Annotated in this window: 39 protein-coding genes and 1 tRNA gene (1 of these 40 cut by a window edge); 16 read left to right on the forward strand and 24 right to left on the reverse strand. The window is 67.1% G+C overall.

Features of this window, described 5'->3' with window-relative positions; all coding sequences use genetic code 11:
• The 3 genes from glgX to KNW02_RS05025 form a co-directional block, all read left to right on the forward strand.
• On the forward strand, window positions 1-459 hold the final stretch of the coding sequence (glgX, locus tag KNW02_RS05015) for a glycogen debranching protein GlgX (protein WP_216032172.1). It extends 1,626 nt beyond the left edge of the window; only the last 459 of its 2,085 coding nucleotides appear in the window; its start codon lies beyond the left edge, outside the window; its stop codon occupies window positions 457-459.
• Window positions 460-551: 92 nt separating this feature from the next.
• Window positions 552-2,960, forward strand: coding sequence for a glycogen/starch/alpha-glucan phosphorylase (locus tag KNW02_RS05020; protein ID WP_216032173.1), 2,409 nt, complete (start codon window positions 552-554; stop codon window positions 2,958-2,960).
• A gap of 116 nt (window positions 2,961-3,076) precedes the next feature.
• Window positions 3,077-4,060 (forward strand): BMP family protein, encoded by a 984-nt coding sequence (locus tag KNW02_RS05025; protein ID WP_216032174.1) that lies wholly within the window; start codon window positions 3,077-3,079, stop codon window positions 4,058-4,060.
• Between the two features lie 217 nt (window positions 4,061-4,277).
• Here the strand turns inward: KNW02_RS05025 and KNW02_RS05030 are convergent, their stop codons facing one another.
• From KNW02_RS05030 to lipB, 6 genes are all read right to left on the reverse strand, one after another.
• The gene (locus KNW02_RS05030) at window positions 4,278-5,456 is read right to left on the reverse strand and encodes a M24 family metallopeptidase (RefSeq protein WP_216032175.1); all 1,179 of its coding nucleotides are present in this window, start codon (window positions 5,454-5,456) and stop codon (window positions 4,278-4,280) included.
• A gap of 150 nt (window positions 5,457-5,606) precedes the next feature.
• Window positions 5,607-5,825 carry a hypothetical protein gene (locus tag KNW02_RS05035; RefSeq protein ID WP_216032176.1) on the reverse strand — a complete coding sequence of 73 codons (219 nt, stop codon included), beginning with the start codon at window positions 5,823-5,825 and terminating at the stop codon, window positions 5,607-5,609.
• A gap of 138 nt (window positions 5,826-5,963) precedes the next feature.
• Complete coding sequence (locus KNW02_RS05040; protein WP_216032177.1) at window positions 5,964-6,458, reverse strand: DUF2244 domain-containing protein; 495 nt, start codon at window positions 6,456-6,458, stop codon at window positions 5,964-5,966.
• Window positions 6,458-8,134 (reverse strand): cytochrome c oxidase subunit I, encoded by a 1,677-nt coding sequence (locus KNW02_RS05045; protein WP_216032178.1) that lies wholly within the window; start codon window positions 8,132-8,134, stop codon window positions 6,458-6,460. The genes KNW02_RS05040 and KNW02_RS05045 overlap by 1 nt, the downstream gene beginning before the upstream one ends.
• A gap of 190 nt (window positions 8,135-8,324) precedes the next feature.
• Window positions 8,325-8,759: a c-type cytochrome gene (locus tag KNW02_RS05050; RefSeq protein WP_216032179.1), complete on the reverse strand. Its 435-nt coding sequence runs from the start codon at window positions 8,757-8,759 to the stop codon at window positions 8,325-8,327.
• Window positions 8,760-8,887: 128 nt separating this feature from the next.
• Window positions 8,888-9,541 (reverse strand): lipoyl(octanoyl) transferase LipB, encoded by a 654-nt coding sequence (lipB, locus tag KNW02_RS05055; protein WP_216032180.1) that lies wholly within the window; start codon window positions 9,539-9,541, stop codon window positions 8,888-8,890.
• Between the two features lie 250 nt (window positions 9,542-9,791).
• Between lipB and KNW02_RS05060 the strand changes: the two genes are divergently transcribed.
• Together KNW02_RS05060 and KNW02_RS05065 are read left to right on the forward strand one after the other, a co-directional pair.
• Window positions 9,792-10,187 carry a RidA family protein gene (locus tag KNW02_RS05060; protein WP_216032181.1) on the forward strand — a complete coding sequence of 132 codons (396 nt, stop codon included), beginning with the start codon at window positions 9,792-9,794 and terminating at the stop codon, window positions 10,185-10,187.
• A gap of 243 nt (window positions 10,188-10,430) precedes the next feature.
• Window positions 10,431-10,517: transfer RNA gene (locus tag KNW02_RS05065), tRNA-Leu, on the forward strand.
• Between the two features lie 110 nt (window positions 10,518-10,627).
• On the opposite strand, the gene KNW02_RS05070 is transcribed toward KNW02_RS05065, so the two are convergent.
• The 5 genes from KNW02_RS05070 to KNW02_RS05090 all read right to left on the reverse strand — a co-directional run bounded on the left by KNW02_RS05070 (window position 10,628) and on the right by KNW02_RS05090 (window position 15,495).
• Window positions 10,628-11,938, reverse strand: coding sequence for a GH1 family beta-glucosidase (locus KNW02_RS05070; protein ID WP_216032182.1), 1,311 nt, complete (start codon window positions 11,936-11,938; stop codon window positions 10,628-10,630).
• Between the two features lie 73 nt (window positions 11,939-12,011).
• Window positions 12,012-12,839, reverse strand: coding sequence for a metal ABC transporter permease (locus tag KNW02_RS05075; RefSeq protein WP_216032183.1), 828 nt, complete (start codon window positions 12,837-12,839; stop codon window positions 12,012-12,014).
• Window positions 12,836-13,696 (reverse strand): metal ABC transporter permease, encoded by an 861-nt coding sequence (locus KNW02_RS05080; RefSeq protein WP_216032218.1) that lies wholly within the window; start codon window positions 13,694-13,696, stop codon window positions 12,836-12,838. Before KNW02_RS05080 ends, KNW02_RS05075 begins: the two co-directional genes overlap by 4 nt.
• Window positions 13,697-13,763: 67 nt before the next feature.
• Window positions 13,764-14,612, reverse strand: coding sequence for a manganese/iron ABC transporter ATP-binding protein (locus tag KNW02_RS05085; RefSeq protein WP_216032184.1), 849 nt, complete (start codon window positions 14,610-14,612; stop codon window positions 13,764-13,766).
• The gene (locus KNW02_RS05090; protein WP_216032185.1) at window positions 14,605-15,495 is read right to left on the reverse strand and encodes a metal ABC transporter substrate-binding protein; all 891 of its coding nucleotides are present in this window, start codon (window positions 15,493-15,495) and stop codon (window positions 14,605-14,607) included. The genes KNW02_RS05085 and KNW02_RS05090 overlap by 8 nt, the downstream gene beginning before the upstream one ends.
• Window positions 15,496-15,580: 85 nt before the next feature.
• Between KNW02_RS05090 and KNW02_RS05095 the strand changes: the two genes are divergently transcribed.
• The 3 genes from KNW02_RS05095 (at window position 15,581) to KNW02_RS05105 (ending at window position 17,696) form a co-directional block, all read left to right on the forward strand.
• Entirely contained in the window at window positions 15,581-16,006 is a 426-nt protein-coding gene (locus KNW02_RS05095; protein ID WP_216032186.1) for a Fur family transcriptional regulator, read from the forward strand.
• Between the two features lie 62 nt (window positions 16,007-16,068).
• Window positions 16,069-17,241, forward strand: coding sequence for an E22 family MetX-like putative esterase (locus KNW02_RS05100; RefSeq protein WP_216032187.1), 1,173 nt, complete (start codon window positions 16,069-16,071; stop codon window positions 17,239-17,241).
• A gap of 86 nt (window positions 17,242-17,327) precedes the next feature.
• On the forward strand, window positions 17,328-17,696 hold the full coding sequence (locus KNW02_RS05105; protein ID WP_216032188.1) for a YigZ family protein: 369 nt from the start codon (window positions 17,328-17,330) through the stop codon (window positions 17,694-17,696).
• 17 nt (window positions 17,697-17,713) lie between these two features.
• Here KNW02_RS05105 and KNW02_RS05110 read toward each other — a convergent pair whose 3' ends face one another.
• The gene (locus KNW02_RS05110; RefSeq protein ID WP_216032189.1) at window positions 17,714-18,556 is read right to left on the reverse strand and encodes an AAA family ATPase; all 843 of its coding nucleotides are present in this window, start codon (window positions 18,554-18,556) and stop codon (window positions 17,714-17,716) included.
• 180 nt (window positions 18,557-18,736) lie between these two features.
• Between KNW02_RS05110 and dksA the strand changes: the two genes are divergently transcribed.
• From dksA to KNW02_RS05125, 3 genes are all read left to right on the forward strand, one after another.
• The gene (gene dksA / locus KNW02_RS05115) at window positions 18,737-19,159 is read left to right on the forward strand and encodes an RNA polymerase-binding protein DksA (RefSeq protein WP_216032190.1); all 423 of its coding nucleotides are present in this window, start codon (window positions 18,737-18,739) and stop codon (window positions 19,157-19,159) included.
• Window positions 19,160-19,228: 69 nt separating this feature from the next.
• Window positions 19,229-19,567, forward strand: a complete 339-nt coding sequence (locus KNW02_RS05120; protein ID WP_216032191.1) for a type 1 glutamine amidotransferase family protein — start codon at window positions 19,229-19,231, stop codon at window positions 19,565-19,567.
• Complete coding sequence (locus KNW02_RS05125) at window positions 19,564-20,694, forward strand: FAD-dependent oxidoreductase (protein WP_216032192.1); 1,131 nt, start codon at window positions 19,564-19,566, stop codon at window positions 20,692-20,694. Before KNW02_RS05120 ends, KNW02_RS05125 begins: the two co-directional genes overlap by 4 nt.
• A gap of 102 nt (window positions 20,695-20,796) precedes the next feature.
• On the opposite strand, the gene glmM is transcribed toward KNW02_RS05125, so the two are convergent.
• From glmM to KNW02_RS05160, 7 genes are all read right to left on the reverse strand, one after another.
• Window positions 20,797-22,140: a phosphoglucosamine mutase gene (glmM, locus tag KNW02_RS05130; RefSeq protein WP_216032193.1), complete on the reverse strand. Its 1,344-nt coding sequence runs from the start codon at window positions 22,138-22,140 to the stop codon at window positions 20,797-20,799.
• A complete protein-coding gene (gene folP / locus KNW02_RS05135; protein ID WP_216032194.1) occupies window positions 22,137-23,129 on the reverse strand; it encodes a dihydropteroate synthase in 993 nt (330 codons plus the stop codon). Before folP ends, glmM begins: the two co-directional genes overlap by 4 nt.
• A gap of 13 nt (window positions 23,130-23,142) precedes the next feature.
• A complete protein-coding gene (locus tag KNW02_RS05140) occupies window positions 23,143-23,934 on the reverse strand; it encodes a dihydroneopterin aldolase (protein WP_216032195.1) in 792 nt (263 codons plus the stop codon).
• A 55-nt stretch (window positions 23,935-23,989) separates the two neighbouring features.
• Window positions 23,990-24,628, reverse strand: coding sequence for a cell wall hydrolase (locus KNW02_RS05145; RefSeq protein WP_252733460.1), 639 nt, complete (start codon window positions 24,626-24,628; stop codon window positions 23,990-23,992).
• Between the two features lie 320 nt (window positions 24,629-24,948).
• Complete coding sequence (locus KNW02_RS05150) at window positions 24,949-27,489, reverse strand: putative PEP-binding protein (protein WP_216032196.1); 2,541 nt, start codon at window positions 27,487-27,489, stop codon at window positions 24,949-24,951.
• Between the two features lie 99 nt (window positions 27,490-27,588).
• Window positions 27,589-28,185: a peptidylprolyl isomerase gene (locus KNW02_RS05155; protein WP_216032197.1), complete on the reverse strand. Its 597-nt coding sequence runs from the start codon at window positions 28,183-28,185 to the stop codon at window positions 27,589-27,591.
• Entirely contained in the window at window positions 28,178-28,684 is a 507-nt protein-coding gene (locus KNW02_RS05160) for a peptidylprolyl isomerase (protein WP_216032198.1), read from the reverse strand. The genes KNW02_RS05155 and KNW02_RS05160 overlap by 8 nt, the downstream gene beginning before the upstream one ends.
• A 173-nt stretch (window positions 28,685-28,857) precedes the next feature.
• Here KNW02_RS05160 and KNW02_RS05165 point away from each other — a divergent pair, with 173 nt between their 5' ends.
• Window positions 28,858-30,051: a phosphoglycerate kinase gene (locus tag KNW02_RS05165; RefSeq protein ID WP_216032199.1), complete on the forward strand. Its 1,194-nt coding sequence runs from the start codon at window positions 28,858-28,860 to the stop codon at window positions 30,049-30,051.
• Window positions 30,052-30,138: 87 nt separating this feature from the next.
• On the opposite strand, the gene KNW02_RS05170 is transcribed toward KNW02_RS05165, so the two are convergent.
• Entirely contained in the window at window positions 30,139-30,675 is a 537-nt protein-coding gene (locus KNW02_RS05170; protein ID WP_216032200.1) for a hypothetical protein, read from the reverse strand.
• Between the two features lie 210 nt (window positions 30,676-30,885).
• On the opposite strand from KNW02_RS05170, the gene KNW02_RS05175 reads away from it, so the two are divergent.
• Together KNW02_RS05175 and KNW02_RS05180 are read left to right on the forward strand one after the other, a co-directional pair.
• Window positions 30,886-31,812, forward strand: a complete 927-nt coding sequence (locus KNW02_RS05175; protein ID WP_216032201.1) for a class I fructose-bisphosphate aldolase — start codon at window positions 30,886-30,888, stop codon at window positions 31,810-31,812.
• A 203-nt stretch (window positions 31,813-32,015) separates the two neighbouring features.
• Complete coding sequence (locus KNW02_RS05180; RefSeq protein WP_216032202.1) at window positions 32,016-34,043, forward strand: ASKHA domain-containing protein; 2,028 nt, start codon at window positions 32,016-32,018, stop codon at window positions 34,041-34,043.
• Window positions 34,044-34,132: 89 nt separating this feature from the next.
• On the opposite strand, the gene groL is transcribed toward KNW02_RS05180, so the two are convergent.
• Both groL and groES read right to left on the reverse strand, forming a co-directional pair.
• A complete protein-coding gene (gene groL, locus KNW02_RS05185; RefSeq protein WP_216032203.1) occupies window positions 34,133-35,779 on the reverse strand; it encodes a chaperonin GroEL in 1,647 nt (548 codons plus the stop codon).
• A gap of 51 nt (window positions 35,780-35,830) precedes the next feature.
• On the reverse strand, window positions 35,831-36,118 hold the full coding sequence (groES, locus tag KNW02_RS05190; protein WP_216032204.1) for a co-chaperone GroES: 288 nt from the start codon (window positions 36,116-36,118) through the stop codon (window positions 35,831-35,833).
• 202 nt (window positions 36,119-36,320) lie between these two features.
• Here groES and KNW02_RS05195 point away from each other — a divergent pair, with 202 nt between their 5' ends.
• Entirely contained in the window at window positions 36,321-37,340 is a 1,020-nt protein-coding gene (locus tag KNW02_RS05195) for a TraB/GumN family protein (RefSeq protein WP_216032205.1), read from the forward strand.
• A gap of 21 nt (window positions 37,341-37,361) precedes the next feature.
• On the opposite strand, the gene KNW02_RS05200 is transcribed toward KNW02_RS05195, so the two are convergent.
• Together KNW02_RS05200 and KNW02_RS05205 are read right to left on the reverse strand one after the other, a co-directional pair.
• Window positions 37,362-39,293, reverse strand: a complete 1,932-nt coding sequence (locus KNW02_RS05200) for a monovalent cation:proton antiporter-2 (CPA2) family protein (RefSeq protein ID WP_216032206.1) — start codon at window positions 39,291-39,293, stop codon at window positions 37,362-37,364.
• Window positions 39,293-42,343 carry a hypothetical protein gene (locus tag KNW02_RS05205; protein WP_216032207.1) on the reverse strand — a complete coding sequence of 1,017 codons (3,051 nt, stop codon included), beginning with the start codon at window positions 42,341-42,343 and terminating at the stop codon, window positions 39,293-39,295. The genes KNW02_RS05200 and KNW02_RS05205 overlap by 1 nt, the downstream gene beginning before the upstream one ends.
• 190 nt (window positions 42,344-42,533) lie before the next feature.
• Here KNW02_RS05205 and KNW02_RS05210 point away from each other — a divergent pair, with 190 nt between their 5' ends.
• On the forward strand, window positions 42,534-43,427 hold the full coding sequence (locus tag KNW02_RS05210; protein WP_216032208.1) for an SIMPL domain-containing protein: 894 nt from the start codon (window positions 42,534-42,536) through the stop codon (window positions 43,425-43,427).
• The last annotated feature ends 488 nt before the right edge of the window (window positions 43,428-43,915 follow it).

A 43,915-nucleotide genomic window follows, 5' to 3' on the forward strand; every position in this document is an offset into this window, starting at 1 on the left:
ATCGGCTGGGTCGACTGGAGCCAGACCGATCCCCGGTTCCTCGATTTCTGCCGCCGCGCCATAGCCTTTCGCAAGGCTCACCCGATCCTGCGGCAGAAACGCTTCCTGCACAGCCAGCCGCGCCCGCAGGACGGGCTGCCCGACCTGTTCTGGCGCCGCGCCGACGGGCAGGCGATGGAGGTCGTCGACTGGACCGACCCCGGACTGCGCCTGCTGGCGGTCGAGATGCGCACCGCCTCGGGCACGCCCGCCTATGCGGCGCTGCCGGGCGCGATGTTTCTGGTCTTCAACGTCGGGCCTGCGGCACAGGTGCGCCTGCCCGATCCGCCCGAGGGCACCCATTGGCGCCGCCGGCTGGACAGCGGCAGCGGCGAGGATGTCGACGCGCCTGCGGAAGCGGCAGAAATGATCGCGGCCGAGTCGGTCGTGGCTTTCGTCCTCGCAGGGGCCGGCATCTAGGCCCAGGCGCCTTTTCAAGCCCGGCGAAAGCTGGCAACAGAAACTGCGGCACGCCCGGCGCGCCGCCCGCGACCCGAAGATAAGAGGCCAGCTTGTCCCAGCATCCGACCGCCAAAGACCTCAGCGACCAGATCCTCTACCATCTGACCCATACGCAGGGCCGCGGCACCGAATTCGCCACCACCTTCGACTGGCGGCTGGCGGTCAGCTATACCATCCGCGACCTGATCGTGACCCCGTGGATGGCCGCGATCCGCGCCGCGCGCGATCAGGGGGCCAAGCGGGTCTATTACCTGTCGATGGAATTCCTGATCGGCCGCATCCTCGAGGACGCGATCACCAACCTGAACCTCAACGGCGCCATGGACGCGGCGCTGGAGGGCCTCGGCCTCGACAAGCAGGAGATCCTGCGCGACGAACCCGACGCGGCCCTTGGCAATGGCGGCCTCGGCCGTCTGGCTGCCTGTTTCATGGAATCGCTTGCCACCCTGCAATGCCCGGCACTGGGCTACGGCATCCGCTACGAGCACGGCCTGTTCCGCCAGCGCTTCGAGGCCGGCCAGCAGGTCGAAACCCCCGAGGACTGGCTGAACCAGCCCCACCCCTGGGAATTCGTGCGGCTGGACTACAGCTATACCATCGGCTTCAAGGGCCATGTCGAGGATCGCGACGGGCGCGCCGTCTGGCAGCCGGGCGAAAGCGTCGTCGCCCGCGCCTATGATACGCCGGTGATCGGCTGGCAGGGGGAGTGGGCCAATACGCTGCGGCTGTGGGGGGCGCATCCGACGACGCTGTTCGACCTGCACCGCTTCAATGCCGGCGACCACGCCGCCGCGGCCGAGCCCGAGGCGCTGGCCCGCACGCTGAGCCGCGTCCTCTATCCCGACGACGGCACGGAATCGGGCAAGGAACTGCGGCTGAAGCAGGAATATTTCCTGACCTCGGCGGCGCTTCAGGACATCCTGCGCCGCTTTCTGGCCGAACATGACGACCTGCGCGACCTGCCCGCCAGGGTGGCGATCCAGCTGAACGACACCCATCCCGCCATCGCCGGGCCGGAACTGATCCGCCTGCTGATGGACGATCACGGGCTGGATTTCGTGACCGCCCATGATCTGGCGCGCGGCACGCTGAACTATACCAACCACACGCTGCTGCCCGAGGCGCTGGAACGCTGGTCCACCTGGCTGATGGGCCGGGTGCTGCCGCGCCACATGCAGATCATCCAGATGATCGACGACCACCACCGCCGGACCAGCGCCCGGCCCGATCATGTCGGCATCGTCCGCCACGATCAGGTGCAGATGGGTGAGCTGGCCTTCATCATGGCCGGCCGCGTCAACGGCGTCTCGGCGCTGCATACCGAACTGGTCAAGGATACGGTCTTTGCCGACCTGCACCGGCTGCATCCCGGCCGGATCGTGAACCAGACCAACGGCGTCACACCGCGCCGCTGGCTGCGCATGTCGAACCCGGCGCTGGCCGGGCTGCTGGACGAGGTGATCGGCCCCGGCTGGACCGCCGATCTGGACCGGCTGAAGGGGCTGGAACCCCATGCCGATGATCCCGCCTTCCGCGACCGGCTGCGCGCGGCCAAGCGCGCCAACAAGGCCCGGCTGTCGGACGGGCTGCTGGCCGGGCTGGGCGTCAGGGCGGATCCGGACGCGATCTTCGACGTGCAGGTCAAGCGCATCCACGAATACAAGCGCCAGTTGCTGAACATCCTCGAGGCGATCGCGCTGTGGCGGCGCATCCATGACGACCCGAACCGCGGCTGGACCCCGCGGGTCAAGATCTTCGGCGGCAAGGCCGCGCCCGGCTACTGGCTGGCCAAGACCGTGATCCACCTGATCAACGATGTTGCCGCGACAATCAACCACGACCCGCTGACGCGCGACCTGCTGCAGATCGCCTATCCGCCGAATTACAACGTCTCGATGGCCGAGGATCTGATCCCGGCGGCCGACCTCTCGGAACAGATCTCCACCGCCGGCAAGGAGGCCTCGGGCACCGGCAACATGAAATTCACCATGAACGGGGCGCTGACCATCGGCACGCTGGACGGGGCGAATGTCGAGATCCGCGATCTGGTCGGCCCCGGGAATTTCTTCCTGTTCGGCCTGACCGCCGCCGAGGCCGCGGCCGAGGCCGCCCGCCCCGGCCATGCCCGCGCCGCCATCGAGGCCAGCGACGACCTCAAGGCGGCGCTGCAGATGGTCGCCGAGGGGCGCTTCTCGGGCGGCCGCGCCGATCCCTATTTCGCACTGCTGGACCGGACCTGGAACGACGACCCGTTCCTCGTCGCCTCGGATTTCGACGCCTATTTCGCCACGCAGCGCCGGGTGGACGCGGCCTATCGCGACGCCGCCGAATGGGATCGGATGGCGGCGCTGAACATCGCCCGCGCCGGCTTCTTTTCCTCGGACCGCACGATCCGGGGCTATATGGCGGATATCTGGCAGGTGCGGCCCGTCAGCCTGACCACGGACGCGCCTGCCTGAAATCCGGCACGATTTTCAACTTTTCGTTGATAGAATTTCAACGATGAATTGATTGAAGGCTGGCCATTCCTCCGCTCAAACGGCCATGTTCACTCGGAGTAAGGGAGGATTCCGACATGAAGACCTATCTGGCGACCGCATTGCTTTCCGCTTCGCTGGCCCTGCCGGCGCTGGCGGATCAGCACGGGCCCGAAATATCCATGCTGCTGGCCGGCAACAAGGAGGATAACGGGTTCATGGAAGCGGGCTATAACGGCCTCTTGCAGATCGAACAGGAATTCGGGGCGAAGATCGCCTTCATCGACCAGATCAAGCCGGAAAAGGACCTGCTGGCCGGGGCGCTGCGCGAACTGGCGGCAGCCGGTCCCGACATGGTCATCGCCCATGGCGGCCAGAACAACGAGGCGGCCCAGATCGTCGCCGGGGAATTTCCGGAGGTGAAATTCGTGGTGGTGCAGGGTGGCGTCACCGGACCGAACCTGTCCAGCTATGAGGTCCTGCAAGAGGAAAGCGCATGGCTGGCCGGGGCCGCCGCGGGCCTGCTGACGAAATCGGGGGTCGTCGGCCATATTTCAGGCATCAGGGTCACACCCGGCCTGAAGGGCCGCGGCGGTTTCTACAACGGGCTGATGCATACCCGGCCCGACGCGCAGTTCGTCACCACCTTCGCCGGCGATCAGGACGACAACGATCTGTCGAACCGGGTCACCAAGGCCGAGATGGAACAGGGCGCCGATATCATCTTCACCATGCTGAATGCCGGCCGCACCGGCTCGATCGAGGCGATGCGCGGCACCGGAACAAGGCAGATCGGCAATGTCATCGACTGGACCCAGGTCGAGTCCGAGGTCTTCGTCGCCTCGGCCATCGCCAATGTCAGCATCCCCAGCGTCGAGGCGGTCCGCGATCTGGTGGAAGGCGACTGGCAGCCCGGCGTGGTGCGCCAGATCGGTCTGGAAAACCCCGAGGCCGCGGCGCTGGTGCTGTCGCCCGACGTGTCCGACGAGGTCCGGCAGCAGATCGACGGGCTGCGCCAGCAGATCATCGACAAGACGATCGAGGTCTCGACCGAGTATGACGGCCCCGAACTGGAGATGTGACCTGGCCCCGGTCGCGGCCGTCACGCCCTGACCGCCGCGCCATGACAACCCGCCGGGGCGCCCGCAGGCCTGTGCCGCGCGCCCCGGCATGCTCTGCGACCGTGGATTGCCCCTGAAGCCTTCCTCAAGGCGTCCGAAAACCCCGGCGACGGTTTACCCGCCGCTCGGGGAAAACTCCGTCTCTGCCGCCTGCAAAGCTGCCGATGGGCCGAAAGGCTCAAGCAAACGGTTGGTCGATGGACAGTTGGGGCGTTGTGAACCATTCGGCACCGGTTTCGGTCACCATGAAATGATCCTCAAGCGAGATTCCAAAGCGGTTCGGCACCACGATCATCGGCTCGTTTGAAAAACACATTCCGGGTGCGAGTGGGGTCATGTCTCCGCGCACAAGATACGGAGGCTCATGTAAGCAAAGACCGATGCCGTGCCCGGTGCGGTGCGGTAGTCCGGGCAAACGGTAATCCGGCCCAAGTCCGGCAGAGACCAGAACGGACCTCGCCGCATCGTCGATCGCCGCGCAAGGCACACCCGGTTGCACCGCCGCAAAGGCTGCGGCCTGTGCTTCCTTGTTCAGCGCCCACATTGCGCGAATGTCGTCTCCGATATTGCCGAACGCGTAGCAGCGCGTGAGGTCCGAGTGATAGCCATCGACAGTGCAACCGGTATCGATCAACACCAACTCATTCTCGCTAAGCTCCTGATCATAGGGCAGGCCGTGGGGCACCGCTGTCGCGTGACCGAACTGGACCGAGCAGAAAGTCGAGCCGGATGAACCGACTGCCCGATGCGCCTCGTCGATGAAGCGCTCGACCTCGCTGGCACGAATACCGGGTTTCAGGATCAGGGCCGCTCGCCGCTGCACCTCAAGCGTCATCGCCATCGCCTGTCTGATGAGGGCAAGTTCGGCGGGTGATTTACAGGCGCGAAGGCCGTCAATCACGCGGGCACCGTCCACCACATTCCAACGCGCGGCGAGTCGCAATGCCAGCGTGAATGGCAGCAGCGGGTCCAACGCAAATCGTGTTTCGGGCGGAAGAAAATCCGCAAGGAGCGTGATCGGGTCTTCATCCTCTTCATAGGCAAGGACATCCACAGAAACGTCTAGTTCGGCATCGAGGGATTCCAACTCGAAGCGCGGACAGATCATGTGCGATCTGCCATCCTTCTGTATCACCAGCGAGACCATCCGCTCACTTGGCTCCCAAGTCACGCCGCTGAAGTAACGAAGGCTGGGTCCTGCATTCACGAGTAGCGCGTCAACGCCAAGGGCGTCCAAGCTGCCTTGGGCGCGTCGGATGCGGTCCTCACGTTCTGACCTGTTGATTGCCGCAGCCTTATTCGACCAGAGGCCAAGCGAGGAAAGTTCAGTTGCTGCGTCGGAGCCGCCAATCATCATTTGTTGTCCTTGTCTGTTGCGACGGCAAATGAGTGCATCTGTCATTTTGACGCCGTTATCTTCTTACCAGGAAGGACAATCAATGTCGGCTTTGTCCCGCCCCTTACCAGTTTGTGGAGCGCGCAGCGAAGGTCAGTTGTGAGGAAGGTTTCATTGGCCAATGAGGAAAGGCTGCCGGGCGATCGCAAGTCCAGGCCGTTGCCATGCTTTACCGTCGAGGCAGCGCTCAGCGGCGATCTGCGGCAACACCCGGCGTTCGCACGCGGTGTGCGCGCTGCGCACATCCTGTGCCCGCCCGGTGCATGCCTTGTGCAGCGGATTTCCCAGCATTTCCTGGCCCAAACGGCGCTTGCCGGCGGACAGCCGCATCACGCAACGCGCGGGCCCGTTGCGCGGGGGGGCGCAACGGCCCCGCCGCGTCTGGATCGCGCCTGTCCGGGCGGCTTGGCGTCCTGCCGGAGCCGGTCTGCGGGGTGGTGACCTCGCCCCGGGCCGCGACGGGGTCGCTCAGCGCAGGGAGTGCAGCCGGTGCCGCAGCTCGTCATGCAGCGCGCGACGTTCCTCCGGGCTCAGGAAGGCGCCAAGTTCGACCTCGCGCTGCCCGTCGCTCAGCGTCAGGTAATCCTCGACCGGCCCCTCGCGCAGGCTGACCCGGACCCAGTGGCTGTTGGCCTGCCAGCGGCGCGATTGCCGCCCCGGATCGTGCCGGACCAGTTCAAGCCTGTCGCGGTCAAGGGTCAGTTCCTCAAGGGTATTTCCGCTGCGGTAGCTGCGCTGCAGCGCGAGCCAGATGGCCCAGATCGCCAAGGCCACGAAGGGCAGGATCGCCCACAGGACCATGGTGCCCAGCACCGCCAGCAGGGGCAGGGTGAGAAAGCCCGCGGTCAACGAGATGAACCAGACGAAACCCCGCGCCGGCAGCGAGCGATGCGGCCAGACCCTCAGCCGATGTGAAACGGCCCCGGAATCCTCCGGGGCCGTGTCGTGCCATTCATAGGGCATCAGTGGGCGTGGCCGCGATCCCAGTCTTCGCGCTTGGGCAGCGTCTCGAAGGTATGCTCCGGCGGCGGCGAGGGCAGGGACCATTCCAGCGTGTCGGCATGCTCGTTCCAGTAGTTGGGCACGTTCACCCGCTGCCCGGCGCGCAGCGTGTAGAACACGATGCCCAGGAAGAACAGGAACGAGGCAAAGCTGATATAGGCCCCGATCGAGCTGATATTGTTCCAATACGCGAATTCGATCGGATAATCGATATAGCGGCGCGGCATGCCCTGGCGGCCCAGGAAATGCTGCGGGAAGAAGATCAGGTTCGAGCCGATGAACATCATCCAGAAATGCACCTTGCCGGCCCATTCGGGATACTGCCGCCCGCTCATCTTGCCGATCCAGAAATAGACCCCGGCGAAGATGGCGAAGACGGCGCCAAGCGACATCACGTAGTGGAAATGCGCCACGACGTAATAGGTGTCGTGATAGACCCGGTCCAGCGGCGCCTGGCTGAGGACCACGCCGGTCACGCCGCCGACGGTGAACAGGAACAGGAAGCCGAAGGCCCAGAGCATCGGCGTCTTGAACTCGACCGAGCCGCCCCACATGGTCGCGATCCACGAGAAGACCTTGATGCCGGTGGGCACCGCGATGGTCATCGTGGCCAGCATGAAATAGCTCTGCTGGGTCAGCGACATGCCGACGGTATACATGTGGTGCGCCCAGACGACGAAGCCGAGGATCCCGATCGCGGCCATGGCCAGAACCATCGGCAGATAGCCGAAGATCGGCTTTTTCGAGAAGGTGGCGATCACGTGGCTGATGATGCCGAAGCCCGGGATGATGATGATATAGACCTCGGGATGGCCGAAGAACCACAGGATGTGCTGGTACAGGATCGGGTCACCGCCGCCGGCCGGGTTGAAGAAGTTGGTGCCGAAATTGCGGTCCATCAGCAGCATGGTGATGGCGCCGGCCAGCACCGGCAGGGCCAGAAGGATCATCCAGGCGGTGATGAAGACCGACCAGGCGAACAGCGGCACCTTGAACAGCGTCATGCCCGGGGCGCGCATGTTCAGGAAGGTGGTGATGATGTTGATCGAGCCGAGGATCGAGGAGGCACCCGAGACGTGGACGGCGAAGATCGCCAGATCCATCGAATAGCCGCCCTCGGTGGTGGACAGCGGCGGGTACAGCACCCAGCCCACGCCCGAGCCCATCTGCTGGTTGCCGCCCGGTGCCAGAAGCGAGGCGACGCCAAGCGCGACACCGGTGACATAGAGCCAGTAGCTGAGGTTGTTCAGCCGCGGGAAGCTCATGTCCGGGGCACCGATATGCAGCGGCATGAAGTAGTTGCCAAAGCCGCCGAACAGCGCCGGGATCACCACGAAGAACATCATCAGGACGCCGTGATAGGTGATCATCACGTTCCACAGATGGCCGTTGGGCGTGCATTCCGCCGTCGAGTCGGCGATGAAGCGCGCCCCCTCCATGCACATGTACTGCACGCCCGGATGCTGCAGTTCCATCCGCATGTAGACGGTAAAGCTGACCGAGATCAGCCCGACCAGCCCGGCGGTGAAAAGGTAAAGAATACCAATGTCCTTGTGATTGGTGGACATGAACCAGCGGGTAAAGAACCCGCGCTGGTCGTGGTGGTCTTCGTGGCCATGAACGGCTGCGTCTGCCATACCCGAACTCCCTCAAATCTCGTCGAGCCGGCCTGGCAGACCGGCGGCGTTCCATGTTTCTTCTAGACCAGCGGCGCGGACCCGGCAATGTGTCGCAGGGCAGGAAAACGAACTGCCCCCGCGAGATCGGAACATCCCCGGGGACAATATCGGCACGGCCTGCGGCCTTTTGTCGCAATCGCGTCGGGAATCAGCTGCCGGCGTCGGGCGACACGCTGGCCAGGTAGGCGGCGATATCGGCCTGATTCTTGTTCAGCTTGAAGGTCATCTTGGTCTTGGCGCCGTCGTCGCCGGACTTCTCGACCAGCCAGGCCTTGGGGTCGGTCACATAGACGGCCAGTTCCTCCTGGGTCCAGACCATGTCCGGGTTGGCCCCGGCCACCTCGAGGATGCCGTCGCCATATTTGAAGCCTTCCTCCGCCGCGACCTTGCGGCCGACGATACCCCACAGGTTGGGGCCGGTCTTGCCGCCCTTGACGATATCTTCACCGTCGGCGCTCTGGATCATGTGGCATGCCTTGCACTTCTTGAATTCCTTCTCGCCCGCGGCGGCGTCGCCGTCCTGGGCAAAGGCGGGCATGGCTAGGGCGGCACCAAGAAGGGCGCCGAAGATCGTAGTTTTCATGTTGTTATCCTCGCTCAGCCAGTGGATCTGGATGACCCACCTTCGTTTATAGGACAGGATTCAGCGGAATCCAGCCCTACAAAGGCGATTGACAGGGTTGCCGGTGCCGGGTCGCGAGTCGCCCGATTTCAGTCGGTGCCTTCAAAGATCCGGGCAAAGCTGTCGCGCAATGCGATGTCCAGATCCGCAAGGCCGACGGGCAGGCCCAGGTCCACGAGGCTGGTGACGCCGTGGCCGCTGATCCCGCAGGGCACGATGCCGCCGTAATGGGACAGGTCCGGTTCGACATTGATCGAGATGCCGTGAAAGCTGATCCAGCGGCGCAGCTTGACCCCGATCGCGGCGATCTTGTCCTCGCGCGGGCTGCCGTCGGGCAGGGGCGGCTTTTCCGGCCGCACCACCCAGACGCCGACGCGGCCCTCGCGGATCTCGCCGGTGACGCCGAACTGCGCCAGTGCCGCGATCACCCAGTGTTCCAGCTGCGCGACAAAGCGGCGCACGTCGCGGCCGCGCCGGTTGAGGTCCAGCATGACATAGACGACGCGCTGGCCGGGGCCGTGATAGGTATATTGCCCGCCGCGCCCGGCGGCATGGACCGGAAAGCGCGCCTCCAGCAGATCCGCCTCCCTGGCGCTGGTCCCGGCAGTATAGAGCGGCGGGTGTTCGACCAGCCAGATCATCTCGTCGGCCTCGCCGGCATGAATGCCCGCGACGCGCGCCTCCATGAAGGCGACCGCCTCGTCATAGCCGGTCAGCCCCTCGCTGATGATCCATTCCACCATGGCCGTGATCTGCCGCGCCCCGGCAGCGCCGTCAAGCCGCGTTCTCTGTTGTAAGGCGCCGGAAACCGGAACTGTCCGCCCGGACCCTCTGATCCGCTGAAAACGCGCGCGACGGTTTCGGAGGGGCGACGAACATGCCTGTCATCGTCCCCAAACTTGTCTGGCGGGGACGGGGATGCGGGGCGGAGCGGTCGTTGACCCATACGGCGCGTTCGTGCACTCTGACATCACACCAGACGCGTGAGGGAACATGGCGAGGAAGGCGCTCTTTCCGGTGGGAGCACGCGTGACGGCTGACAGGATCAAGCTTTCGCCAGGGATCATTTCTGGTAATCACGTCTTCGTCACGGGCATGACCGGAAGCAACCCGGACGGCACCATGCCGGAAATACTGGAAGAACAGTTTCGGCAGGCGTTCGAAAAGATTGGTGCGGTCCTGCGGGAAGCCGGACTGGACTTCGGCGCGATTGTCGAGATGACGAGCTACCATGTTGGTCTGCGCGATCACTTCGACAGGTTCTGCACCGTCCGTTCCAACTATGTCTCGGACCCCTTTCCCGCATGGACGGCGGTTGAGGTTGCAGGATTGCGCAGGGAGGGCGCGGTCGTTGAAATCAGGGTGGTGGCAGCTATCGACCCAGACTGATCAGATTGACAGCTGACAGATCCTTGCCGACATTTGGATTTTCGTGACGTGGGGCAGCCTTGCGGCGGATACAACCAGCGCGGTTGATCTACGGTCGCGGCAAACCAAGCAGGGCGCGACCCCCCCCATAGGAAACGCGTGGCACGAAGCGCAAATGCCCGGTTCTCCGACACGCTCGACCGGGGCAGAAAGCCTCTTTTCATTTGCCGGCGGCTCGGCTATGACCCGGCGCACTGCCCGGATGCGGTCGTGGCGGAATTGGTAGACGCGCAGCGTTGAGGTCGCTGTTCCTTAACCGGAGTGGAAGTTCGAGTCTTCTCGACCGCACCAGAAATTCAGGAAGAACGGCGTAGCTTCAACCGGTTGCGCGCCTCCCTGCTGTCACCTGTCAATTGATCGGATGCCGTCTCTGGACGGGCGGTCTGGCCGTGGTGCCAATGCTAGCCCAGCATGGCCCGAAAGGCGTGCCAGCTTGATTTCGGCGTGCGCTTCATCGTCTTGTAATCGACATGGACAAGGCCGAAGCGCGGGCCATAGCCGAAAGCCCATTCGTAATTGTCCAGCAGCGACCAGTAGAAGAAGCCGCGCAGGTTGACGCCCTGATCCAGCGCCGCCCTGGCCGCCCGCAGATGGGCGCCGATGAAGGCCACGCGGGTGGCGTCCTCGGCGATATCGGCCCCGGCCTCCAGCGCCATGCCGTTCTCGGTCACATAGACGGGCAGGTTGCCGACATGGTCGCGGGCGAGGCGGGTCAGGAACTCGCTCAGGCCCTCGGGACGGATTTCCCAGCCCATCTGGGTCTTCGGCAGCGGGCCGTCGCTGGCCTCGTCATTGGGCCACAGGCCGGGGGCGTGGCCGTGCAGCTTGCGAGTGTAGTAATTCACCCCCAGCCAATCCAGCGGTGCGGCGATCGTTGCCATATCCGCCTGCCAGCCCGCCGGCAGATGCGGGCCGATGCCCTCCAGCGCGGCGTCGGGATAGCCTTGCCCGGTCAGCGCGCGGATGAACCACTGATTGTAGATCGCATCCTGACGGGCGGTCGAAGCCATCGCCTCGGGACTGTCATCGGCCGGATGGGCGGTTTCGAAATTCAGCACGATGCCGAGGTCGCGCGCGCCCTCGGCCCGCAGCGCCTGCATCGCCGTGCCATGCGCCAGAAGAACATGATGCATCGCCCGCGCGGCGGCGCGGATATCGCACAGGCCGGGGGCGTGATGGCCGAGGAAATGCGACAGCCAGGCGATGCACCAGGGCTCGTTCAGCGTGGCCGTGCTTGCCAGCCGGTCGCCGAGGCGGGCATGGACCGCGCGGGCATAATCGGCGAACCATGCGGCGATATCGCGGTTGGCCCAGCCGCCCCGGTCGGCCAGCGCCGCCGGCAGATCCCAGTGATAGAGCGTCAGGAACGGCTTCAGGCCGCGCGCCAGCATCCCGTCCAGAAGCCGGTCGTAGAAATCCAGACCCTCGGGATTGAGGATTCTCCCGTCCGGCATCACCCGCGCCCAGGAGGTCGAGAAGCGATAGGCATCGAAGCCGGCATCGCGCATCAGGTCGAGATCGGCTTCCCACAGGCGGTAATGCTCGCAGGCGCGGGCGCCGCTGCTGTGATCGGCGATATTGCCGGGGGTGGCCGCGAATGTATCCCAATGCGACGGCCCCGCGCCGCCGAAGGCCGAGCCCTCGATCTGATAGGCGGCGGTTGCGGCGCCAAAGACGAAGCCCTCGGGGAAATCGGATCGTTGCGGCAGCATGGCGTTCCTGTGTTCCTGCGGATGTATGTTTGCGCAAACAAACTGGCACGGAACCGGGCCGGAGGGAAGGGCGTCAGGCGGCGGAGGCGCGGCGGGTGGCGATCTGGCGCCAGATGAAGGCGGCAATGAAGATCGCGGTCAGGAACAGGACGATGGTCGGGGCCGGGGCACTGTCGAGCCAGAAGCTGGCCCAGACACCGCCCAGTCCCGAGAATACCGCCACGGCGGTCGCCACCGCCAGCATGGCCTGCAGCCTGCGGGTCAGCAGGAAGGCGATGGCGCCCGGCGCGATCAGCAGCGCAACCGACAGGATCAGCCCGACCGCCGACAGCATCGCGACGACGACCGCCGAAATCATCGCCAGCAGCCCGTAATGCAGCCATGCCACCGGCAGCCCGGCCACCCTTGCCTGTACCTGATCGAAGGCCAGCATGGCGAAGTCGCGCCATTTCAGGATCAGGATCAGGCTGACGGCGGCGGCGATGCTGCCGGCCGAGAGGAAATCTGCCCGCCCGACGCCGAGGATATTGCCGAAGAGGATATGGTTCAGATGCGCGTCCGAGGGGATCTGAGTGTAGATGACGATGCCCAGCCCGAACATCCCGGCCATGACGATCCCCAGCGTGGTGTCCTGCTTGACCCGGCTGTTGGCATCCAGCCAGCCCGCCGCGAGGGCGCAGATCATGCCGGCGACGAAGGCGCCGATCAGCAGCGGCAACCCGAAGATATAGGCCAGCACGATCCCCGGCAGCACGCCATGGGCGATGCCGTCTCCCATCAGCGACCAGCCCTTCAGCACCAGAAAGCAGCTGAGCAGGGCAGAGGGGACCGCGATGATGACGGCAATGGCCGCGGCCTCGACCATGAAGGGATAGGCGAAGGGGGCGGAGAGCCAGGTCATGCGCGGCCCTCCAGCGCGGCGCGGGCGCGGCGGCGGGCGGCCAGCAGGCCGTGGGTCGGGGCGAGGAGGAAGACCGCGAGGAAGATCAGCGTCTGCATGACCACGATCACGCCACCGGTCGCGCCGTCGAGGAAGAAGCTGATATAGGCACCAAGGGCCGAGGTCAGTGAACCGATGCCCACGGACAGGGCGATCAGCCGCGGGAAGCGGTCGGTCAGCAGATAGGCCGTGGCGCCGGGGGTGACGACCATGGCGATGACCAGGAATGCGCCGACGGTCTGCATGGCGGCGACGGTGCTGGCCGACAGCAGGGTGAAGAACAGCACCCGCAGGCGGTTCGGGTGCAAACCGACGGTGCGGGCATGGGTCTCGTCGAAGAACACCACCATCAGGTCGCGCCATTTCGCCAGCAGGATGGCCAGCGAGACGCCGCCGATGATCGCCAGTTGCCAGGTATCGCCCGGCGAGATGGCGAGGATATTGCCCATGGTGATCGCCTGCAGGTTCACCGCCACCGGATTGAGCGAGACCATGAACAGCCCCAGCCCAAAGAAGCTGGTGAAGATCAGCCCGATGATCGCGTCCTCGCGCAGCCCGGTGCGGTTGTTCAGAAACAGCATGGCCAGCGCCGCCAGCCCGCCCGACAGGAAGGCACCGAGCGCGAAGGGCAGGCCCAGCATGTAGGCGCCGGCGACACCGGGGACGATGGAATGGGACAGCGCGTCCCCGATCAGGCTCCAGCCCTTGAGCATCAGATAGGCCGACAGGAAGGCGCAGACGCCGCCGACCAGGGCCGAGACCCAGATGGCGTTGGCCATGTAGCCATAGGTGAAGGGGATCAGCAGCGTGTCCAGCATCAGCCGTCGCATGCGGGGGTTTCACACCCCCGCACCCCCGTGGGATATTTAGGTGAAGAAGAAGGGGTCATGCGCTGTCCCTCGTGCGGGGGCGGTCGTCATAGAAGACCAGCGGGCGTTCGTCATCGGTGAAGACATCGACCGCGCGCTGGTCGGAATCCTCGTGCAGGTCGCGGCCGGCGAGGACGAAATGGCGCAGCACGCCGCCGAAGGCGCGCTTGAGGTTTTCCGGAGTGAAGGTGGTCTCGGTCGGGCCGGCGGCCAGCACCGTGCCCTTCACGATCACCACCCGGTCGCAATATTCTGGCACCGCGCCGAGATCGTGGGTCGAGACCAGCATGACCCGGCCCTCGTCGCGCATCTCGCGCAGCAGCGCGATGATCGCCTCTTCGGTCTTCACGTCGACGCCGGTGAAGGGCTCGTCCAGCAGGATCACGCGGGCGTTCTGGGCCAGCGCCCGGGCGAGGAAGACGCGCTTTTTCTGGCCGCCCGACAGTTCGCCGATCTGGCGGTGGCGGAATTCGGCCATGTTGACGCGGGCCAATGCGTCGGTCACGGCCTGATGATCGGCCGGGCGCGGGCGGCGGAAGAAGCCCATATGGCCGTAACGGCCCATCATCACCACGTCCTCGACCAGGACCGGGAAGGTCCAGTCGACTTCTTCGGCCTGCGGGACATAGGCCACGAGATTGGCGGCCAGCGCGTCATCGACCTCGTGCCCGAGGATGCGGACATGGCCGCGGGCGCCCGGAATGAACCCCATCAGCGCCTTGAACAGGGTCGATTTTCCGGCGCCGTTCACCCCCACCAGCGCGGTCACCGAGCCTTCGGGAACGGTGAAGCTTGTCCCGCGCAGGGCGGTGTGGCCGTTGCGATAAGTGACGGTGAGGTCGTTGACCTCGATGCCCTCAGTCATCCTTTAGCTCCTCGACAATGGTCGCGCTGGTGACCCGCAGCAGGTCCAGATAGGTCGGCACCGGGCCGCCGGCGTCGGAAAGGCTGTCCACATACAGGGTGCCGCCGTAGCGGGCGCCGGTCTCGGCGGCGATGCGGCGGGCCGGGCGGTCCGAGACGGTGCTTTCGGAAAACACCGCCGGGGCGCCGGTCACGCGGATGGTGTCGATGACATGGCGGACCTGCTGCGGCGTGCCCTGCGCATCGGCGTTGATCGGCCACAGGAACAGCTCGTTCAGGCCGAAATCGCGGGCCAGATAGGAGAAGGCGCCCTCGGACGTGACCAGCCAGCGGCGGGGTTCGGGAAGGGTTCGCGCAGCCTCGCGCAGCGGCGCGATGGTGGCGCTGATCCTGGCCTTGTAGTCTTCGGCATTGGCCCGGTAGGCGGCGGCGTTGGCGGGGTCGGCCGCGGCCAGCGCGGCAGCGATGTTGTCGACATAGATCAGCGCCGAATCCAGCGCCATCCAGCCATGCGGGTTGGGCTTGCCGTCGTAATCGCCGCCGCTGATGGCAATGGGCGCGATACCCTCGCTGACCACGGCGGTCGGCACATCGCCCAGCTTGTCGAGGAATTGCTGGAACCACAGCTCCAGGTTCAGCCCGTTGGCCAGAATCAGATCGGCGCCGGTGGCCCGGACAAGGTCCCGCGGTGTCGGCTGGTAGTTGTGGATATCGGCGCCCGGGCGGGTGATCGATTCGACCACGGCCAGGTCGCCGGCCACGTTGCGGGCCATGTCGGCGATGATGGTGAAGGTGGTGGCGACCTTCAGCCGTGAGTCCTCGGCCCGCGCGGCGTCGGCGGGAAGCGAAAACCAGATCAGCAGGGCGGCGAGGAGGCGGGTCATCCCGCGGCTTATCTGCGAATCGTTCGCAACTGTCAATGGTTGCGAACCAGTTGCAACTGGCCCCGATCTGGGGCATTGCTGGGACATGGGCGAGACGCGGGTGAGACAGCTTGAAACGGCGCTGCGTGAAGCGGGGGTCAGGCTTACGCGGCAGCGGGCGGCGCTCTTGCGGGTGATCGCGGCCAGCGCGGATCATCCCGACGCGGCCGAGCTGCATGCGCGGGCCGAGGCGGCCGGGGCAGGGGTGTCGCTGGCCACGGTCTATCGCACCCTGACCACCCTGCAGGCGCAGGGCGTCATCGAGAAGCTGGAGTTGCAGGATCAGCCGGCCCGCTGGGAGGTGACGGACCCGCACCATCATGACCACATGATCGATGTCGAGACCGGCGAGGTGATGGAATTCACCAGTGACCGGATCGAGCGGCTGCAGGCCGAGATCGCCGCCGAGATGGGCTATGAGATCGTCCATCACCGGCTGGAGCTTTATGTACGTCGCACGCGCCGGGGGTGAGGCTGGACTTCCGCGCGGGTCGCATGTTCCATGCATCCCGGTATCACGACGGAGAGGACGACATGCGCCAGACGATCCTGATTGCGGCCCTGCTGGCCGGACCGGCGGCGGCCTATGAGCCGCTGGTCGAGAAGCAGGAATTCACCCTGACCGGTTTTCAGACCCGCGGCGGCGAGGTGATCCCCGAGATGCGGCTGGGCTATGAGACCTATGGCACGCTGAACGGGGCCCGGGACAATGCCATCCTGATCCCGCATTTCTTCAGCGGCAGCAGCCATGCGGCGGGGAAATACAGCCCCGACGATGCAGCACCAGGATATTGGGATGCGATCATCGGCTCGGGCAGGCCGATCGACACCGACAGGTATTTCGTCGTCTCGGTCGATTCGCCCGTCAATCTGGGGGCGAAGGATCCGAATGTCATCACCACCGGGCCGGCCACGATCAACCCGGCGATGGGCAAGCCCTGGGGGATGGATTTTCCGATCCTGACCATCGGCGATTTCGTCGATACCCAGAAGGGCCTGATGGATCAGCTGGGGATCGAGAAATGGCATGCGGTGATGGGTGCCTCGATGGGCGGCCTGCAGAGCTATGAATGGGCGGCGCGCTATCCCGACCGGCTGGACCGGGTGATCCCGGTGATCGCCTCGGGCTGGGCCGACGCCGATCTGATCGCCTGGCTGGACATCTGGGCGGCGCCGATCCGGCTGGACCCGAACTGGAATGGCGGCGACTATTACGGCGGTGCGGCGCCCGATGCCGGGCTGGCGCAGGCGCTGAAGATCCTGACCCTGCATGCCAACTCGCCGGAATGGTCGAACGGCACCTTTGGCCGCGCCTGGGCCGAGGCCGGGGCCGATCCGGGGCAGGGATGGGAGAATGACTACAACATCGTCAATGTGCTGAATGGCGCGGGCGCGTCGCGGGCGTCGGTGTCGGATGCCAATCATTTTCTCTATCTGGTGCGTGCCAACCAGATGTTCGTGGCCGGGCAGCCGGAGGGGAGCCTCTATCAGGGCCTGCTGGACATCGACGTGCCGGTGATGCTGATCCATACCGATGAGGATCTGGTCTTTCCGGGCGATGCCGTGCGGGAGACCGGGGCGATCATCAGATCCGACGGAACCCCGGTCGAGATCGTCGAGTTGCAGGGCACGCGCGGGCATCTGGACGGGGTGGTGAACATTGCCCAGGCCGGAGAGCGGATCCGCGCATTCCTCGACGCCGAGTGAGGATGCAGGCCGGGGCGGGGGCGCTGCCCCCGTCGCGCGTGCCGCGCGCCTCCCCCGAGGTACTTGCAAAGAGTGCGAGGGGCCGGATGCAGGTCTTTGACAGGATCATCACGGATCGCGGGTCACGCTATGCCGTCTCGGGCGGGGCGGCGGCGAGCCGCGAGGAGGTGGCCGCGCTGCTTGCCGGTCTGAAGCGGAGCAAGCGCTTTGCCAGGGCCACGCATCACAGCTGGGCGGCGATCCTGTCGGGCGAGCCGGTGAAGGATGACGATGGCGAGACCGGCGCCGGGACGCTGATCCTGCAGATGCTGGAGCGGGCCGGGGTGCAAGATCACGTCGTGATCGTCACCCGCTGGTATGGCGGCAGGCATCTGGGCGGCGACCGCTTTCGGCATGTGGCCGACGCCGTGCGGCACTACCTGCACGAGACGGGCGCAGGACAGGGCGCGGGCTGAGGGCGCGCCGCCCCCGCCTAGCGGCCCTGCCGGCGGGCCATGAAGGCCAGCTTTTCGAACAGGGCCACGTCCTGTTCGTTCTTCAGCAGTGCGCCGTGCAGCTTCGGAAGCATCTCGCCGGGGTCGCGCCGAAGATCCTCGGGCGACAGATCCTCGGCCAGGATCAGCTTGAGCCAGTCCAGCAATTCGCTGGTCGAGGGCTTTTTCTTCAGTCCCGGTGCCTCGCGCAGCTCGAAGAACTGGGTCAGCGCTTCGTCCAGCAGCCGCGTCTTCAGACCGGGATGGTGGACCGCGACGATGGCGCGCAGCGTTTCCGGGTCGGGAAAGCGGATATAGTGGAAGAAGCAGCGGCGCAGGAAGGCGTCGGGCAGTTCCTTTTCGTTGTTCGAGGTGATGACGACGACCGGGCGCTGCCTTGCGCGGACGGTCTGGCCGGTCTCGTAAACGTGAAACTCCATCCGGTCGAGTTCCTGCAGCAGGTCGTTCGGAAACTCGATATCCGCCTTGTCGATCTCGTCGATCAGCAGCACGATCTTCTGATCCGCCTCGAACGCCTGCCACAGCTTGCCCTTGCGGATATAGTTGGCGACGTCATGGACGCGCTCGTCTCCCAGCTGGCTGTCGCGCAGCCGGCTGACGGCATCGTATATATACAGGCCCTGCTGCGCCTTGGTGGTTGATTTCACATGCCATTCGATGATCGGCAGGCCAAGGCTCGCGGCGACCTGCCGGGCCAGTTCGGTCTTGCCGGTGCCGGGCTCGCCCTTGACCAGCAGCGGGCGTTCCAGCGTCACGGCGGCATTCACCGCGATGGCCAGTTCCGGCGGCGCGACATAGTGCGCGGTGCCCTGGAATTGCATAAAACTCTCCTTTTCCGTGAAAAGCTTGCCCGAACCTGTGCCATTCGGTGAACCAGCAAAGTTCGCCACCGGCCGGATGCACAAATAGCGCGTATTGGGCTAGTGACAACCACCAGATCATCCTTTAAGTGGGCCGCAAGGTGCCGGATTTCAGGACCGACCGGCGCCGCCGGAGGACAAATGAAAGCCCAGACCTTCCTTCCGCAAGACTATCGTCCCGCCGAGGACGAGCCGTTCATGAACGAACGCCAGCTTGAATATTTCAGGCGCAAGCTGGAAGCATGGAAGCAGGAACTGCTGGAGCAGTCGGCCGAAACACTGGAGGGTCTGCAGGACAGCGCCCGTTCGGTTCCCGATCTTGCCGACCGGGCCAGCGAGGAAACCGACCGCGCCCTGGAACTGCGCACCCGCGACCGTCAGCGCAAGCTGGTCAGCAAGATCGACTCCGCGCTGCGCCGGATCGAGACCGGCGAATACGGCTATTGCGAAATGAGCGGCGAGCCGATCAGCCTCAAGCGGCTGGATGCGCGCCCGATCGCGACGATGACGCTGGAAGCGCAGGAAAAGCACGAGCGGCGCGAGCGTGTGCATCGCGACAACTGAGCGCGGCAACAGCCAGGTGCTGGCGCCGTTGCTCGCGTCCGCTGTGGGCGGCAACCTGCGGAGGCACGGATGATGCAACCCGCATCAAAGTCCGTCCTGATCGTTCTGCCGGATAATCATGCCGATCGGGAAACCCCGCTGATCTCCGGGTTCGGCGGGGATTTTTATGGCTTGCGGGTCAGCCATGCCCCCCCGGGCGGCGGCGCCCGGTCGACGGGCGGGCCGCATGTCACGGATCTGGCCGGTGACGCCGACGCGTCGGATTATCGTGACCAGCCGCGCGCCGTTGCGGACAAGGGCATCATCACCGCCGCCGGAACCTCCCGCGTCAGCTTTGCCGCCGGGGGGCAGCGCCCGCCGGGTGTTCTGGCCGACGCGCCGCTGGCCTCGGCCGCACATCCGATATGACTGGCGCGCTGCGCGACCGCGGGGTCGAGATCGTCGGCGCCGGCATCGCCGGGCTGACCGCCGCCCTCGCGCTGGCCCGCCGTGGCGCGCGCGTGCGCGTCCTCGAGCGCGCGCCAGAGATCCGCGAGGTCGGCGCCGGGCTGCAGATCTCGCCCAATGCCATGCGGGTTCTGGCAGAACTCGGGCTTTCCGGCGGGATGGCCCGCGCCTCCTTGCGCAGCCATGCGGTGCAGCTTCGCGATGCATCCGGCGCGCCTGTCGCCCGGCTCGATCTGGTCCGCCACCGGCCGGCCGACGAGTTCCGCCTGATCCACCGGGCCAGCCTGATCGCCCTGCTGACGCAGGCGGCGCAGGAGGCCGGGGTGCGGATCGCGCTGGATCACGAGGTCGACCGGCTTCCAGATGCGCCGCTGGTGATCGGCGCCGACGGCTTGCGCAGCATGGTGCGCGCGGTGCTGAACGGGCGCGAGGTGCCATTCTTCACCCATCAGACGGCCTGGCGCTGCCTGATCCCGGATCGCGGCGATGCCCGACCCGAGGCCGAAGTGTTCATGGGCCCCGGCCGGCATCTCGTCAGCTATCCGCTGGCCGGTGGGCGGCGCAATCTCGTCGCCGTGCTCGAACGTCACGAATGGCAGGCGGAAGGCTGGGCGCATCGCGATGATCCCGGTAATCTGCGCCGGGCCTTCGCCGGCTTCGGCGGCCGGGTCCCAGACTGGCTGGCTGCGGTCAATGAGACCCATGTCTGGGGCCTCTTCCGGCACGAGGTCGCCCGCATCTGGCAGGATGGCCGTGCGGTCCTGATCGGCGACGCCGCCCATCCGACGCTGCCCTTCATGGCGCAGGGGGCGGTGATGGCGATCGAGGATGCCTGGCTTCTGGCTGCCTGCCTCGACGCCGAACCCGATCAGCCGCGGGCGCTCGCCCGCTTCGAGGCCCTGCGCCGGCCGCGGGTCACCCGGATCGTCGCTGCGGCCAATGCCAATGCCCGCAACTATCACCTGACCGGCCTGAAACGCCGCGCGGGCCACAGCCTGCTCCGCGCCGCCAGCCGCCTCGCACCCGGACGCCTCCTCGGCCGCTTCGACTGGCTCTACGACTACGATCCGGTCGCGGAACGACCGTAATCCCCTCGCGCTCTTTCCAAATACCTCGGGGGTCCGGGGGCAGCGCCCCCGGCCATCGCGGGACGCAAAAAAGCCGCCGCCCTACGGGTGCGGCGGGCCGCCTTACGCGGCCCGTTCGACGGCCGCCACGATCCCGTCCACGACCTCGTGCAGGACGGTCTCGTCCGTGGCCTCGGCCATCACCCGGATCAGCGGCTCGGTGCCCGATTTGCGGATCAGCACCCGGCCCGATCCGGCCAGCCGTGCCTCGGCATCGGCGATCACGCTGCGCACCGCCTCGACCGAAAGCGGGTCGGCACCCACCGCATAGCGCACGTTCTTCAGCAGCTGCGGCACCGGCTCGAACTGGCGGGCGAGGCTGCTCGCGGTCATGCCGGTCTCGGTCATGGCGGCCAGGAATTGCAGCGCCGCGATCAGGCCGTCGCCGGTGGTCGCGTAATCGGTCATCACGATATGGCCCGACTGCTCGCCGCCCAGGTTGAAGCCGGATTCGCGCATCCGCTCGACGACATAGCGGTCACCGACGCGGGTCCGTTCCAGCCGCAATCCCTGGCCCTGCAGGAAATGCTCCAACCCCAGATTGGACATCACCGTGGCCACCAGCGCGCCGCCCTTCAGCCGGTCCTGCCGCGCCCAACGCGAGGCCAGCAGCGCCATGATCTGGTCGCCATCGGCCATCCGGCCCTTCTCGTCGATGAGGATTACCCGGTCGGCATCGCCGTCAAGGCTGATCCCCAGATCGGCGCCGCGCTCCACCACGGCCGCGGCGCAGGCTTCGGGATGGGTGCTGCCGACACCGTCATTGATGTTGAACCCGTTCGGCTCCACCCCAAGCGGTACCACATCGGCGCCCAGTTCCCACAGCACCTCGGGCGCGGCGCGATAGGCGGCGCCATGGGCGCAGTCGACCACGACCTTCATCCCGTCAAGGCGCAGCCCGGCCGGAAAGGTCGTCTTGGCATATTCGACATAGCGCCCGCGGCCATCGTCGATCCGCTTCGCTCGGCCGATATTCTGCGGCTGGGCCGGGTCGATCTCGCCGGCGACGATGGCTTCGATCTCGGCCTCGGCCTGATCGGACAGCTTGAACCCGTCGGGGCCGAAGAACTTGATGCCGTTATCCTCGGCCGGGTTGTGGCTGGCCGAGATCATGATCCCCAGATCGGCCCGCATCGAACGGGTCAGATAGCCCACCGCGGGCGTCGGCACCGGCCCCAGCAGCAGCACGTTCATGCCGGTCGAGGTCAGTCCCGCCGTCAGCGCGTTTTCCAGCATATAGCCCGACAGCCGGGTGTCCTTGCCGATCACCACCTGATGCCGGTTGCGGCCGTCGCGGCGGAAGTACCGCCCGGCCGCCGCGCCCAGCCGCAACGCCATTTCGGCGGTCATCGGATGGGTATTGGCCCGTCCGCGCACGCCATCGGTTCCGAAAAGCTTCCTGTTCATGTTCCTGCCTCGTCGTTCTTGTTGACGGCCTGCCACAGCCGCATGCCCTGCCGGATCTGCGCCACGTCATGGACGCGATGGACCTGCACCCCCTGCGCCAGTGCCGCCAGCGTCAGAGCCAGCGTGCCGGGTACGCGCTCGGCCGCGACCTCGGCGCCCCCGATGCTGCCGATGAAGCGCTTGCGCGACACGCCCAGCAGGATCGGGCAGCCCAGCCCATGATACAGCGAAATCCGCCGCAGGATGGCAAGATTATGGGCCTCGGTCTTGCCGAAGCCGATACCCGGATCGATCACGATTTGTGACCGTTCGATGCCCGCAGCCTCGGCCCGCGTGATCCGCGCCGCAAGCGCGTCATAGACATCCAGCAACACGTCCTCGTAGCGGGGATCGTCCTGCATGGTCTCGGGCAGGCCCTGCGCATGCATGAGGCAGACCGGCACGCCGGCAGCGGCCACCAGCGCGGGCAGGGTCGGGTCGAAATCGAAGCCCGAGACATCGTTGATCATGCCCGCCCCGTCCTGCAGCGCCCCCGCGGCCACATCGGCCTTGCGGGTATCGACCGAGATCGGCGTCCGGCCCGCCATCGCCCGGATCACCGGCCGGATGCGGGCAATCTCGTCTCCGGGCGTGATTTCGGCGGCGCCCGGCCGGGTGGATTCGCCGCCGATATCCAGAATGTCCGCGCCCGCCAGCGCCAGCGCCCCGGCCTGTGCCACGGGATCATAATGGCCGCCGTCCGAAAAGCTGTCCGGCGTCGCATTGACGATCCCCATCAGCCGGGGAACATCCAGCGCCAGACCCAGCAGCGGCCCGCGTGGCGCCGTCAGGGCCGCCAGAACCTCGTCGGGGGCGTCGCTGACGCGGCATGGCGGCTGGCCACGTTCCAGCCGCTCAAACTCGGAAAACCCGGCCCAGCCGCCGGCCAGCCGCCAGCGCCCACCCTGGGGCAGGGGAAGCGGGCGAAAGTAGGGACGGGAGCGAGGCATCGGACTGCGTGGTTCAGGCGCGGGCGAGGGGGATCGGGAAGCCGGCGGGCGCGACGGGCAGAGGGGCCTCGTCGGGCAGGGCAAAGCGCAGCTGTTGCGCCGACAGCCGTTCCGCCAGCCAGAAGGCAAGGGTATCGGGCCTCTGTCCGGCCTCGGCTGCGCCGGCGGCCAGGCGGGCCGGGGCCCAGACCACGGGGCTGCGCCCCCTGATCGCCGCCTCAAGCTCGGTGCGGGTTTCGGCGATCTCAAGCCCCAGAGTCCCGGCCAGCGCCCAGGCAGCCTGATCCAGTGCCAGCAGCGCGATCCGGCGTGCGGCCGCCGCGCCGATGCCGGCCGGTTCGGGCTGCGGCGGCGTGCCGGGAACGATCACGACCGGCCCCTGCGGCCCCGCGCCCGGCGCCGACCAGACCAGGAGGTCGACCGGCAGGCTCTGCGGCCGGGCTGCGATGCGGGCGGCGTCGCGGCTGATGGTGACCCCAAGCGCACCGGGGCCGCGGTCCAGCTTTTCGACGGTCACCTCGATCCGGGCGGCGGCGGAATGGGCCAGCACCTCGGCGGCAATCCGTTCGGCCAGCGTTTCCACGAGGTCATAGCGCTGCTCGGCCAGGGCGGTGTCGATCGCCTGGGTCAGCACGTCATAGGACAGGATACTGTCGACCTCGTCGCCGGCACCGCTGACCGGATCGCGCAGATCGACGCTCAGGCCGAAACGCAGGCGCTGGTTGCGGCCGCGCTCGGACTGGAAGGCGCCTATCTCGGCCGAGATGACGTGATCGCGCAGGTGAATGCGGTCTGGCTGTTGCATGACAGTCATTCACAGCAAATCCGAGGGGCGGGCAAGCCCCCTCGGCGCGGTGGCCTCAGTTCGAGGCCAGGCGCTGTCCGCGGCGATAGAAGATGTGACGGCCGATCTGCACCGTGCGCTGAAAGCGCCGCGACCATGCCGGACGGACGGCAGGGGTGTGGAAATAGGTCGCCCCGCCCGTCAGCGTGCGCGGCGCGCCGGCCAGTGCCGCCTGGGCGATGGCGAGGGCGCGCCGATAGGCCGATTTTTCGCGAATCGGTTTGCGGCCGCCGATCGTATAGCTGAACTGGCTGGGCTGGTTGACCACGCCGCAGACGGATGAGGGAAAGGCGCGGCTGTCCACGCGGTTCAGGATCACCTCGGCCACGGCGGCCTGGCCCTTCGCCCCTTCGCCCCGGGCCTCGTGATACAGGGCCTCGGCGAGGCAGTTCACATCGGCATCGGAATAACGGGGCGTGGCACGCGCAAGATAGATCTGTTCGGCCTCGTTTTCGATCTTCACAGGCTCGGTGCCCGTGTATAGAAGCGGCTTCGCGCGCGGCAGGTCCATCGGATCGGTCGCGGCGGCGAACAGTGCGGAGTTGGTCGAAAACAGCGAGCCTATGCCCCCGGCCTTCGATGAGTCGGAAACGGCAATCGTGGTCGCGGCGGCGCACACACACACAGGCGCCAGCCGCTTGAGCAGCGTTATCATGGTTAGTCCTATAAACGGGTCTCGTTGACAGGTCGTGAACGGCGCCACAGCGGCGAGCAGGTGGCCGGCACCGAATGAGCAAAGCATGAATAAGATTTTCCGGAACGGCCTCGCCACGCTGCTGAGCCGGGAACGGCCGCTACAGGCGCGTTAACCTTGATTCCGGCAGGTTCCCGCCGAACCGTTTCCCGCTAACTGGCGAGAATCGGCGAAACTGGATCGAAATAGGACCGTTTCGGACCGAAAATCAGCAACTTGCAGTTGCAGAATGCATGCTGCACCGCGCGAATCACCGGATCAGAGCCTTGCCCGGCGTCGGGTCAGAAGCTGGTGCCGACGCGGCCGCGGATGGCGGATTGCGCGGCTGCCAGCCGCGCCACCGGCACCCGGAAGGGCGAGCAGGAGACATAGTTGAACCCGGCGTCGTGACAGAAGGCGATGGATTCGGGATTGCCGCCATGCTCGCCGCAGACCGAGATGGTGATGTCGGGATGCTGCTTGCGGGCCCGCTGCGCGCCGGTCAGCAGCAACTCGCCCACGCCGTCCTGATCGAGGATGTGGAACGGATCCTCGGCATAGACGCCCTGGCCGACATAGGTGCTCATGAAGCGTCCGGCATCGTCGCGCGACAGGCCATAGGTCATCTGCGTCAGGTCGTTCGTGCCGAAGGACAGGAAGGCGGAATGGGCGGCGATATCGCCCGCCCGCAGCGCGGCGCGCGGCGTCTCGACCATCACGCCCAGGCGATAGGTGAAATCGGCGTGCCGCTCGTTGCGGACGGCGGCGGCCACGGCGTCGACCCGGTTCTTGACCAGTTCGACCTCGCGCATGGCGCTGACCAGCGGGATCATGATCTCGGGCACGACCGGATCGCCGTTATGGCTGGCCTCGACGGTGGCCTCGAAGATGGCACGGGCCTGCATGTCATAGATCTCGGGGACGGTGATCCCCAGCCGCACGCCGCGCATGCCCAGCATCGGGTTGAATTCCGACAGGGCCTCGACCCGCCGGGTCACGTCCGACAGCGGCAGGTCCAGCGATTCGGCCAGTTCGCGCAGCCCTTCGCGGTCATGGGGCAGGAATTCGTGCAGCGGCGGGTCGAACAGGCGGATGGTGACCGGCAGGCCGGCCATGATCTCGAACAGGGCCGTGAAGTCGCGGCGCTGCATCGGCAGGATGCGCTGCAGCGCCAGGCGGCGATCCTCGGGCTTGTCGGCAAAGATCATCTCGCGCATGGCCGGCAGCCGCTCCATGTCGAAGAACATGTGCTCGGTCCGGCACAGGCCGATGCCCTGGGCGTTGAACTTGCGCGCGGTCAGCGCGTCCTCGGAGGTGTCGGCATTGGCGCGCACGCCGATGCCGCCGGCGGCATCGGCCCAGGCCAGAAGCTGGTTGAAACTCTCGTCCAGCGCCGGCTCCAGCAGCTTGGCCGCGCCGGCCAGCACCTCGCCCGAGGTGCCGTCGATGGTGATCTCCTCGCCCTCGCGGAAAACCCGGTCGCCGGCGCGCAGGGTGCGGTGGCGGCTGTCGATGCTGAGGCCCGAGGCGCCGACGATGCAGGGCAGGCCCAGCCCGCGCGCGATCACGGCGGCATGGCTGGTGGTACCGCCCCGCTCGGTCAGAACGGCGACCGAGGCATGCATGCCGCGGATATCCTCGGGCACGGTCTCGCGGCGGACGAGGATGCAGGCCTCGTCGCGGGCGGCGGAGGCCTGCGCCGCGGCGGCGGTGAAGACGATGCGTCCGGTGGCGGCGCCGGGGCTGGCATTGATGCCGCGGGCCACGACATCGCGCGGCGCGCGCGCATCGACCTGATGGTGCAGAAGATCGGCCAGGGCGCGCGGTTCGACCCGCATCACCGCCTCGGCCTCGGGGATGATGCCGTCCAGCGCCATCGCCACCGCGATGCGGACGCTGGCGCGCGAACTGCGCTGGACCCGGGTGGCGTCGATGATCGAGATGCGCCCCTCGGTCACCACGAATTCGATCTGCATTTCCTCGCGCAGCCGTTCGCGCGCGGCGATGCCGAAGCGGACCAGATCGGCGAAGATGCCGGGCGCGACCTCCTCCAGCGAGGGGCCGCGCTCGTCGCGGGTCAGATACAAGGTCTTGGCGTCCTTGCCGACGGTCTCGCCGTGATGCTGGCCGCGGAACCGTCCGGTCACCCGCGGCATGCCGGTCACCGAATCGACGAACTGGATCGTGCCCGAGCCGCTGAGCCCCGGCCCCAGGGCCAGCGCCATGTCCTGCACCACCAGCCCCAGCGGCGCATCTGCGGGCGCGCCCTTGGCCTGCCGCAGCAACCGCGCCGTCGGCCCGTCCCAGGCCCGCGACATCGAGCGCAGCACCTCGGCCAGCTGGCGATAGGGATCCTGCGGGAAATCCTCGTCCATCTCGTCGCGATAGCAACGCAGCGCATCGTGCAGCGCATTCTCGCCGGACTGGCTGAACATGTCCGGATCCAGCCGGGCGATGTGAATCGCATAGCTCTGCACGAAATCCAGATAGATCGCGTCGGCATTCTCGGGGCCGATATGCGCCGCCAGCCGGGAATGGGTGACGTCGTTGATGCCGACATTCAGGACCGTGCCCGGACCGCCCCATTCCGGCCTGAATGCCGAGGGGCGCACGCCGACAAGACCGTCACGAGAGCTGAACAGGTCCTGCATCGAGGCCATCGGCACCGGATGCCCGGCGGCGATGGCCTGCACCGCCTCGGCGGGGATCGCATAGCTGCGCGGCACCGGCAGTTCCATCCGCACGAGCCGTTGCAGGCATTTCGCCCGCCAGCCGTGGCGCGAGGTCTCGATCGCGGCCGATGGCGTGATTCTGGTGATATTGCTGGCGCTTTGCATATCCATGATGGCGCAGGATAGGCGTGTGCGACGCGTTGCCGCAAGTGCGAAAAAGGGGCCGCGAAAGCCCCTTTTCTCCCGTTTCATTTTGCCGGTTCGGGCGTCCTATTCGACGATCGTCACCTTGGCCATGTAATCGGGTGCATCGACCGCGCCATTGGCGGCCGCATCGCCCTTCTTGATGCTGTTCAGCACCTCCCAGCCCTCGATCAACTGGCCGACGACGGTATATTGCCCGTCGAGATAGGTCGCCGGGGCGAGATCGATGAAGAACTGGCTGTTGGCGCTGTTCGGGTTCTGCGCCCGGGCCATGCCGACGGTGCCGGGCTGGAACGACACGTCGCTGAACTCGGCCGGCAGGTCGGGCTTGTCCGAACCGCCCATGCCGGCCATCGAGGTGTCGCCGCCCTGCTTGCCATACTGAACATCGCCGGTCTGGGCCATGAAGTCGGCGATCACGCGATGGAAGACCACCCCGTCATAGGCACCGGCCTTCGTCAGCTCGACCAGGCGCTCGACATGGCCGGGGGCCTTGTCGGCCAGCAGATCCAGCGTGATCGTGCCCTTGGAATTGCCCGCGGCATCGGCGATCTCGATCACCATGTTGGGACCGGGACCATCCGTGTTCTGGGGTGCGGGAACCTGCGCCAGCGCGGTGCCGGCGGTCAGCGCAAGGGCCGGGATGATCGCCAGGCTACGCATCGGCCGCCACCTTGACCGAGATCATCCGGTCCGGGCTTGCGGGCGGCTCGCCGCGCTGGATCCGGTCGACATGCTCCATCCCCTCGATGACCCGGCCATAGACCGTGTACTGGCCGTTCAGGAAATGGTTGTCCTTGAAGTTGATGAAGAACTGGCTGTTGGCGCTGTTCGGGTTCTGCGACCGTGCCGCCCCCAGCGTGCCGCGGTCATGCGGCAGCTTCGAGAACTCGGCCGGCAGATCCGGCAGGGCGGACCCTCCGGTGCCGGCGCGGCCCGGATTGTAGTCCTTTTCCATATTGGCATGCTCGACATCGCCGGTCTGGGCCATGAAGCCGTCGATGACGCGGTGGAAGGCGACATTGTCGTATTTCCCGGCACGGGCCAGTTCCTTCATCCGCTCGGCATGTTTCGGCGCGACATCCGGCAGCAGTTCGATGAGGACGGCACCGTCCTTCAGCTCGATGATGATGGTGTTCTCGGGGTCCTTGATCTCGGCCATGCGGCCCTCCTTTACCACGTTCGCCGCCCGGTCTAGGGCTTCGCGCGGCCGAGGGCAACGCGCAACACCGTGACGGGCGGATCAGGCGCGCGTCAGACCTTGGCAAGAGTTGACGAGGCCCGCGCCATAAGGGACAAGCCATGTCAACGCCTTACTGCCCGAAAGGATGCGCCATGGCCAAGTTCCACACGATCGATGACATGAAGCTGAACGGGAAGGTCGTTCTGACCCGCGTCGACCTGAACGTGCCGGTCGAGGATGGCCGCGTGACCGACGCCACCCGGATCGAGAAGATCGTGCCGACGGTGAAGGACATCCAGGCCAAGGGCGGCATCCCGGTGCTGCTGGCGCATTTCGACCGGCCCAAGGGCAGGCGCGTGGACAGCATGAGCCTGCGGCAGATTCTGCCGGCGCTGGAAGCCGCACTGGGGCAGTCGGTGGCTTTCGCGGATGACTGCATCGGGGGGCCGGCCAAGCACCTCGTCGCGGAACTGAAGCCGGGCGATGTGGCGTTGCTGGAAAACACCCGCTTCCACGAGGGCGAGGAAAGAAACGACCCGACCTTCGCCGCCTCGATGGCGGCGCTCGGCGGCGCCTATATCAACGACGCCTTCTCGGCCGCGCATCGCGCCCATGCCTCGACCGAGGGGCTGGCACGGCTGCTGCCGGCCGGGGCCGGGCGGCTGATGGAGGCCGAGTTGAAGGCACTGGACGCGGCACTTGGCGATCCGCAGCGGCCGGTGATGGCGGTGGTCGGCGGGGCCAAGGTCTCGACCAAGCTGGATCTGCTGGCGAACCTGCTTGAGAAGGTCGATCATTTGGTGATCGGCGGCGGCATGGCCAATACCTTCCTCGTGGCGAAGGGGATCGAGGTCGGCACGTCGCTGGCCGAGCGCGAGATGGCCGATACCGCCCGCGCGATCCTCGCAAAGGCCGCGCGTGACGGCTGCGTGATTCACCTGCCGCTGGATATCGTGGTGGCGCGGGAATTCAAGGCCGGGGCCGACAGCGAGGTGCTGCCGGTGGATCGCTGCCCGGTCGATGCGATGATCCTCGATGCCGGGCCCGAGACGGTCGAGGCGCTGCGCGCGGCGATGGGGCAATGCCGGACGCTGGTCTGGAACGGCCCGCTCGGGGCGTTCGAGATCGAACCCTTCGACCGTGCGACCAACGCCGCCGCCCGGGCCGCGGCGGATCTGACCCGCGCCGGCAGGTTGGTTTCGGTCGCCGGTGGCGGCGACACGGTCGCGGCACTGAACAAGGCGGGCGTGGTCGGGGATTTCAGCTTCATCTCGACCGCCGGCGGTGCCTTCCTCGAATGGATGGAGGGCAAGGAACTGCCGGGCGTGGCGGCGCTGCGGGTCTGAGCGGCACCGCCGCACCGGCACAGAAGGAAGAAGGGGCGGCAGTTGCCGCCCCTTCGTGTTGACATGGCATCTGCCCGCGGGCGGTCGCTACCAACCGCCAAAGAGCCAGCCAAGCAGACCGCCAGACCCCGAACCACCGTTGCCGGTGCCTCCGGTCTGCGGGCCGCCGCCGCCTTCGGGCGCAGTGCCATTGCCGGACTCGGATCCGCCTGCGCCAGCCTCCGTCTGCCCGGTCTGGCTGCCGCCGGGGGCACCATTGTCGCCGGCCTCGATCGCGGGCTCACCCGCGCCGGCCTCGGTCGGTTCGGCCCCGTTGCCGGCCGGGGGGCTGATCGCGGCTTCGCCACCCGAGCCTTCGGCCGGGGCGGTTTCCGGCGATGACCCGGGCCGACCCGTCGCCTCCTCGTAGTCGGTGACGCGCGCAAGCCAGTTGCGATAGTCCTGCATCGCCGCATCGGCCGGTTTCGACTGGATCGTCGCAGGCCAGTTGCTTGATGCCGGCTCGCCGGCGGCGGTGATCGGGCGCAGGAAGACGCTGCGCTGATCCGCCCCGATCTCGGTGCCCACGGCTGGGGAGTTGAGACCGAACAGTGGCAGCTGATACTGCGCGAGGGATGTATTCATGAACATGAGACCTCCTTTCGGCTGACCCTCACATTCAGCTATGCCGATAAGAAGGGCCGCAGGCGACTCGCGAATGGTTAAGGTTTTATTAATTCATCTTCGGAACAGACGGGTTGCCGCAGTCGCGGGACCATTCTGTTAGCGTCATCAGCGTTGCCACCGGGGTGGCGCATGCTATGCAGCCGGCAATCACCAGAGGAGATTATTTCCATGCAGATGACCGATACGGTGCGGCGGATCCTGGCCAATTACGAGGGCGAGACCCCGGGGGTGAAGGCGCAGCTGGCGCGAATGCTGATGACCGGCAAGCTGGCCGGCACCGGCAAGATGATCATCCTGCCCGTCGATCAGGGTTTCGAGCATGGCCCGGCGCGGTCCTTCGCCCCCAATCCGGCCGGCTACGACCCGCATTACCACTATCAGCTGGCGATCGACGCCGGGCTGAACGCCTATGCCGCGCCCTTGGGGATGATCGAGGCGGGCGCCGACACCTTCGCGGGCCAGATCCCGACGATCCTCAAGGTGAACTCGGCCAATTCGCTGATGTCGGAGACAGCGGGCAAGAATCAGGCGGTGACGGCCAGCGTGGATGACGCGCTGCGGCTGGGTTGTGCCGCCATCGGCTTTACCGTCTATCCGGGCTCGGACATGGCACTCGACATGTTCGAAGAGATCGTCGAGATGCGCAAGGAAGCCGCCGCCAAGGGCGTGGCCACCGTGATCTGGTCCTATCCGCGCGGCGAGGCGATTTCCAAGGATGGCGAGACAGCCATCGACATCGCCGCCTATGCCGCCCAGATCGCGGCGCTGATCGGCGCACATATCATCAAGATCAAGCTGTCCACCGACCATCTGATGCTGCCCGAGGCCAAGAAGGTCTACGAGGACAAGAAGATCGACATCGCCACGCAGGCGAAACGTGTCGAGCACTGCATGCAGGCGGCCTTCAACGGGCGCCGCATCGTGGTCTTCTCGGGCGGCGCGGCCAAGGGTGCCGACGCGGTCTATGACGACGCCCGCGCGATCCGCGACGGCGGCGGCAATGGCTCGATCATCGGTCGCAACAGCTTCCAGCGCTCGCGCGAGGATGCGCTGGAAATGCTGCAGAAGCTGGTCGATATCTACAAGGGCGCCTGATCCAATCCGGCAGCGGCGCTGCCTGTGGCGGCGCGGGATCAAAGGGGGCGTTCGCGCCCCCTTTTTCGCCTGCGGAGAAGGCGACGCCCCCTTGCGAAGGCCCTGCGGCATCGCGGAAGGTCGCATTCGGTGCCCGGGGCGACGCTTTGTGATCCGCCTCGCGGCGCGGGCCGGCTAAGCCTGTAGCCAAGCGCGAGGAAACCATGGCCGACGATCCCCTTGTCATCTTCACCCCTTCGGGCAAGCGCGGACGGGTTCCCGCCGGAACCCCGGTTCTGGAGGCGGCGCGGCGGCTGGGCGTGGATCTGGATTCGGTCTGCGGCGGCCGCGGCATCTGTTCCAAATGCCAGGTCGTGCCGGGGCAGGGGGCATTCCCCAAGCATGGCGTGACCGTGGGCGAAGGGGCGCTGTCCGAATTCAACGAGGTCGAGGCGCGCTATGACCGGATCCGCGGGCTGAAACCGGGGCGGCGGCTGGGCTGTCAGGCGCGCGTCCTTGCGGATATGGTGATCGACGTTCCGCCCGAGAGCCAGCTTCACCGCCAGGTGATCCGCAAATCCGCGATCGAGCGGGTGATGGAGATGGACCCGGCCGTGCGCCCCTTCTATGTCGAGGTGACCGAACCCGCGCTGGACGACCCGACCGGCGATTTCCAGCGGCTGGCCGCCGCCCTTGCCGGGCAATGGCGGATCGAGGGCCTGCAGGCCGATCTGCCGGTGCTGGCCCGCCTTCAGCCGATCCTGCGCAAGGCCGGCTGGAAGGTGACGGCCGTCCTGCGCGATGACGGGCGCGCGCCGCCCTTGCTGATCGACCTGCTACCCGGGCTGCTGGAGGGGCCGCTTTACGGTCTGGCCATCGACCTCGGTTCGACCACGATCGCCGGGCATCTGGTGGCGCTGGATGACGGGCATGTTCTGGCCTCGTCGGGGCTGATGAACCCGCAGATCCGCTTTGGCGAGGACCTGATGAGCCGGGTCAGCTATGGCATGATGAACCCGGGCGGCGCGGCCGAGATGACCGCCGCCGTCCGCGCCGGGCTGGGCGACCTGGCGCGGGCCCTGGCCGATGAGGCGGGCGTGGCGGCGGGCCTGATCGTCGAGGCGGTGATCGTCTGCAATCCGGTCATGCATCATCTGCTGCTGGGGATCGACCCGGTCGAACTGGGTCAGGCCCCCTTCGCGCCGGCCAGCTCGGACGCGCTGACGGTGCGCGCGGCGGATCTGGGTCTGGAGATTGCCGGTTCCGCGCGCGCCTATCTTCTTCCGATCATCGCCGGGCATGTCGGGGCGGATGCGGCCGCGGTGGTCCTGTCCGAGCAGCCGCAGCAATCGGACAAGCCGGTCCTGATCGTCGATGTGGGCACCAATGCCGAGATCATTCTGGGCGACAGGAGCCGGGTTCTGGCCTGTTCATCGCCGACCGGCCCCGCCTTCGAGGGCGCCCAGATCAGCAGCGGCCAGCGCGCCGCACCAGGTGCGATCGAGCGGCTGCGGATCGACCCCGAGACGAAGGAGCCCCGCTTTCGCATCATCGGCGTCGATGCGTGGTCCGACGAGCCGGGCTTCGATGCGGCCGCCGCGGCGGTCGGCATCAGCGGCATCTGCGGATCGGGAATCATCGAGGCGGTGGCCGAGATGCGCATCGCCGGGCTGGTCGATGCCGGCGGGCTGATCGGATCGGCGGAACAGACCGGGACCGCGCGCTGCATTCCGCAGGGGCGGACCCATTCCTATGTCATCCATGACGGACGGGACACGGGTGGGCCGCTGATCGCCGTCACCCAGGGCGATATCCGCGCGATCCAGCTGGCGAAATCGGCGCTTTATGCCGGGGCGAGGCTGCTGATGGACGAATTCGGCATCGACCGGGTTGACCGGGTGGTGCTGGCCGGGGCTTTCGGGGCGCATATCTCGCCCCTGCACGCGCTGGTTCTGGGGATGATTCCGGATTGTGCGCCCGATCATGTGACCAGCGCCGGCAATGCCGCGGGGACCGGCGCGCGTATCGCGCTGTGTTCCCGGGCGGCGCGGGGCGAGATCGAGGCCGAGGTCCGCCGCATCACCCGCGTCGAGACCGCCATAGCCCCACGGTTCCAGGAGCATTTCGTGGCGGCGAATGCCATTCCCCATGCCATCGATCCCTTCCCGTCGCTGGCCGCGGTGGTCACGCTTCCGGGGATCCGTTTCAACGCCGGTGCCGAGGGCGACCGGCCCCGCCGGCGGCGGCGCTAGCGGCACCTTCGGTCGGACCGGTCGCCGCAACGAAAAAGGGCGCCCCGTGGGGCGCCCTTTCCCTGTCTGCCAAGGGGCAGGGGCGATGATTACATCATGCCGCCCATACCACCCATGCCGCCCATGTCGGGCATGCCGCCGCCGGCACCTTTCGGCTCGGGCTTTTCGGCGATCATGGCTTCGGTGGTGATCAGCAGGCCGGCGACCGAGGCCGCATCTTCCAGCGCGGTGCGCACGACCTTCGCCGGGTCGATGACGCCGAACTTGAACATGTCGCCATATTCTTCGGTCTGGGCGTTGAAGCCGAAGGTCTTGTCGTTCGATTCGCGGACCTTGCCGGCCACAACCGCGCCGTCGACACCGGCGTTCTCGGCGATCTGGCGCATCGGAGCTTCCAGCGCGCGGCGCACGATGGCGATGCCGGCTTCCTGATCCGAGTTCTCGCCCTTGGCGCCTTCCAGCGACTTGGCACCCTGAACCAGAGCGACGCCGCCGCCGACGACGACACCTTCCTGAACGGCCGCGCGGGTCGCGTTCAGCGCGTCATCGACGCGGTCCTTGCGCTCTTTCACTTCGATCTCGGTCATGCCGCCGACGCGGATCACGGCGACGCCGCCGGCCAGCTTGGCCACGCGTTCCTGCAGCTTTTCCTTGTCGTAGTCCGAGGTGGTTTCCTCGATCTGCTGGCGGATCTGGGCCACGCGGGCTTCGATCTCGGCCTTTTCACCCGAACCATCGACGATGGTGGTGTTGTCCTTGTTGATCGAGATCTTCTTGGCGGTGCCCAGCATGTCGACAGTGACGTTTTCCAGCTTCATGCCCAGGTCTTCGCTGATCACCTGACCGCCGGTCAGGATGGCGATGTCCTGCAGCATGGCCTTGCGGCGATCGCCGAAGCCCGGTGCCTTGACGGCCGCGATCTTCAGGCCGCCGCGCAGCTTGTTGACGACCAGCGTGGCCAGGGCCTCGCCCTCAACATCCTCGGCGACGATCAGCAGCGGCTTGCCCGACTGGATCACCGATTCCAGCAGCGGAACCATCGGCTGCAGCGAAGACAGCTTCTTCTCGTGCAGCAGGATATAGGCGTCTTCCAGTTCCGCGATCATCTTGTCGGCATTGGTGACGAAATAGGGCGACAGGTAGCCGCGGTCGAACTGCATGCCTTCGACGACCTCGACTTCGGTCTCCATGCCCTTGTTCTCTTCGACGGTGATGACACCCTCGTTGCCGACCTTCTGCATCGCCTCGGCGATCTGCTGGCCGATGAACGACTCGCCGTTGGCCGAGATGGTGCCGACCTGCGCGACTTCGGCGCTGTCGCTGACCGGGCGCGAGGCGGCCTTGATCGCCTCGACGACCTTGGCGGTGGCCAGGTCGATGCCGCGCTTCAGATCCATCGGGTTCATGCCGGCGGCAACCGCCTTCATGCCTTCGCGGACGATGGCCTGGGCCAGGACCGTGGCGGTGGTGGTGCCGTCGCCGGCCTCGTCATTGGTGCGCGAAGCGACTTCGCGGACCATCTGCGCGCCCATGTTCTCGAACTTGTCGGTCAGTTCGATTTCCTTGGCGACGGTGACGCCGTCCTTGGTGATGCGCGGGGCGCCGAAGGATTTGTCGATGACGACGTTGCGGCCCTTCGGGCCGAGGGTCACCTTGACCGCGTCGGCGAGGATGTTGACGCCTTTCAGCATCCGGTCGCGGGCGTCGGTGTTGAACTTGACTTCTTTACCAGCCATTTGAATCTCCAGAAGTTTTCAGTGAAGGTGCGTGTCGTGGGTGGCGGCCGATCAGCCGATGATGCCCAGGATGTCGCTTTCCTTCATGATCAGCAGTTCCTCACCGTCGACGGTGACTTCGGTGCCCGACCATTTGCCGAACAGCACGCGGTCGCCGGCTTTCACCGCGGGGGGGATCAGCTCGCCCGAATCCTTGCGCGCGCCTTCGCCGACCGAGATGATCTCGCCTTCCGCGGGCTTTTCCTTGGCGCTGTCGGGGATGATCAGACCGCCCTTGGTCTTTTCTTCCGATTCGACGCGGCGGACCAGCACGCGGTCATGCAGCGGTTTGAATGCCATGAGAGAACACTCCGTGTTTCAGGTTACAGTGTCGTTGTTGGCACTCGATTGGTCTGAGTGCCAATGGCGCTGATCTAGGCAAGACGCGAGGCTCTGTCAACGATCCCGTGTGGAAAATCGTCGGGTGCTGGCTGCCCGCCGGGATCTGTGCAAGTTTCGGCCCGAAGCCGGGGCGGCCGCGCCCCGAAGGAGATGAAAGGTGATGCGGATGCGTCTCGGATCGGTTGTCGCGCTATTCTGGATCGGCCTTGCCCGGACGGTCGGGGCAGGCGAATGCGTCGGCACAAATCTTTTCGAGGCGATGCCGCCAGAGCGACTGGCCCGGATCGAGGCGGCCGTGGCGGATGTGCCCTATCATCGGGGCCTGCTGTGGCGCGCGACGAAGGGCGATCAGGCGATCACGCTTGTCGGCACCTATCACTTCGGCGATCCGCGCCATCAGCCGCTGCTTGACCGGCTGGCGCAGCCGCTGGCCGAGGGGGCGGCGCTCTATGTCGAGGCGGGACCCGAGGAGGAGGCCCGCCTGACCCGCGCGCTGACCGAAAACCCCGACCTGATGGTCAATGCCACGGGCCCGACCCTGCCCGAGCGGCTGACGGCCGAGGAATGGTCGGCCCTGTCCAGCGCCATGTCGGAGCGCGGCACGCCCGCCGTCATCACCGCGAAGCTGCGGCCATGGTATGTGGCGATGATGCTGGGCATTTCGCCCTGCATGATGGAAGGCCTCGAGGCCGGCGACCCCGGGGGGTTGGATTTCCTGCTGGTCGACCGGGCCGAGGCGCTGGATGTCCCGATCCGGGCGCTGGAGCCCTGGGACACGATTTTCACCCTCTTCGACGAGATGACCCCGGGGCAGGAGATCGACATGATCCGCGCCTCGCTGCCGGCGGCCTCCTATGCCGATGACTATGCGGTCACGCTGACCGAATCCTATTTCGAGGGCGATGTCTGGAAGATCTGGGAATTCGGGCGGTTCGATGCCTATGCGAATTCCGGCCTCGACACAGCCACGGTGGACGAGCAGATGCGTCTGGCCCAGACCCAACTGATGGACCGGCGCAACCAGAGCTGGATCGCGCCGCTGACCGAAGGGGCCAGGTCGGCCGCCGCGCGTGGCAAGGGCATCGTCGCGGGCTTCGGCGCGTTGCATCTGCCGGGCGAGAAGGGGGTGCTGCGGCTGCTTGAACGGCAGGGCTGGACGATCGAACGGCTGGACGGCTGACCCGCCGCCTGCGGCATCGGTTCAGAAGCGCCCGCCGAGCCGGGGATTATGGGCCGTTCGGCTGAGCCCGTGTTCCGGCTCTTCCTCCTCGTCCTCGTCGCGGCGGATCGCGGCGGCGGCCGGACCATGGGCGAAACGTTCCATCAGGGCGTTTTCCAGATCACGGTTCAGTTCGCGGCTGCGCTGGATGTATTCGGGATTTTCGTCCAGCGGCACACCGGGCTTCCAGACCTCGGCCAGTTCGCGCAGCGATACCCGGTCGAGGCGGTAGAAAATCCGTTCGAGTTCGGATGCCTCGTATTCGGATAATCCTGTGTTTTCCAACACATAACGCCCAACCCTGAGGGAGCTGTCGAAGGTTTCGCGGACGATGTCATCGGCGCCGGCGCGGTAGAGTTCATAGACATTCACCCGGTCGCGGGCGCGGGCGATGATATGCAAGTCGGGCCGCCGCTCGCGGGCGAAATGGATCAGCTTCATATTGGCCGCCGGATCGTCCATCGCGGCGACGAGGATCCGGGCCTTGTCCAGCCCCGCGGCTAGCAGGATCTCGGGCCGGGTCGGGTCGCCGAAATATCCCTTGAAACCAAAGCGGCGCATCAGCTGGATGATCTTCAGGTCGTGGTCAAGAACCGTGGTCTGAAAGCCGGACATGGTGACCAGCCGGTTGACCACCTGACCAAAGCGGCCGACCCCGGCGATGATGATCGGCTGCTGGTCCTCGATCTCGTCCGGGGCTTCGGCGGCGCCGGCCTCGGACAGCCAGCGCGTCATCAGATCGTGCAGGATGAACAGCAGCGGCGTGACCAGCATCGACAGCGCGACGATCAGCAAGACCGATTGCGCCAGCGATCCGGGCAGGATCGCCAGGGCGACGGCATAGGAGATCAGCACGAAGCCGAATTCGCCCGCCTGCGCCAGCGACAGCGTGAAAAGCGAGCGATCCCGGGGTGCCATCCGCGCCCCGCGCGCGATCAGCAGCAGGATCACCGCCTTCACCGCGATCAGCAGGGCGGTCGCCGACAGGATCGGCAGCGGCCGGTCGAACAGGATCTGGAAATCCATGCCGGCGCCGACGGTGATGAAGAACAACCCCAGCAGCAGCCCCTTGAAGGGCTCGATCTGCGACTCGAGCTCGTGCCGGAACTCGGACCCGGCCAGCATCACCCCGGCAAGGAAGGTGCCCAGGGCCGGCGACAGCCCGACCAGGATCATCAGCGAGGCGATGCCGACCACGATCAGCAAGGCAAGCGCGGTTTCCATCTCGCGCAGCCGGGACGAGACGACAAAATGGAACAGCGGCCGCACCAGATACTGCCCCAGCACCACCACGGCGACGACGGCAGCCAGCGTCATCAGCGTCGCACCCCAGGCCGGCAGGCCGGCCATGAAGACCTCGCCGATATGTTCCTCGCCGCCCGAGTCCGCGCCGCGGCTGCCGAAGGGGGCCAGCAGCGGCATCAGCGCGATCATCGGGATCACTGCGATATCCTGCATCAGCAGCACCGAAAAGGCCGAGCGTCCGCCGGCGGTCTGCATCAGCCCCTTTTCGGACAGCGTCTGCAGCACGATCGCGGTCGAGCTGAGCGACAGGATCATCCCCAGGGCGATCGCCGTCGGCCAGCCCTGCCCGAAGGCCATGGCAAGCGCGGCGACACCGGCAAGAGACAGCAGGATCTGCGCCCCGCCCAACCCGATCAGCCGGTGCCGCATGTTCCACAAGTTGCGGGGCTGCAGTTCCAGGCCGATCAGGAACAGCATCATGACGACGCCGAACTCGGCGAAATGCTGAAGATCCGACATCTGGTTGCCGGTCAGGTTCAGGATCGGGCCGATCAGGATGCCGCAGATCAGATAGCCCAGAACCGAGCCCAGCCCCAACCGGGTCGAGATCGGCACGGCGATGACCATGGTAAGCAGGTAGACCGTGGCCAGTAGCAGGAAGTTTTCCATTACTGTCCGTTCAGCACCGACAGTTCCTGTGGGCGGCCGCCCTTCACATAGGTGATGCGGCTGTTGCCGATCCCGGTGATGGTGCCGCCGTTGATCCGGTCGCCCAGCCGCAGCGTGATGATGCGGCCATTCGACAGCCGTACCAGCGCCCGGCTGGCCTTGCCGGCGCCGACGGTGCCGATGATCTGGGTGCGGTTCAGCGTGATTCCGTCCGCCACCGTCGCGGCGGTCGCGGCCGAGCCCTGTCCACGCCCCTCGGGGATCTTCGCGGCCACCTCGGGTTCGTTCTCGGCCTCGGGCGGGGTATAGGTCTGCTTGCGCGCGGCGGCGGTGCGGGCCTCGGCCTCGGCCTGCGCCCGGGCACGGGCTTCGGCCTGGGCGCGTTCGCGGGCCTCGGCCTGGGCATCCGCCGCCGCCTGGGCGCGGGCCCTGGCCTCGGCCTGCGCCTGAAGCTCGTCATCGATGCGGCGCTGTTCGGCTTCGCGCTGCTGGGCCTCGGCGGCGGCGCGAAGGTCATCGGCACTGGGGGCCGAGGGCGTCGCCGCCGCCGCAACGGCTGCCGCAGCGCCGCCGATCCGGCGTGGCGGCAGGGCAGATGTGCGAAGCGCCGTCAAAGCGACGGCGCCGGGCAGGGCGGTACTGTTGGCGACGGCGGCGGCGATCGCATCTTCGACCGCACCGCTGGACAGGCTTGGATTGCCGGGACCGGGGTCCTTGCCGCCACGGGCAAGCACGGATCCGGGCCGGGTCGGGGGCCGCGCCGAGCGGCCCAGACCGTCCCGGTTTCCGGCCGGCGCCGCGACGGCGGCTGCAGGCTCGCGCGGGGATGGGCGTTCGGAGGCGGCGACGGCTTCGGCGACCGCCGCCCGCACGGCGTTGTCCGAGGCTTGCGATACCGCCACCGGCTTGCGCACTGGCCGGGCGTCGGCCAGCCGGATCAGGACCTCACGCTCGGCCCGGTCGAGGCCCGCCTGTCCTGCCTGCGCCGTCCGCAGATCCCGCAGCAGGTCTTCGAGAAAGGCCCGCTCGGCGGCGGTCAGCCGGACCGGGGCACCGTCCTCAGGGGCGCTGCCCTCCTCCAGTTGCGTATGCCGGTCCGGGCGCGCGGGCGGGCGGCCCGACGATCCCAGCGGTTGCGCATCGTCCGATCGGGCGGGTTGTGCCGGCTGGGCCGCGGGCGCGGCGGCCGGAACCGGCGTGGCCGCGGGCTGCGCGACCGGTGCTGCCGGGGACCGGGCCGCTGCCGGGCGTCCGGGCGGGCGGGTGCCGGCCATTGCGGGCGCGCGGGCCTGATCGGGCTGCGAATAGGGCAGCGGATTGGCGGGAACCACGGGGCTGCGATCCGGGGCCGCCGGTGCCGTGGTGCGGACCGGGGCATTCGGGGGGCGGAGCGAGCTGCGAAGCTGCCCGGTCGATGCAACCCGCGATGCGCTCTGGCCCTGAGCCTGGGCGGCCGCTTCCGAGGTCGCGGGCGAGGCCGGCGCAGGGGCGGCGGCGCCTGCGGAATCCGCCACCACCCGGTCCGAGGCCGCCGTGCCTGCCAGCGCCTCGGTCAGCGCCAGCGTCAGGGCATCGGTCGGCGTGGCTTCGGCTGATGGCGTCTCGGCATCGGCCGGGGCGACGGCTTCGGCCGATGCGGAGTCCACCGCCGCCTCAGGATCGGCCTGGGCCTCCGGCGGCGCCCCGGTCCCGGGCGTCGCGGCCATCTCGTCCGGGGCAGGTCCGTCCGCTGCGGTGTTCGGGTCGGTGACGGCGGGTGCCTGACCGTCCAGCGGTGCGGGATCGGCTGCGGCTTCCACCGCCGTCTCGGGGGTGGCTTCGGCGGGCGCGGTCATCGTGGCGGGCGCATCCGCGGGCGTTTCGGCAAGCGTTTCGGCGGGCGCTTCGGCGGCGACCTCCGGCACGTCCGCGGCGACGATGCCGTTCGCCGGGCCGGCGGGCTGCGCCACCTCGACCATCTCGCGTTCGACAGGCTTAGGCTGCGGCGCAGACCCGCCGCCGAACAGCATCAGCACGGCCACCAATCCGATGACCAGCACCCCGATCATCGCCGGCAGGCGCCCTGGCCGGATGCCGCGCAGCCGGGTCACCAGCCCGGAAGCAGTCAGCGTCTCGGGCGCCGATTGCGAGGCGCGGACGGCGCGGGCCTCGGCCGCACGCTCATGCACGGCTGCGGCTCTGGGCGACAGGCGCGGCGCATTGTCGGCCGCCTTGCGCTCGCCGTGGCGGATGACCGCCGGGGCAGGGAACTCCGAAGATGCGTCGTCCGGCGTGGCGGCCGCGTTGTCACCGGCGGCTGCCGGTAGGTCCTGCAAGGGCTGCACCGGCGCGCTGTTGTCCGCGGTCTCGGCGGCAGCCGGTGCCGGCGTCGGGGCGACCGGGACAGGTGGCGCGACATGATGGGCGATGATGCGCGACACGACCGGTGCGGGCGGCGCCTCGGGTGTCGCTTCGGCGGTCTTGGCGGGTTCGGCCTCATCGATCACCGGGGCGGTGATGCGGGCCTTGCTCAGATCGGTCGCCCCGAAGGGTCGGCGCGCCGCATCCTCGGTGGCAAGGCGGCTGGGGCCGAAATCGGGATAGCCCTCGAAGCGGGCGTCACCGGGCCGGGCCAGAAAGCCCGAGGGGCGGAAGCCCTGGGCACGGGCGAAATCCTCGGCCTCGTCCAGCGTGCGCCGGGCCACGGCCGCGACCCGCAGGGTCTCGATGTCGCCGCTGTCCGCGGGGCACCAGTCGAAGGCCAGGTCCTCGGCGCGGCAGGGGGTGATCGCCTCCAGCGCCCGGCCGATGACCGCCGGCGTGTCCGAGCCGAACGGAACGCTCAGCGTCGTGTAGAGAACCTGATCGTCGGGGATCACCAGCACCGTGTCGGCACTGTCGCTGCCGTCGCCGGCCTCGGCGCGCAGGGCCTTGAGGCTGGCGGCCATCTCGCGCCCGGCGAAGCGGACCTGTCCCAGCAGGCGCCAGCCCGTGCCGTCGCGCCGTTCCAGCAGGACGGCCTCCTGCGTGAAGCTCATGGCGAATTCGGGTGCGGCAATGTGCTGGTTCATCTTGTTGTTGGTCGCTCGATGGGAATCGCGGGTCCCTTTGCCGCGATATGGTGGGCTTTGCCATGATCTACCGCAAATTGTGGTGTGAGAAAAGCGTGTCTGGCGCATCTGTGAACGCTTTTCCATGAAACGCGATGCCGGGGCGCAGCGTTCTGGTGCAGTTTCATCCTCGATGCAAAAGGACCCTCAGATGATCCATCCCTTCCGCGCCTCCGGCCCGGCCGCCTTCACCGCCTCGGGGCTGCTGGTTTTGCTGCTGTCCGGCGCCGCCCTGGCGGCCCCGGACAAGGCCGGCCAGACCGGCCGCGCCATGCCCGCTCACTGCGGCCCCGCCGGGGCGATGCAGTCCCGCCTCAGCGTGACCGGCGAGGGCGAGGTCCGGGCCGCGCCCGACATGGCCAGCATCCAGCTTGGCGTGACCAGCCAGGCCGACAGTGCCGCCGAGGCCATGCGGCAGAATTCCGACCGCCAGGCGGCCGTGATCGCCGCCCTGACATCGGCGGGAATCGCCGCGAGTGATATCCAGACCTCGGGGCTGAACCTCAATCCGATGATGGATTACGGCGAGGGGCAGGCGCCGCGCGTCACCGGCTATCAGGCGGGCAACATGGTGACGGTGCGCGTGGTCGAGATTGCGGGTCTGGGCGCGGTGCTGGACGCGATCGTGGCCGCCGGCGCCAATGAGATCGGCGGCATCGGCTTCGAGTTGCGGGACAGCGCCGAGGCCGAGGATGAGGCCCGCCGCGCCGCCGTCGCCGACGCCCGGCACAAGGCCGGGGTGATGGCCGAGGCGGCCGGCCTGCGGCTGGGACCGGTCCTGCATCTTGGCGATGGCAGCCAGCCGGAGGTCCCGCGCCCGATGATGCGGATGGCGGCCGAGGCCGCCGGCGCGAGCGGTGTTCCGGTGCAGGCGGGCGAACTGGCCATCGGTGCCACGGTGCAGATGGAATTCGCGCTGATCGGCAAGGGCGATGACTGCAAGCCGAGGCGCGACCGCAAGCGCAAGGGAGCGGACCCCGATAAAACGATGGGCGACGAGGCGAATCCTGAACAGGAGAACGACCCCGGAAATGAGATGAGGTAGTTTTCACAACAAGCTGAAAATCAGCATGTTTATTCATCAGTATTACCTCTTGGATTAGGGCGGTGCCTGCACCATCCGGGGCAGATCCGGAAACCTCGTATTGACGGGCCGGCTCCGCAACGAGGGTCCCGAACGGTTCGGGAAAAGGGGCGGGGCGAAGGGCCTTGCGGCGCAGACCTCGGGCATCTCGGATATGCCCCTCCGCGCCTCATGCCTGCCGGGCAGGGCCGGTTCATGGCCGGCCTGGCAGGCGCCCCGGCACGGCTTCCTGTTCAGAGGCTGGTTGGCAGAATCTGGAGGGTTCTGTGAGGTCGCGTGGCGGATCGGGGGCGTCTTGGCGCGTTCCGCGACCTCATTGAAGCCGGATTGAACGAAGCCGCGGTCCGGTTTGGCGCTATGGGAATTGTGGTGTTTGGGCAGGCCGGGGGTGTTGTGCGCGCCGACGGGCATGGCGGTGAATGGCAGCAGCCCGGGTGCTGCCGGTGCCG

It is taken from the genome of Paracoccus marinaquae (genome assembly GCF_018860165.1).
In the GTDB taxonomy this organism is placed as follows: domain Bacteria; phylum Pseudomonadota; class Alphaproteobacteria; order Rhodobacterales; family Rhodobacteraceae; genus Paracoccus; species Paracoccus marinaquae.

Bases quoted from the DNA above. Each gene is read 5' to 3' on its own strand.
- KNW02_RS05025 (WP_216032174.1), top strand. From the start codon at position 3,077: ATGAAGACCTATCTGGCGACCGCATTGCTTTCCGCTTCGCTGGCCCTG.
- KNW02_RS05030 (WP_216032175.1), bottom strand. From the start codon at position 5,456: ATGATGATTGGCGGCTCCGACGCAGCAACTGAACTTTCCTCGCTTGGC.
- KNW02_RS05035 (WP_216032176.1), bottom strand. From the start codon at position 5,825: ATGCGGCTGTCCGCCGGCAAGCGCCGTTTGGGCCAGGAAATGCTGGGA.
- KNW02_RS05040 (WP_216032177.1), bottom strand. From the start codon at position 6,458: ATGCCCTATGAATGGCACGACACGGCCCCGGAGGATTCCGGGGCCGTT.
- KNW02_RS05045 (WP_216032178.1), bottom strand. From the start codon at position 8,134: ATGGCAGACGCAGCCGTTCATGGCCACGAAGACCACCACGACCAGCGC.
- KNW02_RS05050 (WP_216032179.1), bottom strand. From the start codon at position 8,759: ATGAAAACTACGATCTTCGGCGCCCTTCTTGGTGCCGCCCTAGCCATG.
- lipB (WP_216032180.1), bottom strand. From the start codon at position 9,541: ATGGTGGAATGGATCATCAGCGAGGGGCTGACCGGCTATGACGAGGCG.
- KNW02_RS05060 (WP_216032181.1), top strand. From the start codon at position 9,792: ATGGCGAGGAAGGCGCTCTTTCCGGTGGGAGCACGCGTGACGGCTGAC.
- KNW02_RS05070 (WP_216032182.1), bottom strand. From the start codon at position 11,938: ATGCTGCCGCAACGATCCGATTTCCCCGAGGGCTTCGTCTTTGGCGCC.
- KNW02_RS05075 (WP_216032183.1), bottom strand. From the start codon at position 12,839: ATGACCTGGCTCTCCGCCCCCTTCGCCTATCCCTTCATGGTCGAGGCC.
- KNW02_RS05080 (WP_216032218.1), bottom strand. From the start codon at position 13,696: ATGCTGGACACGCTGCTGATCCCCTTCACCTATGGCTACATGGCCAAC.
- KNW02_RS05085 (WP_216032184.1), bottom strand. From the start codon at position 14,612: ATGACTGAGGGCATCGAGGTCAACGACCTCACCGTCACTTATCGCAAC.
- KNW02_RS05090 (WP_216032185.1), bottom strand. From the start codon at position 15,495: ATGACCCGCCTCCTCGCCGCCCTGCTGATCTGGTTTTCGCTTCCCGCC.
- KNW02_RS05095 (WP_216032186.1), top strand. From the start codon at position 15,581: ATGGGCGAGACGCGGGTGAGACAGCTTGAAACGGCGCTGCGTGAAGCG.
- KNW02_RS05100 (WP_216032187.1), top strand. From the start codon at position 16,069: ATGCGCCAGACGATCCTGATTGCGGCCCTGCTGGCCGGACCGGCGGCG.
- KNW02_RS05105 (WP_216032188.1), top strand. From the start codon at position 17,328: ATGCAGGTCTTTGACAGGATCATCACGGATCGCGGGTCACGCTATGCC.
- KNW02_RS05110 (WP_216032189.1), bottom strand. From the start codon at position 18,556: ATGCAATTCCAGGGCACCGCGCACTATGTCGCGCCGCCGGAACTGGCC.
- dksA (WP_216032190.1), top strand. From the start codon at position 18,737: ATGAAAGCCCAGACCTTCCTTCCGCAAGACTATCGTCCCGCCGAGGAC.
- KNW02_RS05120 (WP_216032191.1), top strand. From the start codon at position 19,229: ATGATGCAACCCGCATCAAAGTCCGTCCTGATCGTTCTGCCGGATAAT.
- KNW02_RS05125 (WP_216032192.1), top strand. From the start codon at position 19,564: ATGACTGGCGCGCTGCGCGACCGCGGGGTCGAGATCGTCGGCGCCGGC.
- glmM (WP_216032193.1), bottom strand. From the start codon at position 22,140: ATGAACAGGAAGCTTTTCGGAACCGATGGCGTGCGCGGACGGGCCAAT.
- folP (WP_216032194.1), bottom strand. From the start codon at position 23,129: ATGCCTCGCTCCCGTCCCTACTTTCGCCCGCTTCCCCTGCCCCAGGGT.
- KNW02_RS05140 (WP_216032195.1), bottom strand. From the start codon at position 23,934: ATGCAACAGCCAGACCGCATTCACCTGCGCGATCACGTCATCTCGGCC.
- KNW02_RS05145 (WP_252733460.1), bottom strand. From the start codon at position 24,628: ATGATAACGCTGCTCAAGCGGCTGGCGCCTGTGTGTGTGTGCGCCGCC.
- KNW02_RS05150 (WP_216032196.1), bottom strand. From the start codon at position 27,489: ATGGATATGCAAAGCGCCAGCAATATCACCAGAATCACGCCATCGGCC.
- KNW02_RS05155 (WP_216032197.1), bottom strand. From the start codon at position 28,185: ATGCGTAGCCTGGCGATCATCCCGGCCCTTGCGCTGACCGCCGGCACC.
- KNW02_RS05160 (WP_216032198.1), bottom strand. From the start codon at position 28,684: ATGGCCGAGATCAAGGACCCCGAGAACACCATCATCATCGAGCTGAAG.
- KNW02_RS05165 (WP_216032199.1), top strand. From the start codon at position 28,858: ATGGCCAAGTTCCACACGATCGATGACATGAAGCTGAACGGGAAGGTC.
- KNW02_RS05170 (WP_216032200.1), bottom strand. From the start codon at position 30,675: ATGAATACATCCCTCGCGCAGTATCAGCTGCCACTGTTCGGTCTCAAC.
- KNW02_RS05175 (WP_216032201.1), top strand. From the start codon at position 30,886: ATGCAGATGACCGATACGGTGCGGCGGATCCTGGCCAATTACGAGGGC.
- KNW02_RS05180 (WP_216032202.1), top strand. From the start codon at position 32,016: ATGGCCGACGATCCCCTTGTCATCTTCACCCCTTCGGGCAAGCGCGGA.
- groL (WP_216032203.1), bottom strand. From the start codon at position 35,779: ATGGCTGGTAAAGAAGTCAAGTTCAACACCGACGCCCGCGACCGGATG.
- groES (WP_216032204.1), bottom strand. From the start codon at position 36,118: ATGGCATTCAAACCGCTGCATGACCGCGTGCTGGTCCGCCGCGTCGAA.
- KNW02_RS05195 (WP_216032205.1), top strand. From the start codon at position 36,321: ATGCGGATGCGTCTCGGATCGGTTGTCGCGCTATTCTGGATCGGCCTT.
- KNW02_RS05200 (WP_216032206.1), bottom strand. From the start codon at position 39,293: ATGGAAAACTTCCTGCTACTGGCCACGGTCTACCTGCTTACCATGGTC.
- KNW02_RS05205 (WP_216032207.1), bottom strand. From the start codon at position 42,343: ATGAACCAGCACATTGCCGCACCCGAATTCGCCATGAGCTTCACGCAG.
- KNW02_RS05210 (WP_216032208.1), top strand. From the start codon at position 42,534: ATGATCCATCCCTTCCGCGCCTCCGGCCCGGCCGCCTTCACCGCCTCG.